This is a genomic window from Pelagicoccus mobilis (genome assembly GCF_016595505.1).
Lineage (GTDB): Bacteria > Verrucomicrobiota > Verrucomicrobiia > Opitutales > Opitutaceae > Pelagicoccus > Pelagicoccus mobilis.
This window is the reverse complement of sequence record NZ_JAENIL010000004.1, coordinates 1-57671: the sequence shown is the minus strand read 5'-3', so window position 1 is coordinate 57671 and position 57671 is coordinate 1. Positions and strand designations below refer to the sequence as shown.

General features: G+C 51.1%; 40 protein-coding genes and 1 pseudogene (1 of these 41 running past the window's edge). 29 read left to right on the top strand and 12 right to left on the bottom strand.

Annotated features, from left to right (window positions below; genetic code table 11):
* The 27 genes from JIN87_RS02920 to JIN87_RS02790 form a co-directional block, all read left to right on the top strand.
* On the top strand, window positions 1–1219 hold the 3' portion of the coding sequence (locus JIN87_RS02920; RefSeq protein ID WP_200354018.1) for a sulfatase-like hydrolase/transferase. 221 nt of this gene lie to the left of the window's left edge; the window shows 1219 of its 1440 coding nt (coding positions 222–1440); the start codon falls outside the window, past its left edge; its stop codon occupies window positions 1217–1219.
* A gap of 16 nt (window positions 1220–1235) precedes the next feature.
* Window positions 1236–2747 (top strand): alpha-L-fucosidase, encoded by a 1512-nt coding sequence (locus JIN87_RS02915; protein WP_234033204.1) that lies wholly within the window; start codon window positions 1236–1238, stop codon window positions 2745–2747.
* Window positions 2748–3136: 389 nt separating this feature from the next.
* Complete coding sequence (locus JIN87_RS02910) at window positions 3137–5098, top strand: FAD-dependent oxidoreductase (RefSeq protein ID WP_200354017.1); 1962 nt, start codon at window positions 3137–3139, stop codon at window positions 5096–5098.
* Between the two features lie 4 nt (window positions 5099–5102).
* Window positions 5103–6602: a sulfatase gene (locus tag JIN87_RS02905; RefSeq protein WP_200354016.1), complete on the top strand. Its 1500-nt coding sequence runs from the start codon at window positions 5103–5105 to the stop codon at window positions 6600–6602.
* Window positions 6603–6656: 54 nt separating this feature from the next.
* On the top strand, window positions 6657–8462 hold the full coding sequence (locus tag JIN87_RS02900; protein WP_200354015.1) for a right-handed parallel beta-helix repeat-containing protein: 1806 nt from the start codon (window positions 6657–6659) through the stop codon (window positions 8460–8462).
* Entirely contained in the window at window positions 8462–9922 is a 1461-nt protein-coding gene (locus tag JIN87_RS02895; RefSeq protein ID WP_200354014.1) for a sulfatase, read from the top strand. The genes JIN87_RS02900 and JIN87_RS02895 overlap by 1 nt, the downstream gene beginning before the upstream one ends.
* Window positions 9912–11528, top strand: coding sequence for a sulfatase family protein (locus tag JIN87_RS02890; RefSeq protein WP_200354013.1), 1617 nt, complete (start codon window positions 9912–9914; stop codon window positions 11526–11528). Before JIN87_RS02895 ends, JIN87_RS02890 begins: the two co-directional genes overlap by 11 nt.
* Window positions 11529–11534: 6 nt before the next feature.
* Entirely contained in the window at window positions 11535–14042 is a 2508-nt protein-coding gene (locus JIN87_RS02885) for a glycoside hydrolase family 95 protein (RefSeq protein WP_200354012.1), read from the top strand.
* Window positions 14043–14166: 124 nt separating this feature from the next.
* On the top strand, window positions 14167–15711 hold the full coding sequence (locus JIN87_RS02880; protein ID WP_200354011.1) for an arylsulfatase: 1545 nt from the start codon (window positions 14167–14169) through the stop codon (window positions 15709–15711).
* A gap of 132 nt (window positions 15712–15843) precedes the next feature.
* Window positions 15844–17655, top strand: a complete 1812-nt coding sequence (locus JIN87_RS02875) for an arylsulfatase (protein WP_200354010.1) — start codon at window positions 15844–15846, stop codon at window positions 17653–17655.
* A gap of 123 nt (window positions 17656–17778) precedes the next feature.
* Complete coding sequence (locus tag JIN87_RS02870) at window positions 17779–19887, top strand: sensor histidine kinase (RefSeq protein ID WP_200354009.1); 2109 nt, start codon at window positions 17779–17781, stop codon at window positions 19885–19887.
* A 10-nt stretch (window positions 19888–19897) separates the two neighbouring features.
* The gene (locus JIN87_RS02865; protein WP_200354008.1) at window positions 19898–20536 is read left to right on the top strand and encodes a response regulator transcription factor; all 639 of its coding nucleotides are present in this window, start codon (window positions 19898–19900) and stop codon (window positions 20534–20536) included.
* Between the two features lie 298 nt (window positions 20537–20834).
* Entirely contained in the window at window positions 20835–22106 is a 1272-nt protein-coding gene (locus tag JIN87_RS02860) for a glycoside hydrolase family 117 protein (RefSeq protein ID WP_200354007.1), read from the top strand.
* An 8-nt stretch (window positions 22107–22114) separates the two neighbouring features.
* Window positions 22115–23506, top strand: a complete 1392-nt coding sequence (locus tag JIN87_RS02855) for a sulfatase (protein WP_200354006.1) — start codon at window positions 22115–22117, stop codon at window positions 23504–23506.
* Between the two features lie 109 nt (window positions 23507–23615).
* Window positions 23616–24296: a 3-keto-disaccharide hydrolase gene (locus tag JIN87_RS02850; RefSeq protein ID WP_200354005.1), complete on the top strand. Its 681-nt coding sequence runs from the start codon at window positions 23616–23618 to the stop codon at window positions 24294–24296.
* Window positions 24297–24356: 60 nt separating this feature from the next.
* Window positions 24357–25874 (top strand): sulfatase-like hydrolase/transferase, encoded by a 1518-nt coding sequence (locus tag JIN87_RS02845; RefSeq protein ID WP_200354004.1) that lies wholly within the window; start codon window positions 24357–24359, stop codon window positions 25872–25874.
* Window positions 25875–25923: 49 nt separating this feature from the next.
* On the top strand, window positions 25924–27336 hold the full coding sequence (locus tag JIN87_RS02840; RefSeq protein ID WP_325176361.1) for an arylsulfatase: 1413 nt from the start codon (window positions 25924–25926) through the stop codon (window positions 27334–27336).
* Between the two features lie 9 nt (window positions 27337–27345).
* Complete coding sequence (locus JIN87_RS02835; RefSeq protein ID WP_200354002.1) at window positions 27346–28998, top strand: sulfatase family protein; 1653 nt, start codon at window positions 27346–27348, stop codon at window positions 28996–28998.
* The gene (locus JIN87_RS02830; RefSeq protein WP_200354001.1) at window positions 28995–31643 is read left to right on the top strand and encodes a hypothetical protein; all 2649 of its coding nucleotides are present in this window, start codon (window positions 28995–28997) and stop codon (window positions 31641–31643) included. Before JIN87_RS02835 ends, JIN87_RS02830 begins: the two co-directional genes overlap by 4 nt.
* 7 nt (window positions 31644–31650) lie before the next feature.
* Window positions 31651–33051 (top strand): sulfatase family protein, encoded by a 1401-nt coding sequence (locus JIN87_RS02825; protein ID WP_200354000.1) that lies wholly within the window; start codon window positions 31651–31653, stop codon window positions 33049–33051.
* A gap of 13 nt (window positions 33052–33064) precedes the next feature.
* Window positions 33065–34453, top strand: coding sequence for a Gfo/Idh/MocA family oxidoreductase (locus JIN87_RS02820; protein WP_200353999.1), 1389 nt, complete (start codon window positions 33065–33067; stop codon window positions 34451–34453).
* A gap of 21 nt (window positions 34454–34474) precedes the next feature.
* The gene (locus JIN87_RS02815) at window positions 34475–35812 is read left to right on the top strand and encodes a glycosyl hydrolase family 28-related protein (protein WP_200353998.1); all 1338 of its coding nucleotides are present in this window, start codon (window positions 34475–34477) and stop codon (window positions 35810–35812) included.
* 80 nt (window positions 35813–35892) lie between these two features.
* Window positions 35893–37398 carry a sulfatase-like hydrolase/transferase gene (locus tag JIN87_RS02810; RefSeq protein WP_200353997.1) on the top strand — a complete coding sequence of 502 codons (1506 nt, stop codon included), beginning with the start codon at window positions 35893–35895 and terminating at the stop codon, window positions 37396–37398.
* Between the two features lie 40 nt (window positions 37399–37438).
* On the top strand, window positions 37439–39199 hold the full coding sequence (locus JIN87_RS02805) for an arylsulfatase (protein WP_200353996.1): 1761 nt from the start codon (window positions 37439–37441) through the stop codon (window positions 39197–39199).
* A gap of 156 nt (window positions 39200–39355) precedes the next feature.
* A complete protein-coding gene (locus JIN87_RS02800) occupies window positions 39356–40690 on the top strand; it encodes a glycosyl hydrolase family 28-related protein (protein WP_200353995.1) in 1335 nt (444 codons plus the stop codon).
* A 97-nt stretch (window positions 40691–40787) separates the two neighbouring features.
* A complete protein-coding gene (locus JIN87_RS02795) occupies window positions 40788–42266 on the top strand; it encodes a sulfatase family protein (RefSeq protein ID WP_200353994.1) in 1479 nt (492 codons plus the stop codon).
* A gap of 121 nt (window positions 42267–42387) precedes the next feature.
* Window positions 42388–43929, top strand: coding sequence for a sulfatase family protein (locus JIN87_RS02790; protein WP_200353993.1), 1542 nt, complete (start codon window positions 42388–42390; stop codon window positions 43927–43929).
* A gap of 61 nt (window positions 43930–43990) precedes the next feature.
* Here the strand turns inward: JIN87_RS02790 and JIN87_RS02785 are convergent, their stop codons facing one another.
* From JIN87_RS02785 to JIN87_RS02775, 3 genes are all read right to left on the bottom strand, one after another.
* Window positions 43991–45907 carry a methyl-accepting chemotaxis protein gene (locus JIN87_RS02785; RefSeq protein ID WP_200353992.1) on the bottom strand — a complete coding sequence of 639 codons (1917 nt, stop codon included), beginning with the start codon at window positions 45905–45907 and terminating at the stop codon, window positions 43991–43993.
* A 733-nt stretch (window positions 45908–46640) separates the two neighbouring features.
* Window positions 46641–47003, bottom strand: coding sequence for a hypothetical protein (locus JIN87_RS02780; protein WP_200353991.1), 363 nt, complete (start codon window positions 47001–47003; stop codon window positions 46641–46643).
* A gap of 1014 nt (window positions 47004–48017) precedes the next feature.
* Window positions 48018–48668 carry a VPDSG-CTERM sorting domain-containing protein gene (locus JIN87_RS02775; RefSeq protein WP_200353990.1) on the bottom strand — a complete coding sequence of 217 codons (651 nt, stop codon included), beginning with the start codon at window positions 48666–48668 and terminating at the stop codon, window positions 48018–48020.
* Window positions 48669–49066: 398 nt separating this feature from the next.
* On the opposite strand from JIN87_RS02775, the gene JIN87_RS02770 reads away from it, so the two are divergent.
* Window positions 49067–51613, top strand: a complete 2547-nt coding sequence (locus JIN87_RS02770) for a TonB-dependent receptor (protein WP_200353989.1) — start codon at window positions 49067–49069, stop codon at window positions 51611–51613.
* A gap of 6 nt (window positions 51614–51619) precedes the next feature.
* Here JIN87_RS02770 and JIN87_RS02765 read toward each other — a convergent pair whose 3' ends face one another.
* Together JIN87_RS02765 and JIN87_RS02760 are read right to left on the bottom strand one after the other, a co-directional pair.
* Window positions 51620–52165: a hypothetical protein gene (locus JIN87_RS02765; RefSeq protein ID WP_200353988.1), complete on the bottom strand. Its 546-nt coding sequence runs from the start codon at window positions 52163–52165 to the stop codon at window positions 51620–51622.
* A 16-nt stretch (window positions 52166–52181) separates the two neighbouring features.
* Window positions 52182–52535: a MerR family transcriptional regulator gene (locus JIN87_RS02760; RefSeq protein ID WP_200353987.1), complete on the bottom strand. Its 354-nt coding sequence runs from the start codon at window positions 52533–52535 to the stop codon at window positions 52182–52184.
* A gap of 80 nt (window positions 52536–52615) precedes the next feature.
* Between JIN87_RS02760 and JIN87_RS02755 the strand changes: the two genes are divergently transcribed.
* Complete coding sequence (locus JIN87_RS02755) at window positions 52616–53503, top strand: SDR family oxidoreductase (RefSeq protein WP_200353986.1); 888 nt, start codon at window positions 52616–52618, stop codon at window positions 53501–53503.
* A gap of 225 nt (window positions 53504–53728) precedes the next feature.
* Here the strand turns inward: JIN87_RS02755 and JIN87_RS02750 are convergent.
* The 7 genes and pseudogenes from JIN87_RS02750 to JIN87_RS02720 all read right to left on the bottom strand — a co-directional run.
* Window positions 53729–54040, bottom strand: a pseudogene (locus tag JIN87_RS02750) (PH domain-containing protein); the annotation flags it as partial.
* 33 nt (window positions 54041–54073) lie between these two features.
* The gene (locus JIN87_RS02745) at window positions 54074–54487 is read right to left on the bottom strand and encodes a restriction endonuclease subunit S domain-containing protein (protein ID WP_200353985.1); all 414 of its coding nucleotides are present in this window, start codon (window positions 54485–54487) and stop codon (window positions 54074–54076) included.
* A gap of 44 nt (window positions 54488–54531) precedes the next feature.
* The gene (locus tag JIN87_RS02740; RefSeq protein WP_200353984.1) at window positions 54532–55074 is read right to left on the bottom strand and encodes a GNAT family N-acetyltransferase; all 543 of its coding nucleotides are present in this window, start codon (window positions 55072–55074) and stop codon (window positions 54532–54534) included.
* 44 nt (window positions 55075–55118) lie between these two features.
* A complete protein-coding gene (locus tag JIN87_RS02735; RefSeq protein WP_200353983.1) occupies window positions 55119–55697 on the bottom strand; it encodes an AAA family ATPase in 579 nt (192 codons plus the stop codon).
* Window positions 55698–55854: 157 nt separating this feature from the next.
* The gene (locus JIN87_RS02730) at window positions 55855–56130 is read right to left on the bottom strand and encodes a hypothetical protein (protein WP_200353982.1); all 276 of its coding nucleotides are present in this window, start codon (window positions 56128–56130) and stop codon (window positions 55855–55857) included.
* A gap of 89 nt (window positions 56131–56219) precedes the next feature.
* Window positions 56220–56639: a hypothetical protein gene (locus JIN87_RS02725; protein WP_200353981.1), complete on the bottom strand. Its 420-nt coding sequence runs from the start codon at window positions 56637–56639 to the stop codon at window positions 56220–56222.
* Between the two features lie 85 nt (window positions 56640–56724).
* Window positions 56725–57048, bottom strand: a complete 324-nt coding sequence (locus JIN87_RS02720) for a hypothetical protein (RefSeq protein ID WP_200353980.1) — start codon at window positions 57046–57048, stop codon at window positions 56725–56727.
* Window positions 57049–57671 lie beyond the last annotated feature (623 nt).

Below are 57671 nucleotides of genomic sequence, written 5' to 3'. Positions count from 1 at the left end.
GGCACATCCGGTTTGCGGACCCAGTCGAGCTGCGTTGCTCACAGGGCGATGCCCCCATTCTTTAGGGGGACAGTTTAATATTCCATACTTCAATCACCAGTGGGGAGTATCGACAGAGGAGGTATTTCTTTCTCGGATACTGAAAGAGTCAGGGTATTTCACGGGAGCGATCGGGAAGTGGCATCTAGGTGAGGGGCATGAATATTTACCCAACCAAAGGGGCTTCGATGAGTTTTACGGACACCTAGGGGGCGGACACAAATACTTCCCTGATAAATACCTCGCCGAGTACGATCGCCGAGTGAAAGCAGGAGAAACACAAATCCCTCCCAACACGACGCCTCATCTGAGAAACGGGAAACAAGTGCGCGAAACGGAATATCTTACGGACGCTTTCACACGTGAAGCTCTCAGTTTCATTCAAGAGGCCAACGAACGCGATCAGCCCTTCTTCCTGTACCTCGCCTACAACGCTCCTCACTCGCCATTGGAAGCAAAAGCGGAGGACCTAGAGACGTTTTCCCACATTGAAGATAGGCGAACCCGCACCTACTCGGCAATGGTGCATTGCGTAGACTACAACGTGAAAAGGATCGTAAGCGCATTGAAGGAAAACGGTGCTTACGAGGACACGCTAATCATCTTTCTGAGCGACAATGGAGGCATCCCACGAAATGGAGCGAGCAACGCTCCTCTAAGGGGCCAGAAGAGAGACGTAGAGGAAGGCGGGTTTCGAGTGCCGATGTTTTGGCATTGGCCGAAGTCGCTGCCAGCGGGGCGGAAATTCAATCATCCCGTATTGACGATGGATCTCTATCCGACGTTAGCCAACCTGGCAGGTGCAAACATTCCTCCAGGCAAGATTCTTGACGGAAAGGACATCTGGGGCGCTCTCCTACAAAACCGAAACCCACACCACGACGAGTTGATCGCAGTCGTTTCCCATCGACTTGACTACACCGACATCGCTGGACGCATCAACGAATGGAAAGCGGTACGTTCGAAAAATCGGTGGCGTCTCTACAGGATAGATCAGGATGTCGGCGAACAGCATGACTTGAGCTCTCGCTACCCGGAACGCCTCAACTTGATGATTGGCGAGCTGAAGCAATGGGCCAGTACGCACCAGATGCCCAAATGGGTCTATTCGGATCAAGAGCGCGAGATCTGGAAAGAGAACCAGCAGCCCTGGTTTGAAGGCACTTTCGATACCAACTAACCCTACACTTAAGACTATGCGAATACTTCCCCAAGTTACCCGAACCTTAAAACAAGCGTTAAGCCTTTCGGCTCTTCTCTGCATTGGCGACGAGAGTGCAGCCGAAGAGTTTCGTTACGAAGCGGACTGGGACTCGATCCGCAGTCGTTACGAAGTGCCGGAGTGGTTCCGTGATGCTAAATTCGGCATTTTCCTACACTGGGGGCCGTATGCCGTGCCGGCCTTTGGGAGCGAAAAGTATCCGAAACGGATGTACATCGATGGCATCTCCGGAAAAAGCCAGGTAAATCATTACGCTCACGCTGAGGAGAACTATGGGAAAGTGGGAGAATTTGGATACAAGGACTTTATACCAATGTTCAAAGCGGAAAAATTTGATGCCGAGGAGTGGGCTCACTTGTTCAGGAAGGCGGGCGCACGCTACGTGGTCCCGGTGGCGGAGCACCATGACGGTTTTGCCATGTACGCTTCGAAACACACGCGGTGGAATGTTGCGGAAATGGGGCCGAAGAAGGATACCATGCGTTTGCTCGCGGAGGCGGTGCGTTCGGAAGGGATGAAATTTGGAGCGTCCTCGCACTACGCGTTGAATCGGGCTTACTATCCAAAGAAGAATCCAGACTGGGATACGAATGATCCAGAGTACGCGGACCTTTATTGGAATCCGATAGAAAAGGGAGCGTTGCCATCCAAAGAGTTCCTTGATCACTGGTGGGACCGTACGACTGACATCATTGATCAGTACGAGCCGGATGTGCTCTGGTTCGACTTTGGCTTGGACAAACCCGGCTTCGATTCGGTGCATGCGCCCATCCTTGCTTACTACTACAACAAAGGCTTGGACTGGGGGAAGGAAGTCGTCTTCCAGGATAAGAACATGAAGAACGAATCGTTTCCGGAGGATGTGATCGTGCTTGATATCGAACGCGGCCGTATGGCGGATATCCGCGAACTTCCTTGGCAAACGGATACAGCAGTGGGCGTGAAGTCCTGGGGGTACATCGAAGATGAGGAATACAAGACTTCGGATTACCTTCTCGATGAGCTTATCGACATCGTGAGCAAGAACGGTTGTATGCTCCTGAACATCGGCCCTAAGGCTGATGGAACCATTCCTCAGGAGGACAGGGAAATCATGCTCGATATGGGCGATTGGCTCGCTCTCAACGGCGAAGCGATCTACGGAACGCGTCCTTGGAAGATCTTTGGCGAAGGGCCAACCAAGGTCAGTGCCGGACATCACTCGGAAAGCCAGAATGCGGACAACGTGGCGGCTGACGTAAGATTTACCCAGAAAAACGGAGTCTTGTACGCGACTTCACTCGCATGGGCTGAAGGCGGTTCCTTCACGATCGAGTCCCTTGCGAAAGGAAATCCACACGATTCGCGTAAGATCGATTCCGTCTTCTTCGTGAGCGGTGGGAAGCCAGTCGAGTGGAAGCAGTGCAAGAAGGGCCTCGTGATTGAAGCGGGCGAACACATGCCATGTGAAGCGGCTTACGTTTTTCGCATCAAATTCGCGGACTAGGAATTCGCTCTTACACAACTTTTGTATCGAGCAATTGCTGACGCAAACAGGCATATGTTTGACGCAATAACATCTATTTAAAGCCTCGGTCGATAAAGGTCGGATAAATGACCCTCAGAGTGGGTACAATAGACGCGTATTGTATAATGTTGGGGTGTTTTCTAATCGCATACCCAGCCCACAGAAGCCCTCTTTCATGAAGAGGTAGACTGTAGACCCCTTCAATGTTTGTGCCGTTAGGAGATAAGAAACTCGTTTAAAGCCCCCCCCTGCATCAGTGATTAAATTGCCCAAGATAAAGTGAGATCCGCAAATCATTGCATTAGCTCGAGCTTGTCGGGAACCGTACGGGTGCAAGGCGTAACCTAAAACTAAATACGACACCTCAAATGAATAGACGAGATTTCTTTAAGAAGGGAGCCAAAGGAGCTGTGGCGGCGAGCTTGATTCCGATGGGGGCAAATGCCTCCCAAAATTCTGAATACAGTGGAACCCGTGACGAAGACCAATGGCTGCAGCTCGGTTCTGGAAAACGGATCAAGCCAGACCGCAAGAAAACGGTTCAGTACGATGTGGCCGTCCTCGGAGGAGGGATGGCTGGCATGTGCGCTGCGGTAGCCGCGGCTAGAAATGGAGCGAAGACTGTTCTGGTTCAAGACCGCCCGGTGTTGGGTGGTAATGCGTCAAGCGAGATCCGAGTTAATATGAACGGTGTGACGCACCAACGTCCGGATGGCATGGCCAAGCGCGAGACAGGAATTGTGGAGGAGATGCTAATCCACAATCGTTTTCTCAATCCGCAAGAATCCTATTCGATGTGGGACCACGTGCTCTACGATTTTGTGACTCAGGAACCTAATCTTGAAGTCATGATGAATACTCAGGCGATTAAGGCCAATATGACGGGCGATCGAATCAAATCGGCTCGGTGCTGGCAGTTGACTACAGAAACTGAATACACGATAAAAGCTGATCAGTTTATTGATTGTTCAGGCGATGGAATGTTGGCTGCGACTGCTGGAGCCCTTTATCGGACGGGCCGAGAAGCGAAATCTGAGTTTAAGGAAAAGTTTGCCCCTGAAAAAGCGGATGGCTGGCAAATGGGGGCATCGATTCTCCTGCATGCAAAGGACATGGGGAAGCCAACTCCTTACACGCCGCCTTCTTTTGTCCGCGAATTCGATGCAGAAAAGACCCATCACCATCGTTTGAAGGGACTGGAAAAGAGCTTTAAGCCGGGAAACATTACTAGCCATATCACTGGTTTTTGGTGGGTAGAGTTAGGAAGTGAATTCGATAACATCGCTGACCTTGAGAAGAATCGTCATAAGTTGATGGGCTACCTCCATGGGGTTTGGGACTACATAAAGAATTCCGGCAAGTACCCGGAAGCAGAGAATTTTGCCATTGAATGGGTCGGGTCTTTTCCTGGCCGTCGCGAATCTCGTCGCTTTATCGGCGATCATGTACTCCGCGAATCTGATCTTACGGAGTATCGACATTTTGAAGACGCTGTAGCTTATGGAGGATGGTCTCTGGATGAGCACAACCCGGGTGGAATCGAAGATCTAGAAGAGCCACCAAGCTACTTTCACGACAAATTTACTAAGATCTACGAAATTCCGTATCGTAGTCTATATTCGAGAAACATCTCCAATCTACTCTTCGCCGGTAGAAACATCAGTCAAACGCACATAGCACTCTCATCCTCACGTGTTATGGGCACTTGCGCGTTGATGGGGCAAGCGGCGGGAACGGCAGCCGCAATTTGTATTGAGAAAAATACGTCGCCACGCGGTGTGTACCAGAAGCATCTCACCCAGTTGAAGGAGCAACTGATGAGGGATGACGCTTTTATTCCTAATCATCCGGCAGAAGATCCCGACAACCTCGCTAAGACTGCTAGCGTTGCGTTTGCGTCCTCAACAAAGTCGGGTGACGTCAAACTCCTCTTGGATGGGTACTCAAGGGATGCTCTTGGTGAAACGCATCACTGGAAGTCGGACGGATTACCGGCACAAGTTCAATACGAATGGGAGAACCCAATCGAGTTTTCCAAAGTCGAGATTAAGTGTGATACGAACGTAAAGCGGAATCTCATGCTTCGCCGTACTTACACCTTGAGCGAGAAGTATACGAACACGGTCCCGGTTGAGATGCTCAAATCGCTAGAAGTGGAAGCTCGAGTCCGGGGCAAGTGGGTTACGGTAGGAACGAATTCTGAAAACAAGCGACGCCTAATTAAGTTCGCTTTTGATCCAGTACGAGCGACCGCTGTTCGGATTACTTTACGAGAAACCTACGGAGCGAAGCATGCTAAACTCCATGAGGTGAGAATTTACGAATCATAGCGTTATGAAGAAATCAAAGCTACTAAGCTTCCTGGCAACACTGCTGATTTGCAGTTCAATGGTTGTCGCAAAGTCGAAGCCCAATATCATCTTTGTCCTCGTTGATGACCTTGGCTACGCGGATGTCGGGTTCAATGGGTCGACTTACTATGAGACTCCGATTATCGACGGGCTCGCCAAGGACGGAGTCGTGTTCGAGAACGCGTATATGTACCCGACGTGCTCGCCTTCTCGTACAGCGATCGCTACGGGCAAGCAATCCTTCCGTACCGGCGTATTCACCGTACCAGTACTTGAGCAAGGAAATGAACAGGAGAATGTATTCTCTCGTTGGACCGTTGGCACCGAGCACACCATGTACAGCCAACCAATGGCCGAAGTCGGCTACAAGTCGATCCACATCGGTAAGTGGCACCTCGTTGGTCCGTATCCTCTGGAAGAGCTCAAGATGGACTTCCCGATCAAGGAAAAGCTCAAGCAACCGGATCCATGGGATTTCAGCTGGTACGACACTCACATGAAGCACGCCAAGCCTTACTACCCGGAAGGTCGTGGCTATCTCAAGAACGTTGCGGGTACTTACCGTGGAGACCCGGCACTCGAAGTTGATGGATACAAAAACCCGACCGGCGGCTATTTCCCTCCATTCAGCAATCCGTTCCTCGAAAATAAGGAGGGCGATGAGTGGTTGACCGACCGTCTGACCGACGAAGCGATCGAGTTCATGGACGAACACGAAGATGGTCCATTCTTCATCAATCTTCACTACTACACTGTCCACCGCCCAATCCGTGGCCGCAGCCCGGAAATGGTTGAAAAGTACCTCAACAAGCCAGGCGACCCCATCACAGGGCAGGGGACGCAAAAAGGCAGACAAGGTGAACGTGACGCTGAGCTCGCGACCATGATCGAGAACCTCGACTACAATATGGGCCGCATCATCGACTTCCTCGAGCAGAAGGGGCTTCGTGATAACACCATGATCCTCTTCACTTCCGACAACGGCCAGAACGTCGGCCTCAACAACAACCTGCGCGGGAAAAAAGGATACATCTACGAAGGTGGTATCCGAGTTCCGACTTTCATTAACTGGCCAGGCAAGATGAAGCCACGTCGTACCAAGACCCCGATATCCGGTCTCGATTTCTTCCCGACTTTCATGGATCTCGCGGACATCGACTACGATGGCATTCTCGATGGCGACTCCATAACTGGTCTCTTCAAGGGCGAGCCTAAGAAGCTCAAGAAGCGTCCGCTCTTCTGGCACATCGCTAGCCAAAACAAGCACGGTGCGTGCTCGGTCATCCGCAAGGACGACTACAAGCTAATCCAGTACCTGAAAGATGGGGCTCTCGAGCTATACAACTTGGCCGACGACCCGAAGGAGTCCAAAAATCTCGTATCCGAGAATCCAGAACTCACCCAGAAGCTTCTTAAGGAGCTAACCAACTGGCGTAAGGTAAACAAGGCTCAGCTTCCTCCGGAGTCTCCTCTGGAATTCTAGTTCCACACACCAAGTAACCAATTTGCTGCTACAACCCCTTAGATAAACATAGATATGAAACGACCTCTTCTCGGCATCCTGGCAGTCGCTTTGGCGGCGCCGCTTGTCCAAGCACGAATCGTTAACGTTGCCGACCACGGTATCTTACCCGGCAAAGACGTTTCCTACGAAGTCAACGCTCTGCTTGAAGAGCTGCAGGACGAGAAAGGGGTCACTCTTTTCTTCCCGAAAGGCCGTTACGAGTTCAAACCGGAAAACGCGGTTGAGCAGTACCGTGCGGTGACGAACCACGACAACAGCCTCAAGCGTCTCGCCTTTCCGCTCTTTGGTTTCGAAGACTTCACGCTCGACGGCGATGGTTCGACCTTCGTGTTTCACGGCCGAATTTGTCCGATCACTGTAGAAGGCTCTAACGATGTCGTATTGAAGAACTTCACGATCGATTGGGATACGCCGTTTCATCACGAGTTTAAGGTCATTAAAAGTGACCCGAAGACGAACACGTTCGTGGCAGAGGTTTCGCCATCGAAGTATGGCTTCGAGGTTAAGGGCCAGACCCTCTACCTGAACCACTACAATTGGCAGGACTTCATCGGGCAAAACATCGTCTATGATCCAAATACCGGTGCTCCGTACTGGATGACCAAGCGGTACCAGCTCAAGCGTACCACGGCTAAGGCCAAGAAACTGAGCGACACTCGCGTACAGTTGACCAACGCGACCAAGGAAGCTCCGCCAGTAGGCGCTCATTACGCGACCTACGGCAACGCACCTACAAATCGTTTAGCCCAGTCCATCCACCTTTCCAGCACCAAGGACACCTATATCGAAAACGTGACCGTTTACGCGGGTGGCGGTATGGCTCTGATCGCTGAGCGTGCGGATAATGTTCACCTTAATGGTTTCGTAGTGACCTCAAGGGATGATCGCATCCTCGCGACTCGTGCGGACGCGACTCACTTCCTCGGCTGTAAGGGCCTCGTGAAGCTTGAAAACTGCCGTGTCGAGCACATGGCGGACGACGGGATCAACGTGCACGGTGCTTATATCAAGGTCGTCGAGAAGCTCGATGGTAATGATCTGCTTTGCGAGATCAGCCACCGTCAGCAAGTCGGCCTCACTTTCTGCGAGCCGGGTGACAAGCTCATGATCACTTCTCGTGAGACGGTATTACCGATCTATGAGACCGAAGTTGAAAAGGTACGTGTGCTCAACGAAGCACGCATGGTGATCACCGTTACGGACCTTCCCAAGAAGTACCCAAAGGGACCACTTTCACTCGAGAACCTGACTTGGTATCCAGATGTTGAACTCCGCAACAACATCATGCGCGACAACCGTGCTCGCAGTGCTCTCATCTCTACCAAGGGTGACGTAATCATCGAAAACAACGTCTTCTCCTCGCAGATGCACGGCATCCTCATAGAAGGCGACAACAAGGCTTGGTACGAGTCGGGCGGAGTTCGCAACGTCGTAATCAAGAACAACGTGTTTGAGAATATTGGATACGGAAGCGGCCAGGGCTATCCGCTTTACGCTTCGCCGATGCTGCTACCTGAGCAGCGTCTCGGCGACGATCAATACCACTGGAACGTCACTTTCAGCAACAACGAGATCAAGAGCTTCAATGGCCAGCTCGTTCACGCGAAATCCGTCAAGAACCTCGTGCTAAGCGGAAACAAGATTGTGAAGGAGGAAACCTATCCGGTTGGCGAGCAATTGCCAGCGGTCGACCTCGACTACTGCGACGGTGTTAAGATCGTAGGCAACGAATGGGTAGGCTTCGATTTTGAGAACCACGTCGAGCAAAAGGACAATTGCTCGAATGTAACCGTTAAGAAGAACAAGGGACTAAAATAGTGAAATCGCTCTTCTTCGCAGCATCCATGTTCGCGACACTCTCTTTGAGTGCCGGCGATAAACCAAATGTGCTTTTCATCGCGATCGATGATCTGAATACGACACCAGGTCTCTTCAAAGGGGAGACCAAGGTGGACACGCCGAATATCGATGCGTTGGCGAAGAAGGGAGTGTATTTCACAAACGCTCACTGTGCCGCTCCCGCCTGTAATCCTTCGCGGGCTGCGGTCATGACGGGTATCGCTCCGTCAACTTCAGGAGTTTACACTAACCAGCAGGATTGGCGTGAAAACAATTATCTGAAGAACCGGGATACCTTGCCGGATCACTTCCGGAACTTTGGATACAAAACCATGGGCGGGGGTAAGCTCTACCATAGCGCGACCCTAAGCGTCGGTGGCTACACCGGTTACATGGATGTCGATCCTTGGGACGAGTATTTCCCGAACAAGGAACGCCAGATGCCATGGGAAGTGAAACCAGATCAAATCCCAGCCAACAGTAACAAGAAGTTTTACGGCGGACGTTTTGATTGGGCAGCTCTCGACATCGAAGACGACGAGATGGCGGACGCCAAGGTTGTGAACTGGGCGAGCGAACAGCTTTCCAAGGAACACGATCAACCGCTTTTCCTCGCTGTTGGTATCTACCGTCCGCACATCCCGTGGTGGACTCCGAAGAAGTATTTCGACATGCATCCGATCGACGAGATCGAGATGCCGGAGATCGTAGAGAACGATTTGGGCGACGTGCCCGCTGCCGGTCAGAAGATGGCTCGCCGCGACTGGCACAAGTGGCTTGTCGATAGCGACAAGTGGAAGGATGCAGTGCAGGGCTATTACGCGTCGGTGAGTTTTACCGATGAGATGGTCGGCCGTTTGATGAAGGCTTTGGACGACGGTCCACTAGCGGAGAATACCGTCGTCGTGCTTTGGACCGACCATGGTTACCATCTAGGACAAAAAGAACACTGGGAGAAGTTCGCTCTTTGGGAGCAGACTACACGTGTACCGTTTATCATTGCTTCCCCTGGTAAGTACAAGGTCGGCAAGGCCTGTGAGCAGGCAGTTAGCTTATTGGATATTTTCCCGACTCTCAATGAACTCTGCGGTATCGGAGAGATTGATACACTAGATGGGGAGAGCTTGGTGCCGCTTCTAAAGAAGCCGAAGATGGACACCGGTCGTGCTGTAGTCAGTACTCAGAAACTGAACAACCACGCCGTTCGTTCGAAGGACTGGCGTTATATCCGTTATGCGGATGGTTCGGAAGAGCTCTACAATCAAAAGAGGGACCCCAAGAATTTCACGAACCTCGCCAGCAACCCCGAGTACGATTCGATCAAGAAGAAGCTCAGCGAGTGGTTACCAGAGCACAACGAAGCCCCGCACCCGACTTTCAACGCCCAAGCAGCGATGAACAAAAAGAAGGCAAAAAAGGAGAAGAAGAATGCGAAGTAGTGCTAATTCGAATCGCAGTCTTTTAGGGTGGATCGACTTCTCCGTACCGAGGAGCGTGAGCGACGACACATCTACGAACGAAGTGAGAATAACAGGCGATCATGGACGTCTTCGGAGAAGCCGTCCCGCCTTGGTTTCGCTCGTGATTGTTCTTTGTGCGATATTTACAGGCACTCACGCTTCCGCCTCACCCCGTCCTAATGTCGTCGTCGTCATGGCTGACGATATTGGCCTCGGTGACATTGGTTTTTACCATCGTGAGCGGACTGGCAAGAAGGAGGTTGTTCCTACGCCAAACATCGATCGACTGATTGACGAGGGTATTCGTTTTTCGGATGCGCACTCGGCTTCGTCGCTTTGCGCTCCGACTCGTTTTTCGATGATGACGGGTAATTTCGTATACCGAAACAAAACCGGTAACGGAAGCTTCAGTCCGGTAGGTGATTCGTGCATCGAGCCAGATTTCACCACCATAGCCCGAACCGCCAAGAAGGGTGGTTATCATACAGCCTTTTTCGGCAAGTGGGGACTGGGAAGTGTTTGGTCGAGCCGTGATGGCGATATGTCCAAGATCGAGATGGGAGCTCGGTATTTTGGATTCGACTACGCGTACGAGACACCACAAGGCCTGCAGAATTGGCCGCATGCTTTCTACGAGAATCAGGAGTGGCAGCCATTGGCGGAAGACTCAAAGCTGGTCCCAATCAGTAAGGAGCAAGCTCGCCATTCCAAGAGCGGCATCGGCGACTCCAATTGGAATCCTGAGCTCGTTGGCCCGATGCTGGCCAAGGCGGCGACGGAATACATCACCCGTCAGACGGCTGATCACCCAGACGAACCTTTCTACCTCTACTACTGCAGCCAGGCCGTGCACATCCCGCATACGCCTCCTGCACAGCTTGATGGGGTAAAGATAGCTGGAGCGACAGGAGACGATCACGGCGACATGATTCTGGAGCTCGATGTGCAGGTTGGCATGTTGGTCAAAGCTCTCAAGAAGGCAGGCGTCTACGAGAATACTCTGTTCATTTTCACGTCTGACAACGGAGGCCTTAGTAAGGGCAAGGTAATAGGCCAGAAGGGGCATGACTCCTCGAATGGTCTGACCGGCAAAAAGGGCTCCTGCTACGAAGGTGGACACCGAGTTCCCTTCATCGCTACTTGGCCGGGCGTTATTGCTCCGGGTACGAATTCGGATGTGGCAGTGGTGAACCACGATACGGTGGCAACCATTTCTGCTTTAGCAGGTCAGGAGTTGCATCCAAGCGTTAAGGACTCTGCGAATCTCGTTCCGCTCTTCAAAGGGGACACTCGAACGCTCGCCCGTAAATACATGCTTCACAAGGGCGGTAAGGGGCCGACGCTCGCTTTGCGCGAAGGTGACTGGAAAATCGTTCTAGAGTTGGATCCAAATTGGGAGTCGGAAAACCGCTACCTCGATCACGGACCGCTCACCCCTGTCGGATTGTATAACTTTTCGAATACGACCTCAGAAGAGGAGAAGTTCAACCTCATCAAGAATCCGGAATATGCGGCAAGAATAAAGGCGATGCACGCGACCTACTTGCGCCTCCGCAAATCGCTCGAGCCAACGGTCGAGTACTAATTACCCATGAGAAAACTCTTTTGCACAATTATAGCTGTTTTGTGGGAAGCGGCCTTGTGCCGCGATTATACTCGCAAAATCGCGACACAAGGTCGCTTCCTACAGATTGGTTTCGTAACCCTCGCTATTGCCATTTGTTTCGGGCACAGTCTGAGTGCGGATCGCTTTAAACTCAATCAGAACGCTAAACCCGATCCCAAAGCTGATTTGATGCTCTGGTACGAGGAGCCAGCCGGGGAGTGGGTCGAGAGCTTGCCGATCGGTAACGGTCGCTTGTTGGCGACTAATCAGGGTGGTGTCCGTCATGAGATCATCCAGCTCAATGAGGACACGATCTGGAGTGGTAAGATTGTGGATTGGAACAGGGAGGAAGCCTATGAAGCTCTACAGGAGTCTCGCCGCCTCATCTTCGAAGGAGAGTATGCGAAGGCTCAGAAATTGGTAAATGAGGACTTTTCGAAGCCGCACCATGCGCACGGGGTACAGACTTATCAGACGCTTGGCGACTTGCATCTGTACTTGGAATATGGCGACAAGACTTTACATGCGACCGACTATCGTCGTGAACTCGATTTGGACGAGGCGATCAGTTCGGTTTCCTACAAGGTAGACGGAGCGACTTACACTCGGGAGCTATTTTCGAGTGCTGTAGATCAGGCAATCGTTGTTCGTTTGAGCTGTGACCAGCCGGGCAAGATCAGTTTTGACGCGGTGTTCAGTCGCCCCGAGGCCAAGGTAGAAGCAGTAGCGAAGGATCTGCTGGTGATTTCCGGAACAGCTACTGACCGCGGAAATCCTAACTCCGGAGGCGTCTCATATGAGTCGCAGATCCAGCTTAAGGCGACCGGCGGAAAGCTGACCAAGGTTGCGAGTGGGCTAGGCGTTAAAGAAGCGGACGAAGTTGAGTTGCGGATTGTGGTGGCAACAGACTATCACGGAGATAATCCGAGTCGGGTGTGCAAACAACAGCTGAAGGCGATCAAGGGTAAAAGCCACGACGCTATTCGCGATGATCACATCAAGGAGCATCAACGCCTGTTCCGTCGAGTTGAGCTGAAGCTACCGCTAACAAAGAAACCTCGTCGCCTGGCTAACTTTAGACATGGTTTCGTTCCGACTGATCAGCGTATTGAAGCCTTGCGACAAGGCGTACCGGACCCAGGCCTATTTTCTCTCTATTTCCAATTCGGGCGTTATTTGCTGATCAGTAGTTCTCGCCCGGGTACGCAGGCAGTTAATCTCTGGGGCAAGTGGATCAATACCATCGATCCCTGGTTCAATGCTGACTACCATACCAATATCAATATCCAGATGAACTACTGGCCGGCTCAGGTCGGAAACTTGGCTGAATGCCACACTCCATTTTTCGACCTTATCGATGAGCTTCGCCCTCAGGGGCGTGTGACGGCCCAAAAGGTCTACAAGGCCCGTGGGTTCGTAGCTCACCACGCTACGGATGCGTGGCGTTACACTGCACCAGTCGGCAGAGCGACTCACGGTATGTGGGTGATGACTCCAGCCTGGGGTGCTTACCACATGTGGTTGCATTATCTTTACACCGAGGATCGCGATTATCTTTCGAAGAAGACTTACCCTGTGATGAAGGAAGCGGCCGAGTTTATCGCGGACTACTTGGTCGTGGATCCTCGTACTGGAAATTTGACGACGGGCCCTTCAACGTCACCTGAAAACTCCTTTATCGCTCCCAATGGTGATAAGTGCTCGATTTCCATGGGACCATCGATGGACCTACAGCTCGTGGAAGCCTTGTTCAAGGCATGCATCGAAGCGAGTGAAGTGCTCGGCAAAGATGCAGACTTCCGTGAAGAGCTTGAAGGTCTATTGGCTCGGCTCCAGCCGTTGCAGATAGGCGAAGATGGCCGTTTGATGGAATGGTCCTTGCCATTTAAGGAGACGGAGCCTGAGCACAAGCACGTGGCTCACCTCTGGGCGATGTGTGAGAGCAGTCTCATCACTCCGCAGGATACGCCGGAGCTCTTTGAGGCTTCACTCAAGTCACTCGATTTCCGGGTAGAACATGGTAGCGATAAAACGCCAGTCTTCCGTGGAAACACTGGCTGGATCGCCCAAGCCTATGCCCGTTTGCTCGAAGGAGATAAGGCGTACGATGTTCTCGAATACTTGATCGCTGATAGCTCTTACTCGAATCTGTTTGCAACCAGCGTACAGGGCCTACGTCGCGAGATGTGGGAAACCGACGCGAACCTCGGTTGCACGGCCACAATTGCTGAGCTGTTCATGCAGAGCTATGCGGGATATATTGAACTGTTGCCCGCTCTACCGGAGGCTTTGAATACGGGCAGCGTGAAGGGGCTCAGTGCTCAAGGTGGTTTCGACGTCGATCTCGAATGGGCTAAGGGCAAATTGGTTTCTGCTACGATTCACTCGAAGAACGGAAACCCATGTCGCGTGAAGCTAGGCGACCGTATCGTAGAGTTCGATACTGATGCGGGCAAAAGCTATGCGTTTGATGCGAATCTGAATCGCAAGTAGTTTCTCATGAAGGCATTCTTTTCCTTAGTCCTGTTTTTTGTCTGTCCTGTTCGCTCAGGACGCAAGGTGCCGGCACGAAGAGTCCTCATGGAAGCCGGCCAATAACTAAAGAAAATTTAAGATTATGAAGACTCGATTTAGAATTCTGAGTTTGTTTGCACTTGCTGCAGTGATCGCTGCAAGCGTATCCGGAAAGGCGGCACGAAAGCCGAACGTGATTTTCATCTTTGCCGATGATTTGGGGCCTGGGATGCTTGGTTGCTATGGGCAAGAGGTGATAAAGACGCCACACATCGACAGCTTAGCCTCCGAGGGAATTAAGTTCACCAACTACTACGGAGCCAGCTTTTGCGCCCCCTCGCGGTGGTCGCTATCGACTGGTATGCACGATGGGCGCAAGGGAGCGTGGGATTACAACAAGGCGGGACTACCTATCCTGAGGGATTCTGGTGAAATCTCGGAGGAGGAGTATCAAGTGCGACTCGCAGAGATGAAGCAGGACGCGTATCCAATCACGAAGGACGAGGTTTTTCTTGGGCAAATTGGACAAAAGGCCGGATACAAAACGGCACAATTTGGCAAACTGGATAGTGGTTTTCTCACTTGGCACGAACGAGTGAAGCGCTACGGGTGGGACTTTTACGAGGGATTCTACGATCATCAGCGTTGCCATGGTTTTTACCCGCCTTACTTGTGGCGCAATGGGGAGCGTTTTGACCTTCCGGGCAACAACGACCCTGCTTGCGGTAAGTATCTAGAGCAGGGGAATGCACTCGCTGGTAGCGGTGGTGCCATCCACTCGCAGGAAGTATTTATCGAAGGGATACTGAAGTACATCCGCGAGAACAAGGACGAGCAGTTTTTCCTCTACCATCCAACTCAATTGCCGCACGGTGAGATTGGAATTCCATCGATCCATCCAGAGATCGAGAAGATCGATAGTTTGACTTACGAGGAGAAGAAGTACGCATCGATGATCAAGATGCTGGACGATCATGTTGGGCTTATCCTGAAGGAGCTGAAAACGCAGGGAATCGATGAGAATACGATTGTGATGTTCACTTCCGACAATGGCCACTGTGCGTACTACGGTAAGCGGCTGTACGACGGGTTTAAGAAGCAGATCTTCCCAGATGGTACGAAAGCTGATCTCGACGATAACAAGTGGCGTACTTCCAACGGCGGCGATGTTTTCGATGGAAATGCTGGCCGAGCTGGCGCGAAGCGTAGTGGTTTCCAAGGTGGAGTGCAGTGTCCTTTGCTCGTGCGTTGGCCGGGTAAGATCAAGGCAGGTACGGAGACATCCTTGCTAAGTGCTCACTATGATTTACTAGCGACTTTGGCTGACATTGGCGGAGTCGAGGTGCCGAAGGGCAAGGATAGCGTTTCTTACCTGCCAACCTTGCTGGGGAAGAAACAGAAGGATATGCACGACTATGTGGTGATCCAGAATCGTCGTAACTACATGGGCAGCAGCACCGTGATCGCGAAGGATGGTTGGAAGCTGATCGAGGTTGGCAAGAAGCGTGATGGCTATCAGCTCTACAACATTCTAAAGGATAACGAGGAGCGAAACAACGTGATCGCCCAGTATCCAGAAAAGGCAGCACAACTGGAGAAGGTGCTGAAGCGAGAAATCGAATCGGACCGGCCAGATCTTCGAAACTAAAGTTTTAATTGACGATGATGCGTGCTTCGCACGCAGCGACGATCCGCTTCGCGGAGCATGATCTCAAGAGTATCATGTTGGCGAAGCCATCATCGCTCGCGAAGCGATCATCGTCCAAAAAAAATATCCCGGATGAGATTCCTAACTTTCTTCATCGTTAGCATCATTGCTGTCGTTACACTCGCGGCCAAGGCCAAGCAGCCGAATGTCATCGTTTTGATAACCGACGATCAGGGCTACGGCGATATGTCGTGTCATGGGCATCCTGTGTTGAAAACGCCGGAGCTAGATCGCTTGCACGATGAGGGAGTGCGATTGACAGATTTCCATGTGGACCCGACTTGTGCACCAACACGGGCGGCTCTGATGACGGGACAGTATTCGGCGAAGGTGGGTGTTTGGCTGACCTTTGGGAGTCGACATCACATGCGTCGTGGTGAGCTGACTATGGCGGAGGTGTTTCAGCAGAATGGATACGAGACTGCTATCTTTGGTAAGTGGCACTTGGGGGATAACTATCCGTTTCGTCCGATGGATCGTGGTTTTGATGAATCCTTGATTCATGGTGGAGGTGTCATTTCGGAAACTCCCGACTTTTGGGATAACAATTACTACGACGACACGTATTCGCGAAATGGGGAGCCCGAGAAAGTCGAAGGTTACTGTACTGATGTTTGGTTCAATGAAACCATCGATTTCGTGGAGAAGAATCAGGACAAACCGTTTTTCGTCTATCTCTCGACGAATGCTCCGCATGGGCCTTTGCATGTGCCGGAGAGTTACCGTCAGCCTTACTTGAAGGAAAAGGGGCGTACCGAGTTCTTGGGGATGATCGCCAACATTGATGAGAATATTGGCAAGCTGAGAACTCGCTTGCAGGAGCTTTCGTTGGATCGAGACACAATCTTCGTTTTCCTAAATGACAACGGCACGAATGGGGGAGCGCTCACGCACCTCGACGATGGTACAGCCTCGCGCAATGGCTGGACAACCGCAGGGTACAACGCGGGTATGCGTGGCCGAAAGGTTTCTCACTACGAAGGCGGACACCGTGCCGCTTGTTTCATGTATTGGCCAAATGGAGATCTCGTTGGCGGAAGAGATGTCGATGGTGTGACGGCCCACATCGATTTGCTGCCGACTTTTGTTGAGCTGTGTGATTTGAAGGTGAAGGGACGCAGCGATTTTGACGGCGTATCCCTAGCTGATGTTTTGAGCGGTGGGAATGATTCGGCCTTAGATCGCTCGGTAGTGGTGCACAATCAGGCTCGTTTCAATCAGCCGGTGGGCAAGGGTGAGTTGATCAAGTATCAGTTTTTCTCGGTGATGAAGGATGATTGGCGTTTAGTTGGACCGGAACTCTACAACCTCTCGGACGACCCAGCCCAGCGGAGGGATGTGGCTGCCCAGTATCCGGAGTTGGTGCAGAGCATGAAGGCTGACTACGAGAAGTGGTGGGAGAACATCTCTCAGTACGGAAACGCGTTTTGCCCCTTTGTGATCAATCCGAAGAAGCAAGAGACGGTTGTCATCTCGTCGCAGAATCTGCTCGGGGCTAAGGTCGCCTACAGCCAACGTAGTGTGCGCAAGGGCGAGGGCGGTGAAGGCTGGACGGTGATCGATGTGGAGAAGCCCGGTGTTTACAAGATCGGTATGCGTCGCTGGCCGCGTGAGTCGGGCTTAGCGATCGGCGATGCGGCAGGGGCTTATCCCATGGATAAATCGACTCACAAGATGATGAAGATCCCTCAAAAGGTATTCGACCCTCGAACCGCACGTTTGCAGGTCGGAGACTTCGATGAGACCCAGAAGGTCGAAGCGAGTGATGAGGAGATCGTGTTCGAGGTGAAACTCAAGAAGGGTGAGCAGCGTATACAGACATGTTTTACGATGGCCGACGGTATGGAGCGAGCTGCGTATTACACTTATATTGAGACGATGTAGGCTTAGGAGGGTGATGCTCTGTCATTGTTGAAACAATCCGTAGCCAATCTCGCGAGTGGTGTGGCGGGTCGACGCCCCGCCCTACAGAGTGACTTGCTTCTTGAGGAAGTTTACCGATAGTTCATGGCAGTGCGTTTTACCCCCTCCAGTTCAGTTATTGCCTTCTTGGTTACCCTTTTTCTGGGAGTATCCAGTTCGCTTGCAGTTAGTCCAAAGAACCCTGGAGAGCTGGTAGAGCAACAAGCCCAGGAGAAGGACGACCGGTCAGGGTGGTTGTTAACTCGTATCAGTGAACTGGAGACTGAACGTGATGAGTTGATCGCGACCTTGGCTCAGCTGCCAAGGCATGATCCCGTGGTATTCCAAAACCACTTGGGATTTCACTCTGCATTCGAGTTGTCGGAAGGAGAGGATACCGAGAGTCCGCATACATTAACGTTCTCCTTTTGGCGGCGTCAGTTCATTCGCTCGATCGCTCTTGCCCCTGCTACAAGTCCCTTTGGTCCGGCGGATGAGGCCTATGCGTTTCCGCGTCGATTTAAGGTCGAAGTTCTGGAGGAGGCGGCAGGTGAGTATTCTACGGTTGTCGACTGGATGGAGGAGGATTTCCCAAATCCTGGTGCCTATCCTGCGTTCTTTTCGGATATCGAACTTTGGGCGGACGAGATTCGGATAACTGTTCCCAAGCGGGATGAAAATGGGGATTACGTTTATTTTGCTCTTGGAGAGATCTATTTCTTTGGTGGTAAACCCGCTCAACCATTGGACAACGTCGCTCTTTGGAATGGAACCTCCATCAGTTCGTCGGATAGCTTTTCTTTGCTGCCCCATTGGGACGTCGAGTTTTTGCGAGATCGAGTGAACAACTTAGGCTTTCCGGTGATGGAGAATCGCGACGAAAGCCGTAAGGACATGATTATCATTCCGGAAGATGGGCCGGAGCTTCCGGAAGAGATTGAGATCATTGTAGACTTTAGCGCGATTGGATCGACTGTCGGGCGCATGGACATCTGGCCAGCGGAACCGCCGAAGGATTTGGCGTTGCTGGGATTCGGCTTCCCGGAGGATGTAACGATCGAGTTTTCAACGAACAAGGAGTTTGAGGGGGCGAGAGGTGTGGCTCCGCAAGCGATCATCAGTTCACGACGCACCGCTTTTCGGAGTTTGTTCTCGGCTCGTGTACGCCCTTTGAAGGCACGTTATGCTCGGATTCGTATGAGCGGACTTCAGGAGGTCAATGGACGACGGATCTTAGGGCTTGGAGAAATCGCTTTGTATAGGAAGGATGGCAGTCTGGCACGTGGGGCTATCGTATCCATAACTGGCGTTCCAGAAGAGTACCAGGAGGAGCTGATGCGTTTGCAGGATGGCTACAGCTGGGGGAGGCAGATCCTCTCTGAGTTGGAGTGGATCAAGGGCTTGGCGGAGCGTCGCCCGATTGATCAGAGGTTAGCCTTGGTAAGAAGGGAGTTGGGTACGGCGCGCAAAGCTTGGCGCTCTTGGCAACGGCGGCTCTTGTATATGGGCGGGGGTGTGCTGGTTGTCTTTTTCTTGGGAGCATTGATTATGCAACACCGGAAGCGAAAGCGCATGCTGCGTCGTTTGGGGGAACGGATTACGCGGGACCTTCATGATGAGGTTGGGAGCAACCTCGGCAGCATCACTTTGCTAGCGGACGACCTAGCAGGGGCTTCGGAAGAATCGGATTTCAAGGAAGACTTGGATGACTTGTCTCTCATGGCGCGTGAAGCGAACGCCTCTCTGCGCGAGATCGTTTGGGGGAGCGAGCAGAAGTCAGTATCCTTGTCCGACCTGCTAAAGAAGCTGATCGAGCGAGCCGAACGGGTGTTGCGAGGTGTGGAACTCAAGGTGGATTTACCACAAAACTGTCCTGATGTTGAGGTGCCGCTAACTGCTAAGCGGCATTTGATCATGTTTTTCAAAGAAGTCGTACACAATTGCGCCCGTCATGCCGAAGCGCGCAAGCTGTCACTGTCGGCTTCAATCATTGATGCGAAGCTTTGCTTAAGTATCCAAGACGACGGAGTTGGATTTGACGTTTCGAAACGCTCCAGCGGCTGGGGGCTCAGCAACATGAAGAAACGCGGCGAAGAACTGGGTGGGGAAGTCGACATTTCCTCCAAGCTCGGTGAAGGTACTTTAATCGAAATGAGAGTCCCCTTGGAAATGCTCTCGAAAGAACCTAAACATTCATACAAAACCTCGAACTAGATTTTCTCAAATGACGCCAAAACGAGTATGGGTTGTAGAAGACGACACGGTGTATCGCCGTATGTTGTCACGAGTCCTCAATCGTTCCGACGAAATATCGGAATGCCGGGTTTTTCCGTCTTGTATCGAGTTTTTCGATGCGCTCGAAAATTGGCAACGTCCAGACATGGTGCTGATGGACCTTGGACTTCCAGAGATGAGCGGGGTGGAGGGAATACAGGAACTTGCCGAGAAGGCTCCGGATGTTTCGGTGGTAGTGCTCACTGTGTTTAGCGAGAAGGAAAAGGTTTTTGAAGCTCTGGAAGCAGGAGCGTCTGGGTATTTGCTTAAATCAGCGACGGGTCCGGAGATTATCAAGGGATTGCAAGAGGTTTCGCTAGGTGGATCAGCGCTAAGCCCCGCAGTGGCGAAGATCGTTCTGGAGGATATTCGCAAGCCGACTCCGACGGACAACTACAAGCTAGCCACGCGCGAAATCGAAGTACTAGAAAAACTAGCCCTCGGCATGTCGGTGAAGGAGATCGCCACTGCACTCGATATTTCGAAGAGCACCGTGTCGACCTACCTGGAGAGACTCTACCAAAAGCTTCAGGTGCAGTCGCAGTCAGGAGCAGTTGCGAAAGCTCTCAGGAGCGGGATCATTAAGTAGGCATTGGTGGGGTAGCGTCCGTCGTCCTCGATGGACATTTACGGTGCTGGAGGTTGTGTTCATCGAGGACGATGAACGCTACCTTGAACGCTTGAATTTTTCTCGTTCACTCTCTGTGGGTTATTTGTCCGACTACCTGAAAACGTTCGGTTTTGCTATAAATTAGGCTCGCCCATGGTGTTCTCCCAGAAGCGGATCTGATACCTCTCGGATTGAGTCGCAATCGTGTATAATTGAGACCGGTTTGAGGGATATTCAGTTCGTTTTATTAGCGATCACTGACTTCTCGAGTCTCCTTATGAACCGCACATTTTTCCTCCCCATTCTCAGCGTTGCATCTTCGCTACTGCTTCTTTCTGGTTGTCAGAAGGAGGCTGCCAACGAGGACGGTTTCCCTTTCGTTTTACCGGCTGAAAAACCGGAACGTCAGTTGAGCGAAGCCTTGCACCGAAATTACGATAATTTCGAAGCAGCACGCCCGGAAGACAATGAGTTTTACTCGCTCTTCAAATACACGGAATTGGAAGGGTTCGACTACAACAACTTTGATGGGACGATTACACGTCGCGACCCGTCAAAGGTCATTTTCCACAATGGCAAATACTACGTCTACTATACCCATCGAGATACTGGCCACGTCGTAAGAGGTCCTGCAAGGGCGACCGATGTCATCCCTGCTCGTGACTGGGATTTGTCTGAGATTTGGTACGCAACTTCTGAGGACGGATTCAAGTGGGAAGAGCAAGGAGTTGCGATTCCGCGAGCGGAGAAGCCCAACCCCGGTTGGCGTTCCGTATCCACTGCTGACATACTGGAGTGGGAAGGAAAGTACTACATGTACTACCAGGCCTTTAGCATCCAACCGGTTGCAGAGGGTGACTACTGCCCCGTGGCTGTGTCGGTAGCTGACAGTCCGGATGGGCCTTGGACGCCGATCAATCAGGTTGTGATTCCAAACGGGGCTGAGGACGAGTGGGATGGCTATTCGATCCACGACCCTTACCCGCTCGTTTTCAATGGTAAGATTTACCTCTACTACAAGTCAGACTTTGACGTGAAGGAACGCCGCGTGCGAATGCAGGGGCTTGCAATTGCTGACAACCCGCTTGGCCCTTTTGAGAAGCACCCGCTCAACCCAGTGCTTAATTCAGGTCATGAAACGACTCTCTTCCCGTTCAGAGAAGGAATTGCTGCTCTTCAGATCCGTGACGGAAACGAGCATTACACTGTTCAGTATTCAGAAGATGGAGTTAACTTTGAAGTTAAGGCGATTACTGAGCTAATGCCATTTGCAGCGGGCCCCTTTATTCCAGATGCCTTTACGGATACGGACTATGGCCGCGGCATTACTTGGGGGATCAGCCATAACATTAAGGCGGGTAACATCAACGGTGGTGGCCGAGCCACTGTGCTTATGCGTTTCGACTGCGACCTCAGTTTGGATCACCACGATCCCCTGATGAAGAAGCACAACACATACCTGAAACCAGAAGTCTACTATTCTCAAGTTGGATTGACCAAAGCACAGCGCGAAGCAGCAGCTGAATCAGCCAAAGCATATAAGAAGTAATTTTCGCCATGAAGAAAGTCATAGGTCTAGCACTCGCATTTGTTCTTAGTTCGACCCTCGCGGTCGCCAAAACCCAGCCGAACATCGTTCTCTTCTTTGTGGACGATCTCGGCTGGAATAGTCTCGGCTATCGAAACTCGGAGTTCGAAACGCCAAATATCGATCAGCTCGCCAAGGATGGAATCGACTTCCAGCAAGCCTATGTGGCGAGCCCTACCTGTAGTCCTAGTCGCAGCACGCTGCTGACAGGTAAGCATCCAGCTCGCTTGAAAATGGTGCGTCACGTCCGAACGGATACAAAAAAGGGAGTCAAGCTCATCCACGATGACATGGGACGCCCATCACATCACATTATACCGGGGGACCCAGCTCAGTTCCCGAGTAAGAACTGGGTGGACCTTGAGAATGTGTCCTATGCGGAGGCCCTTAAGGAGCATGGTTACTACAATGTCTTCCTAGGCAAGTGGCACATTGGAGAAGAGGGATTCTATCCGGTTGACCAAGGCTTTGATCGCCAAATTGGCACAACCGACCAAGGCGCTCCTTCCAGTTACTATCCGGACTATTTCAAAACGAGCGATGAATTAGCGGATTCTGAAGATCAGTACCTGACTGACCGACTCACTGACGAAGCCATTGGTGTCATTGAAGGCTACGACAAGGGACAACCGTTCATGATCTCTATGTGGTATTACAATGTCCACAGTCCCAACCAAGGACGAAAGGACCTAGTAGAACGCTACAAGAAAAAGGGAATGACCGACCACCCTCAGGGCAAGGGCTTGGCCGGCAAAATCTATGATTACGCGGCTCAGGTGACGGCGGTTGATGAATCTGTCGGCCGTGTTCGTGCTGCTCTCGAAGAGAAGGGCATCGCTGACAATACTGTGATCATCTTTACTTCTGACCAAGGAAGCCTTTTCGAATTCCCGCCGTACCGTGGTAGCAAGCGTGTGGATACGCTTTGTGAAGGTGGAGCTCGCGTGCCGTTTATCATCAACTGGCCAGGTGTAACTAAGTCCGGACCGAACGAAAGTGTTGTGCAGACAACCGATATTTTCCCAACTCTCGTTGAAATGGCGGGTGGCAATCCGAAGAAGTATGAGGACCTCGATGGAGTTTCCCTCGTAAAGACCTTTAAGCGTAACAAGACTCTAAAGCGCGGCGAGCCGATCTACGGATATCGTGCGTATCAGGACCTCTATGCTTCTGTTCGCGAGGGAGATTGGAAGCTGCTTGCTTATCGTAGTGGTGCCTTGGAGCTCTACAATGTGGAGAAGGATCGCGAGGAGCAAAATGAGGTGGCCAAGCAACACCCAGAGAAGGTCCAAGAGTTGGTTATGAAACTCGCTGCTTGGGAGCGTGAGGTGGAAGTGGATCAGTACTCGGGCGTACAATAGGAATGAATATTGCCCACTAAGGACACGAAGAGGCACGAAGTTTTTAAGAAATCTCTTAGTGTCTCTTGGTGCACTTCGTGGGCGAACTACAAAGTATGACAATTTTAGTATGAAACTTCAGAGTGTTCTCATAAGTTCCATTGCCTTGTTGGCGTGTTTTGGATGTAGCGAAAACTCAGGTACAAAAAAGCTATTCAATGGTGAGAATCTAGATGGCTTTTACGTGGAAGATGGAACGGCTTCCTTCGAAGTGCGTGATGGTGCGATTGTAGGGCGTACCGTGTTGGGCAGTCCTAATACCTTCCTGACGACAAACGAACGCTACGGCGACTTCGAACTGACGTTTGAGACTAAAGTGGACGATCGTCTAAACTCTGGAGTGCAGATCCGTTCCTGGAACCGCACTACGGAAAAGGGTAAAGCAAAAGTCGGTAAGTTTCATGGGCCGCAGGTCGAAATCGAAGCGGGGCCGGGGCAGTCGGGGTATATCTTTGGCGAGGGCATGAGCGGTTGGCTTTCCCCGAATCCACTTTCGAAGGACGAGAGTGTGAACACGCACGACCACTTTAAAAACGGTGAGTGGAACAAGTATAGAGTCGTAGCCCAAGGTCCGCGTATTCAAGTTTTCCTTAATGGTGTGAAGATCGAGGACCTCACTGATGAAGGAACCTTTAAAACTCATCCAGAAGGCCATATCGGCTTACAGGTGCACGGCGTTTGGCCGAAGCTGCTTGGGGACGCGGAGTATTTCGAAGTGAGCTGGCGGAACTTAGAGATCAAGGAGCTCTAGGAGGCTAGAGAAATGAGAGTTGCAGCGTTTATAGTTTTTGTCACCACATTTCTAACACGAGTGAGCGCCGAGGATAGGCCAAATATTATCTTCCTGTTCACGGATGATCTGGCGTATAGCGCACTTGGGATAAGCGGTAACGAGCAGGTGAAGACGCCTAATCTAGATCGGCTAGGTCGAGATGGGGTTATCTTCGAGCGTCATTACAATTCGAGCGCTATTTGTATGGCGAGTCGGGCGAATGTGATGAGCGGCCTTTACGAGTATAAAACCGGCTGCAATTTCATGCATGGTTCCATGGGTACAAAAGAGTGGGAGACTTCCTATCCGATTTTGTTGAAGGAATCTGGATACAGGATCGGGTTCGCAGGCAAATTCGGTTTCTCGATTTCGGATGTTCGCAATGTCGACCAGCGCGGTACCGATGGGTTTTATGCGGCTCCGTTTTTTGATGATTGGAAAGGCGGTCGCGTTCAGACCAGCTACAATACGGCTAAGAACAAGCCAATGGTTGAGTACGCAAAGAAGTATCCGCATGCTACTCGATCTTACGCGGCGGCAACGATTGATTTCGTGAAGGATTCAATCGAGGCGGGAAAACCCTTTTGCATGAGTCTTTTCTTTAAGGCTCCGCATTCGCCGCTGGACCCTGATCCGATGTTTGACGATGTCTACAAGGATACGGTTTGGAAGACTCCAGAAAACTTTGGACAGGAGGGTAGCTCTCATCTGTCAGGCCAAGCCCGTGAGGGCCGCCAGCAGACCTATTTTGCTCGTTACTTCGATACGGAGGAGAAGTACCAGGATTACCTGAGGCGGTACCACCAGCTTGTCTACGGTGTCGATTACGCGGTGGGTATGATCCGTGACGGCTTGGAAGAGCTCGGAGTGGCTGACAATACAGTGATCATCTTTTCATCAGACAACGGTTCCTTTCTCGGGGCTCACGGTTTTGGCGGTAAGGTGTTGCCGTACGAGGAAGCGGCACATGTGCCAACCTTCATTTACGATCCGCGCTTGCCAGACTCTACTAAGGGCGAGCGTACTGAGTCGTTGAGTGCGAATGTCGATATCGCGGCGACGATTCTGGATTTGGCTGGAGTGGACATTCCGAAGTTCTACGACGGTATCAGCTTGATGCCGCTTATGGAGGACGCTTCGGCGGAAGTTCGTTCGACTGTTCCTATTATCCAAGTCTGGGGTGAGGAGGAGACACGTAGCCTGTCGATCGTGAGCAAGGACTTTAAGTACATTAATTGGTACTACGAAGATTCGAAGAAGGGGCTGAAGCCTTCCGAAGAACTGTACCGAGTTACTGAGGACACGATGGAATTGGATGATTTGTCCAAGAATCCAGAATACGCCTCTGTGCTCAACAGGATGCGAGAACTTTACGATTCGCGTGTGAAAGTCTGGGCAGAGGAGAGCGTCGAATATAATGGGTACAGCGAGTACGGGAAGCTATTCGATCGTACGATCGCCTGGCAGGAAAAGGCCGAACTGATCAAAGAGAAGGACTCGAAGTTGATCGGGCAAACGGGCGCAAACGGAAAACGGGTGATTCCCAAAAAGAACTAGGAAGAGAATGAAAAAATGTTTCGTTTTAGGAGTTTTAGCATTGGCATCAGTGATTGCCGCTTCGGCAAAGCCACTGGAGGGCTCGCGACCGAACATCATCTTTGTGATGACGGACGATCAGGGGATGAACCTCGGCTATGAGGGGCATCCGATCATTTACACGCCGCATATCGATCGGTTCGCGGAGAAGTCGCTTCGCTTTAAGGAGTTTCACGTGAGCCCGAACTGCGCTCCGACGCGAGCTGCTATCATGAGTGGTGCTCATGAATTCCGTAGTGGCGTGACGCATACAACAGCCGAAAGGGAAATGATGGCTCTTTCGACCACGACTTTCCCGCAGCAACTACAAAAGGCTGGCTACGAAACTGCAATTTTCGGGAAGTGGCATCTGGGCGATATCCGTGAGTACCGTCCAAGCCAGAGAGGATTTGACGAAGTTCTAATTCACGGAGCGGGAGGAATCGGCCAGGATTACGAAGGTAGCTGCGTTGATTTTCCGCCGAACCAAGTCAGGGAAACGCGCTACTTCGACAATGTTCTCTTGCACAACGAAAAGGTGGTGAAGACCAAGGGCTATTGTACCGATCTCTTTTTCCATGCTGCACTCGCTTGGATGCGAAAGCAGAATGAAGCGGACCAACCGTTCTTCGCCTACATTTCAACCAATACGCCGCACGCACCCTTGACCGCTCCGAAGGAGTACGATGATCGCATGCTGAAACGTCATCCTGAGATGAAGAAGGCGAACAGGCGTTGGACGATGATCGAGAACATCGACGACAACTTCGGCCTCTTGATGGAGAAGCTAGAGGCGTGGGACATGCTCGACAATACGCTGATCATTTTCACAACCGACAATGGCGCTCCTCATAAGCGAGGAAGCACTAACTTCAATGGCGGTTTCAAAACGGGGAAGGGATCTTCCTACGAAGGAGGCGTGAATGTTCCTGCCTACTGGTACTGGAAGGGCGTTCTGGACCAAGGGGTAGAAACGGAAGCCCTAACGGCTCACATAGACCTTTATAAGACCTTCTGTGAGCTCGCAGGCGCGGATTACAGCGAGACAGGGCAAACTTTAGAAGGGCGTTCCTTGCTGCCGCTGTTGGAGAATCCGAATGCGGAATGGGAGGATCGCATCCTTTTCACCCATCGTGGAGGTTTCGGAAAGGACTTGGAGAAGGCTTCGCACGAGAACTGGGCTGTTCGCACCAGCCGTTGGAGACTCGTAGGCGAAGAACTCTTCGATATCTCGAAGGATCCATTCGAGGATCATAACGTTGCGGAGAAATTTCCGGAAATCGCCGCTCGTCTGAGCGCTGCTCACTACGATTGGTGGGACGAGATGGTGCCCTTCATGATCAATGAAGACAACGTGTGGGAGAAGGAAGCCCCGTTGGTTGAACTTTATAACAAGCAACTCGCCGCCGGAGGTATCCCCGAGTGGATGCCGGAAGATATTTAAAGAGGTGATATGAGGAATTTCTGTTTAGCAGGATTGGCGTTAGCCTTGTCGGTCTTCGCATCGGCTGCTGAAAAGCCAAACATCCTCTTCATCATGTCGGACGACCATACCTCGCAGGCGGTGGGAGCGTATGGCGGGAGGCTACAGTCGCTCAATCCGACGCCGACAATCGATAAGTTAGCGGAAGAGGGCATGTTGATGGAAAATGCCTTCTGTCAGAATGGAATTTGTACGCCGAGCCGTGCGGCGATCATGACTGGTCAAAGTGCAGCGGTGAATGGATGTGCGACTTTGCACGATCCTCTTCCTAGGGAGCGTCAGTACCTTGCTCTCGAGATGGGGAAGGCGGGTTACCAAACGGCAGTGATCGGCAAGTGGCATCTACATGAGAAGCCAGAGGCATTTGACTATTACAAGGTACTCCCTGGGCAAGGGACCTACTTTGACCCGATCTTCATCGAGAAAGGGGCGACGGGAACGATTCAGTGGCGCAAGAAAACGATCACCGAGGCGGTTCAGATGAAAGGGCACTCGTCCGACTGTGTTGCTGATTCCGCACTCGATTGGTTCCAAGAAAAGCGGGATCCGAGCAAGCCCTTCTTCCTGAAAATGCAGTTCAAGGCTCCGCACGACTTTTTTGAATACGCTCCTCGCTATAAGAATTACCTGGAGGATGTTGAGATTCCCGAACCGGACAACATGCGGGACCGAAGGAATCATGGCTCGATCGCTACGCGTGGGCACAATGACGAGCTTACCCGCTACATTGGTACTTCGATCGGCCTACGGAATCCACGTCGTAACTACACGATGAAGGGGCCTTGGGTCGAGGATCTAGATTTAAGCAATGGTGAAGCGGAGATTCATGGAGACACCTATCAAGGGTATTTGAAGGCCTACCTCCGCTGCGTGAAAGGCGTGGATGACAACATCAAGCGAGTGATCGACTACCTGAAGGCCGAGGGGTTGTACGAAAACACAGTCATCATCTACACCGGTGACCAGGGCTTCTATCTCGGCGAGCATGATTATCAGGACAAGCGTTGGCCTTACGAGGAGTCGATGCGTATGCCATTCATCATTCGCTATCCCAAGACGATCAAGCCCGGGCGTTCCGATGCGATTGTAGAGAACATCGACTATGCTCCCACCATGCTCGATTTCGCTGGCGTCAAGACGCCTGAGTACATGCACGGCAAGAGTTTCAAACGTATGCTCGAGACTGGCAAAGAGCCGAAGAAATGGAAGAAGACAGCTTACTACCACTACTGGATGCACATGGCTTCGCACGACAATCCAGCGAACATCGCCATTCGCACGAAGCGCTACAAGTTGATCCAGTTCTACGGAGCTCCGATGGATTCTGACCAGGCAGATACTCCGCCGGGATGGGAATTGTATGATCTGAGCTTGGATCCCGGTGAGAATAACAATGTGTACGATAACCCTGAATACGCGGGCATCGTGAAAACATTGAAGAAGGAGCTGCGGTATCGTCGCTCAGAACTTGGCGAAGATGATCCTAAGTTCCCGTTCAATTCTGTGATCGAAGAGTTTTGGGACTATGATTCTGAGGATAAAGCTAAGGCGGAGGAAATCTCAGGTGAGTATCTGAAGAAACGCCTAAAGCAGAAATTCGACAAATTGGGCAAACCGATATGAAAAACTATTTCCTAACGCTAACCGCTATCGCATGTTGCGCAGGTCTGACAGCTAAGAGCTTTGTCACCGAGCTGGATGGCCTGCGTAATATCGTCTTAGGGACTGTGAAGGGGCAGTCGGTTCTGTTCCTCTCTGAGGTCGATGGCGGAGTCGGTTGCTACACAACCGCTGGAAAGAAGCTGTGGATTCATGATAGCCTGGATCCGGCCGTTATGTTCGAGATCGAAGCTTACGATGTCGACGGAGACGGAAGCGACGAGTTGCTCGCGGCGAGCGCGGATGGGAACATCTACTGCTGGAGTGGTGACGGGAATCTTAACTGGTCGTTCAACCCTGGATACAAGGTACGTTTCTCCGAGCTAGCAGCTTTGAAGATCGAAGGTGAAACCCGCGTTTTCGCCGGCGGAAACAACTTCAAGTTCTACGAGTTGAGCTCGAAGGGAAAGCTGCTCTCTGAAACTCCGATCAAGGGAGTGGTTCGTCTTATTGCCGCAGGGAACTTCCGTTCTGCCGATGAGGAGTCGCTCTTTGTCATGACCTACACCCATGACAAGTTTAATTGGAATTTCTTCGGACTGATCGATCCAAAGTCCAAGCGTATCCAGAAGAAGATCACGGTGCATCAAGCTCCTCACAAGGATTGGCGATCGCTTATGATCAATGACTTTGGGGTGCAGGATATTGATGCTGACGGTTTGGATGATCTGCTTGTTTTTGGTACGCCTAAGGCGAGCAAGGCGATGTTTATTGCGGTGAACGGGGAATTCGAGGAAATCGCAAAGTTCGTTGGGCCTCATAAAGATAAGCAGCGATATGCCCACTTGATGGGAGAGTGTTTGCTGCCGAGCCGCCCTGAGATCGCTCTTCAATATGGCGGAGTCATGTACCGCACCGACCTAAAGGGTAACCTGTTGGAGCGGAGCGGCGAACGTCATGGCGAGATCATCTACAATGATTTCGCTCACGATGCGAAGTCCAAAACTCTATTCGGTGGTGGCCAGATCGGTGGAGGCAACGCGGTTTACGAGTATCCGTTGAGCAAAAAGAACTGGATGCAAACGAAGCACGAGTTCGTGGGCCGTTTTGCGGAAGTTGAGGAGAATCTGAATACGCTGTACGAGCAAGCGCTTGCGTTTGAACGTCCTGACTACCAGGAGGCGTCGGAGAATCCGTGGGTTATGATTACAAGCATCAAGCCCACCAAGGAAGTGCAGAAAAAGAAGGGCAGCGAAATCCTTTTTGTTAAGCAGTACACTTGGCACGAGGATTTTGACCGTGGTTACTTGGTCGAAGCATTAGGCGAGCAGGCTTTGAAACGAGATGGCCGCGGTAAGTACACTAAAACACGAAAGGAGATGGTGGCGGTCGCGAAGGACCACGAAAAGCGTGGCGAACCCTTCACGGTTTGGACCGGACACGGAAACGATCCATTCTATGTCTCGATCGAGTCAATGGAGGCGATCCTGAAGGCGGCCCCAAATACTTGCTATGGGTTTGTCTACGCCGAAATGTCAAATCCCGAGGACGAGCGTTACCACTACTTCATCGAACACTATGTCCCACGCTTGGCCAAAGCGATGCGTGTGATGGGGAAGGCGAAGTTGTATTTTCGATACAAGAATGTATTCTGGGCGGCGAGCTCGCACCTTGATCCGTGGAACGAGCTTTTCTTCTCTGGGAAATACAGCGACATCCTCGTTCCATCCTCAGAGGATACGAATTCTCGCACGCAGGATATCAATTTCGCTGGACGCGTGGGCATGCTCGCCGGTGGCTACGTGAGCGATGTAGCGATGCGACTCGTGGACGACAATCCGACTTGCTGGCGTCCGCAGAGTCCGGGGGGACAGAGATCCGTTTCACCGTACTTGAGAAATGGAGCGATCCTCGCTGCCTATGGGGCTCGTTCGGGGATTTTGTTCAATATCGGTTATCTTGAAGATCCGGGGATGAACGTGCTTTTCGCTCTTATGAAATCGGAGCTCTTACCTGAGGTGAAACCAGAAGATATTCTCTCGATTGGTTCCTGGCACTTGATGAAGGACGTCGATGAGGAGCTGGTGCACGGTATCGATGCGGGGCACACTATGGAGCTCTACACGCCTGAAGACGAGGAAGCCGTTTTCTCAGTCGGACAAGTGAACTGGTGCGGTACGAGCGTGCCGGATCATGATTTCTCGAAGGTACTAGGAGTGGACTATCGCTGGCTGAACTTCGTACCGGAAATGCCTAACGGCATGGTGCCGATTGCTCCGATTGAATACGGAAAGCAACTCGATAAAGCAGGCATGCCTTACACGGTGAGTGATTCGCGGGCTGGCTATGTCGATGGCAAGAAGGTGCCCGCATCGGAGTTTGGCTCGGAATTAAACAAGGTCGTTGGCGTAGGGGCGAAGACGATGCCAGTTCGCGTGAGCGGAGCCTCCTGGTGTGCTATTCGCCTGGACGATAGCCATGTGCGTTTGATCCTAGTGGATCCTGGATACATCGACCCGCAAGAGCGTGAGGTGACGGTTAAGTTTCAAAGCAAACAGCCCAAGAGCGCGAAGGACATCCTCAGTGGTGAGCGTTTGAAAACCAAGAAGAGCGAACTCAAACTAACCGTACCGGCCGGATCGCTCAGGTTCGTGGATCTAGCGTACTGATCGAATTATGAAGACAGCTTTCCTATTCGCTTCGGCGATCCTTTGGGCCGCGTTCGGATTCGGTAAGACCGAGTCGCAGAACGTGATCATCATTTTTACGGATGATCAGGGGTATCAGGATCTTGGATGCTATGGCTCACCGAACATATCTACGCCTCGCATCGACCAGATGGCGAAGGAAGGAATGCTGTTCACCGACTTTTACGTGGCTTCCTCTGTTTGCTCTCCCTCTAGGGCTGCGTTGTTGACGGGGAAGTATCCAGCCAAGTTGGGGATCAATTCCGTGTTTTGGCCGAATCAGCCCGGTGGGCTTGACCCGGAAGAGCTGACAATCGCTGAGATGCTGAAGGAAGTTGGATATGCGACGATGGCCGTTGGTAAATGGCATCTGGGCGACAAGAAAGAGTACTTGCCAACCAACCAAGGGTTCGATGCGTATTACGGAATCCCTTACAGCAACGACATGTCGCCCGCGCTCGATATGGTGTATGATCCAGATTGCCTGTATCGCGATGGGTTTAGCTTGGAGAAAGCGAAAGAGATTTTCGCAAAAGCAGATGATCGGAATCCCCCCGAGTTAAAAAACAAGGTCCCTTTGATGCGGGATGACGTCTGTATAGAGATTCCTGTGGATCAGAGGACAATTACCAAGCGCTTCACAGACGAAGGGATGCGGTTCATCTCGGAGAGCGTTGAGGCGGACAGACCGTTTTTCCTCTACCTTGCCCACTCGATGCCGCATACGCCTTTGCACGTGTCCAAGGATTTCGAGGGAAAAAGTGAGCGTAGCCTTTATGGTGACGTGATTGAGGAAATCGACTACAACACGGGTCGCTTGTTGGACCATCTGAAAGCGCTGGGTGTCGAACGAGATACGCTCGTGATTTACAGTTCTGACAACGGTCCTTGGCTCAATCGTGGTGACCACGGCGGGAGTGCGTTGCCGCTCTCGAAGGGAAAGAAGAGTCATTTTGAAGGAGGGCATCGTGTGCCGGGCGTTATGCGTTGGCCCGCTCGTATTCCTGCGGGGCGCGTGTGTAGCGAAGTGGCAACGACGATTGATTTACTGCCGACTCTTGCTGTACTCAATGGGATCTCAGTTGATGGAGCGGACTTGGATGTAGACGGAAAGGATATCTCCAGATTGATGTTCGGAGTGGAGGGAGAGAAAACGCCACATCGCCACTTTTTCTATAAGCGTGCCGCGGTGCGGAGTGGAGATTGGAAATATCATCAAGTGCCGCCCAATCCGAAGCGACCAGAGAAGGCAGCACCCAAACCTGCTCTCTACAATCTGAAGAACGATATAAGCGAGAGTCGAAACGTGATTAACGAGTATCCGGAAATTGCAGAGCGACTGCAGAAAGCGCTCATGGAGCACGTGAAGATCCTGGAGAATTACGACTAGACACCCAAAGCGTATGAATGAAGCGAATACTAGTAGAAGAGATTTTATTAAGAAAGGAGCTGTAGCGACTGCGAGCACCTTTATCCTGCCCCGTTTTTCGATAGGCAAAGCCGGTGGCTCTGCGAATAGCAAAGTCAATGTGGCTGTTATTGGTACTGGGGGCGTTGCCCATCAGTCCTTCAAAGGGTGCGAGAGAGAGAATATCGTAGCCTTGTGTGATATCGATAGTACTCGGTTTCCGAAGGCCTTCGCAGGAACCGACACGCGAACATTTTCCGACTTCCGCGTGATGCTCGATAAGATGGGTAAGGAGATCGACGCCGTTTGCGTGAATACTCCAGATCATACCCACTTCCCAGCTACGATTGCCGCGATGGAGCGTGGGATCAATGTTTGTACCCAAAAGCCGCTTACGCACAATATCTGGGAGGCACGTACGCTTCGCAAGGCGATGCACAAGTACAAGGTGATCACGAACATGGGGAACCAAGGCCATACCTATAATGGAATTCGGACCATGCGTGAGTGGTATGAGGCAGGCGTGTTTGGCGAGGTCCGGGAGGTACATTTGGGGAACGGTGGACCTCAATGGGGCTCGAAGTTCTTTAAGAAGCCAGCGACGATGCCGCTTCAATCGCAATCGATCCCGGACTCGGTAGATTGGGATCTATGGCTTGGGCCAAGAGCATACAAGGACTACAATGAAATCTATCACCCCTTCACTTGGCGCGGATTTTATGATTTCGGTACGGGGCCGTTCGGTGACTGGTTTTGCCATACGGGGGATGGTCCAGTGTGGATCTTGGACTTGTATGAGCCGACTGTAATCGAGTGCGAGGAGCGAGTGGTCGGGCTGGACGGAATGACGACAGAGAGTTCAGTTGTGCGTTTCGACTTCCCGGCACGTGGAGATAAGGCTGCGTGTAAGATGTATTGGTACGACGGATTGCAAAATGGTGGTACGCCAATCAAGCGTCCTCCAGAGTGGGACTTGGGAGTCCGTAAGGGGTCTTTCTGGTTTGCGGACAAGCAAAACGGATTCCTTGATCACCGTTCAAACAATCCGTTGCTCTCTTCTCGTGAGGCTATGGTCGAGTTCAAACAGAATGTAACAATCGAACAGAAGTATCCGCGTATCGAGCAAAAGGGGCCATGGGCGGAATGGATCTCGGCCATAAAGGGCGATCTCAAGGGTGGACTGCATGCGTGCGGTTCGAACTTCGATTACGCAGCCCCGATGTCGGAAATTGCCTTGATCGGTGTTTTGGCCCAACGTTTTGGAGGACGTCTGGAGTGGGATGCGAAGAAAATGCGGATCACGAATCGTCCGGAATTGAACATGTTTGTTAAGGAACCAGTTCGCCAGGGCTGGCGATACGGAGAGGACCTCTGGAAGAGCTAGAGTTGAATTGAAAAACCGGTCGTGAGAATCTTTCTGACAATAATCGTTTTCGTACTTAAAGCAGTCTCGCTTTGTGCGGGGTATTTGGATACGTCTGACTCACATTTTCTTCGCAAGGATTTGCAGAAGGACTTCGGGATGGTTGATGATGGTGGGGCTCGCGATCAGACCAAGAAACTTCAACGCGCGATTGACCGGATCTCGGAGTCAGGTGGTGGTCGGCTGTATCTCCCGAAGGGCACGTACAGTTTCGCCAATGTTTTTTTGAAGAGCAATGTGCACTTGCGGATCGCGGCTGATACGGTGATACGACCGTACTGGCCCGAAGGAGGCCGTACCGTCGTCTTCCACCTCGATTCGCGCGAAGGCAAACGGCCGGGGCCGATGAGCGCCCGCATCAACATCGAAAACGTAAGTATCCGCGGGGTGGGAGGCTCTTTCATCATCGATTACTCGAATCGTCCTTACGACAAGGAGGAAGGCATCCGGGCCATCGTGTGTCGCAAGGTGAAGAACTTCATGATCTCCGATGTTTTGATCAAGGATAGCTGGACTCGCTTCGCTGCCATCGTTTTCGCCCCAGACATGGTTGCAGTCGCTGACGAGGATAGCATATACAAACCGACTGACGGACTGGTCAGGAATTGCTCGGCAACTGATTCAAATTCAGAGAATGGGCTCGTGCAAATGCATGCCGGAGAGCGTATCCATTTTGAGGGACTCGCTGCTGTTGGAGGAGGGGTAACCTTGCGTTTGGAAACGTCCGCAGGAGGGCATCGCGGCGGGATCTACGATATCACGGCAAAAGACATCTATTGCGAAGACGGGATGTCTGCGGTCCTACTCGGTCCTCATACCGCTCAAAACGGTGTCGTCGAGATCGATGGCGTTTTGGCAAAAGGTTGCGCCTTTGCGGTTCAAATGGGAGCTGGTTTCGTGAAGAGAGAATTGCAGCGCGATCCTTCCTATAAGCCTGGAGTCTTCTCGGTTGGAACCGTGGTGCGTAACATTCACGCGGAATACGGAGAAAACGCTCCTTTGCCGATCAAGCATCTTGGGTTGGTTCGTACGGAGTGCCTTGGCGACTACCGTCTAGATAAGCGAGACCGAAGCACCAGACACGTTCGAGGTCCATCCGTCGGGATCGTTTTTGACGGAACGCGAGACAGCTGGACCCCAGCCATCGAGACCATTTCGTGCGAAGGTTTTGAATACGCACGTAACATTGTCGTCGAAAAGGAAATACAGAGAGTTCGACTGGAGAAGCTACTCGAAGGTTATCCCTTGTTAGACGAACTGCGCCAAGCGGAGTCTCCTCGATTGAAACCTAAAGCACCGCCTCTTCCTCAAAAATTCTAACTCTATCAAACTACAACTATCGGGGCGTCTAGCGGCCGCTTCTGCTAGGCGTCTTCGACTCAAAAATGCACTTTCAAGCCATGCGACTACTCCTCCTCACTTTGTTCATAGCCTCCACTTTCGTGTCGCTCGATGCGAAAGAGGAGCGACCAAATCTGATTTTCATCCTCACTGATGACCAGAGAGATAACTCCTTTTCGGCCATGGGGCATCCATGGGTCGAGACTCCAAATATCGATCGCTTGTTGTCGATGGGGGTACGCTTCGAAAACGCCTATATCGCCGAGCCAACATGTCGACCGAGCCGAGCTTCGATTTTACTCGGGAACCACGAACGCGTAAACAGAAACGGTTTTAGCAGCGCTCACAAAATGAACGCGCACCAGTGGGAAGACAGCTATCCCGTCTTGTTGCAAAAAGGTGGATACGAGACCGGCTATGTTGGCAAGTGGCACGTAAGCATGGAAGGGCTTGCCTTCGAGCAGATGTTTGACTTCTGGGATGGCCACAATGGGCATGGTTCATTTTATTTCGATCAAATCCAACCTAACGGAGAACGGCGGAAGGTAACAACGAATCGCCACCATACGAACAACGCTCTTCGTTTTTTGAGGGAACGCTCAGGTAGCAAGCCCTTTTGCCTGTCCGTTTGTTACGCCACGCCTCATGGCTCGAAGGTTAAAAAGATGCACTCGCCGCTGGACGAATCGGCAAGCGAAAATCCCAATCTAAAGGGGCACCCGATTTACGGAGGGAAGTACCGCGAGTTGGATATCGATTACCCGATGCAGGCTCCTGACAACCCGTATAGCCACATACCGAAGCATGTCATGGACCAAGACAAGGGACGGAACAAGACCTACTCGTATGTGTACGATCCGGATACGAGCAAGGAACATCATTTTCGGTACTACCAGATGATCACAGAGATTGACCAGATGGTAGGGGAGTTGGTTCAGGAGGTCGAAGCTCTCGGGATCGCGGAAAACACGATTATCATTTTCGCGAGCGATCACGGCCTGCTGATGGGGGAATACGGCATGGGAGGGAAAGGGCTCCTTTACGACTTGTCCTCAAAATTCCCCTGCTTCGTCTATGACCCGGCGTCACCTCGTAAAATGCAGGGAACAAGCCGAAAGGAAGTCGTCTCAAGCTTGGACTTGACAGTGACTTTGCTCGACTACGCGGAAGCAGAACCTTCGGAATTCATGACCGGGCGAAGCCTGAAACCTCTCGTAAGGGGACAAAAACCTAACCCAAAGTGGAGAGAGGGACTGTTTCTAGAGAACCTCTACACCGGGCGAGATACGCCGATCCAAGAGGGCTATGTAGATGGGGAGTGGAAATATATTCGATACTCCAAGGCACCTCACCCCTACGCTCAGAGTGACGTGGAATCACCGCAAGAGACGGTTTTCGAGATGTTGTTTTCTCTTAAAAACGATCCAACGGAGATAGACAATCTAGCAGAGAATCCCGAATACAAAGAGAAGCTGCTCGAGCTGCGTAAGGAATGCCTTTCGGAGCTGGGTAAATTGCTAAAACTAAGAAAGAATTACTCGAACAAGTACGGCCTACCGAACTAACGCGAAAGCGTAACCTAACCGCTAATTTCCACCAAAAGCGATGAAGAGCATATCAACTGTTTTAAGTTTATGTTTTGTATTGGGTTGTCTCTTACAGGCTTCGTCCCAACCAAATGTCATAATCATCCTAACCGACGATCAAGGTTACGGAGACCTCTCGATTCACGGAAACCCGATCCTAGAGACTCCGCATTTGGACGCGTTGCATGGTGAAAGCGTCCGCTTCACTGACTTCCACTCGGCGCCAGTCTGCACTCCTTCACGCGGGCAACTTCTCACCGGGCGAGATGCAATGCGCAACGGCGCGTGGTCATGGGCCTTTGGACATGAGATGATCCATGGATCCAATAAGACCATGGCGGATGTATTCAGAGAGAATGGATATCGCACAGGCCATTTCGGCAAATGGCACCTTGGAGACAACTACCCATATCGTCCTGGCGATAAGGGATTCGATGAGACAATCTCACACGGAGGAGCAGCGACTCATCAGACTCCAGACTATTGGCAGAACGACAATTTTGACGATTATTTCCGCCACAAGGACGGATCCTACCGAAAGCACGAAGGCTATGTTACGGATGTATGGTTCGACCTTTCGATCGACTTCATGAGTCGATGCCAAAAAGCGGAGCAACCGTTTTTCCTCTACCTGCCAACCAACGCACCTCACAGCCCTCACTATATCGACGACACCTACGTTGAGCCTTACCTAGGAACAGGGAAGGCCGCTAAGTTTTTCGGCATGATTGCGAATCTCGATGAGAATATAGGGCGTTTAGATGCATTCCTAAAGGAGAGTGGCCTCTCAGAAAATACGATCCTGATCTTCATGAGCGACAACGGAGCGACCGCTGGGTATGGGATCTTCAATGCTGAGATGCGCGGCAAGAAGATGGGCTACTATGAGGGCGGACATCGGGTGCCTTGTTTCATTCGCTGGCCCAATGGGAAATTCGGCGATCCTCGAGATATAGGCGAACTAACCCAGATGCAGGACATCTTCCCGACTTTAATCGATTTTTGTGATTTAAAAACGGATACCGAAACACTTCTAAAGTTCGACGGAACGAGCCTTGCCGCCTTGCTAACCGGAACCCTAGAAAAACTGCCCAGCAGAAAACTCGTCGTCCAATGGTCTCCACTAGACTACCCCGACTATGGACATGCCGCCGTTCTCTGGGGAAATTGGCGATTGGTGCATGACAAGGAGCTCTACAATATCGCAAGAGACCCGGCACAAAAGGACGATATTGGCTACTTGTATCCTGAAATTGTTAGTAGCATGCAATCGCACTACGCGGATTGGTGGGAGACAGTGAAGCCTGTTGTATCCATTTATTCTCGTATCGGCATCGGCGGTGCAGAAAATCCCTCACGATTGAGCTGCTTCGAGTGGACGAAGAAGACGAATACCAAAGTCAACGTTACGGGACAGTCAAAAAGCGTTATGCCGGGCAAAAAGGTTAACGGTAGCTGGATGCTAGATGTGGTGAAAGCAGGCACCTATCGCATCGAACTGCTTCGCTACCCTAAGGAAGCCGATTTTCCAATGGCTGCGGCGTATCCAGAAACAAAGCGCGAGTACAGAACCTTTCCGGAGTGCAAGGCGTTACCCATTGCTCGGGCTCGATTAAAAATCGGCACCTTCGACGGAACGGTGGCAGTTGCGAAGTCAGATAAGGCGGCGGAATTCGAAGTCGAGTTGCCGGAGGGCGAAGTTGAGATGCGCACCTGGCTGCTTGATGCGTCAGGAGAAGAGCTCTGTGGGGCCTATTATGCCGAGGTGGAGCGTCTGTAGGCCGCCCTGTGGTCGAATTGCCCGACTTGTTCGCGACAAGGATTTAGACTAGAATTTCAGCGTAACGACTCGTTGGCACCTTAGTTCGCGATCGTTCAGGCCCCTAGCAGGGATAACATATTCCCTAAAAAAGAACACCTTCGAAGTTTGCACATCGTGAAGAAGACACTGCTCACCCTTGCTACGTTAACCCTCACTCTTGTTGGGAACGCAGCGTACATAGACACCATCGATCAGGTACTGGTCGAGAAAGACCTAGTAGCGGATTTCGGGATGGTCGCCGACGACGCGGCTTCTGATCAAAGCGCTAAATTGCAAGATGCGATCGATGAGATTTCAGCGAAAGGAGGCGGTCGGATCTATCTCCCAGCCGGGACCTACAGCTTCAATTCGATCTACATGAACTCGAACGTGCACTTGGTAATCGACAAGGGCGTCATCATCAAGCCGTTCCTGCATGAAAGCCAAAAGGGAAATGGCGTCTTCCATTTTACCAACAAGTCAGAGAGCCGAAAAGGCGAAGAAGGCTTTATAGAAAACGTGAGTATTCGTTGCTCGGAAGAAGGCGAGTACTTCACCATCGACTACTCTCACATTCCGCTAAACATAAAGCACAAGCGCCAAGAGAAGCACTCAGCACGGGCCTTCAAATGCGTGCAGGTGCGGAACTTCATGATCGAAGGCATGTACGTTATCGACAACTGGACGACACACTGCGCGGGCATCTTCGTGCCGTCTAAGATCGAAGGGTGCGATGAATGGGAAGTTTACAAGCCGACGGCCGGACTGATTCGAAACTTCAAGAGCATAAACTCGAGCCCGGGCTATGGACTCGCGCAATTGCACGCTGGATACGACCTGCGCTTCGAGAACCTTTCCACCACCAATGGCGGAATTACCTTCCGCCTGGAAACGGGTGCTGGCGGGCACTATGGAGGAGTCGATCAGATTTCCGCGGACACCATCTATTGCGAAAACGGCGTCACCGCGATGGCGATGGGACCACACACCGCTAAGAACGGCATGGTGACAGCTCGAAACATTACAGCCTTGAGTTGCGGGACCGCAGTCCAGATGGGCCCTGGGTTCGATGACGGACGTGAAAACTCTGGAGTTCCGGGACGTTTCGCGGATGGATGCTTAATTGAAAATGTACACGCAGTCTATGGCGAAAACGCTCCGATCGCCACAAAGACGATCAGCCATCTCGCGGAGTGGCAACTTGAGCGGCTGTGGTTCGACGAGAAAACCCAACTGATTCGCGGGCCGTCGCAATGGATAGCGCACGACAAGACTGGAGATAGCTGGTCTCCAACCATCAGAGACGTCACCTCGGAGGGCTTTAGTCCCGAGATCAGCCCGGTTTTAGAGCGAGAGAAACAGCCAAGAAGCGACTACAAGGCGATCTTGAAGAACTACTCGATTTGGAAAGAGTTACCTGAGTATTTGAAAGTTGGATCAAAAAAGCCTAAGAAGGAAAGGAAACACTAGGAATTTTTAAGGAAAATGTAGGTCGCCGCGCTGAGGCGACTTTACGAAAATTTGAGTGACGGGTCGACGCCCCGTCCTACAGAGGATTAGAATTTATATGAAGCTTGGTACAGTTATAGCCCTCTTTATTACCTTAGTCGCGTCGCTTTATGCGAAGCAGGAGCGTCCAAATATCCTTTGGATCATTGCTGACGATATGTCGGCTCACTTCAGCTGCTACGGAGAAACGGCTATTGAAACACCCCATTTGGATCGCATGGCTCGCGAGGGAGTGATGTTCACTCAGGCTTACGTGACGGCGCCCGTTTGCTCCACGTCGCGCTCCGCCTTCATCACGGGCATGTATCAAACTACCATTGGCTCGCATCACCATCGTAGTGGGCGCGGTGAATACAAAATTCACCTGCCGGAGGGCGTGAAAATAGTACCCCAGCTTTTCCAAGAGGCAGGCTACTACACCTCGATTCGTGGCTGGAGGGACCGCAAGGATCGACCTGGTAAGACTGACTACAACTTTGAATGGGACGCCGATCTCTACGACGCGGTCGATTGGATTGGGCGCAAGCCAGGGCAGCCTTTTTTTGCTCAGGTGCAAATCCCGGGTGGAAAGCTGCGTGGCAAGGAGATGGAGGATTTCGAGAAGATCCAAAAGATCGCTGAGGAGGAGCTAGGTAGCCGCACCGCGTTAGGTGCGGGCAAACTCCCTCCTTATTACCCGGCACATCCGGATATCGAAGCTGATTGGGCCGCATACTTGGATTCGGTTCGAGTAACCGATTCAACGATCGGTGAGGTTCTCGCTTTGCTCGAAGAACGGGGCGAACTTGAAAACACAGTCGTCCTCTTCATGACCGACCATGGAATCAGCCACGCCCGCGGCAAGCAGTTCCTCTACCAGGAAGGTCTACACGTGCCGCTCGTGATTATGGGACCAGGCGTAGAGCAGGGCGACGTACGTGACGACCTGGTGGAGCACATCGACATCGCTGCCTTGTCGCTGGGCCTAGCGGGAATCGACATTCCGGAAGCGATGCAGGCCAAGGACATTCTAGCGGCCGACTACCAGCCTCGGGTAGCTGTTTTTGGAGCCCGAGATCGCTGCGACGAGACAGTTGAGCATATCCGTTCCGTAACTACATCTAAATTCAAATTTATTCGAAACTACCTGCACGAACGCCCACATATGCAGCCAAATCGATACAAAGACAACAAGCTTATCGTGAAGACTCTTCGTGATCTCGACGCGAGTGGAAAACTAAACGCGATGCAACATGACCTGCTCTTTGCTCCAACGCGGGATCCAGAAGAACTCTACGATTTGGAAAATGATCCATTTGAAACGAACAATCTAGCGAACAACCCCGAGTACGCAGGCGTGCTGGCAAAAATGCGCCAACAACTGGGCGACTGGGAAGAAGCGACTGACGATAAGGGACGTGTTCCAGAGCGATCCGAAATTTACGACAGCGATATGGCGACCTACCAAGAAAAGGTAGACAAGAGCGGCGAGGAGCAGGGAAATATCCTGCGTAGTAACATCGCGCTCATGAAGAAATGGGAAGCCGAAGGCAAATAACTGAACACCGCACTAGCTAATTTTTCTGAATCGTGTCAGTGATATGACCGACTTGTTGCAAAGCGGGCGACACGGTACCCTAAAGGTACCTCCAGCGTCCTGATTTCTCACTTCCTTTCTTATGATTAAAGTCCTTTTTGGAATACTGTCCCTAGCCTCGGCCACCACAATCACCGCCAGCGATCGCCCTAATGTCATTGTGATCGTAGCTGACGATCTAGGCTACGCCGACGTTGGCTTTCACGATGTTGTAGCGGAGGACATCCACACCCCGAACCTTGATCGATTAGCTAATAGCGGTGTCGTATTCAGAAACGCATACGCGTCCTCTCCGATTTGCAGTAATTCGCGACTGGCCATGACCACCGGCCGCTACCAGCAGCGTTGGGGTGCCTATTACTACGGGCAAGGAGGGATGCCGACCACTGAGTTCTCGATCGCCGAAATGATGAAGGAAGCGGGATACCGCACAAAAAAGGTCGGCAAGACGCACCTAAACAACGGACCGAAACAGGATCCGATGAAACACGGCTTTGATAGCTGGATCGGATTCACGCACCACTCTTGGGAGTTCAATTTGATCAGCGACAAAGACGTGGATGCGTACGAGAAGAAGCAAGCCGGGAGCATTGAGAAGGCCCGGATGATCGGCATCGGTCCGTTGACTCGAAACAGTGAGGGTACCGAGTCCTTCGAAAACACAACCACCACAGAGGTCTTTGGGGCCGAATCAATCGAATTTATCGAGCAGGAGCGTGATGAGCCGTTCTACCTGCAGCTAGAGTTCAACGCGGTTCACACGCCGCTGACAAGCGCCCCGAACGAGGAGCTCCGCAGAAAGTACGGTATTCCTGCTCGCCCCTTTGATCGAGATGCGGAGGTCTGGGAATACCCGCATTGGGATCCGGTCGCGAACCCTGATTACAAGAAATGGTACAGCGACATCGCCCATTTGGCGATTACGGATCCTTATGGTCGCAAGATCTACCTCGCGCACTTGGATTTGATGGACTCGGTCATAGGTGAGATTCTGGATACGCTCGACAAAAAGGGGATTCGTGAGAACACGATCGTCTTCTTCTCCTCGGACAATGGCGGTTCAGACCAGTCGTACGCAAATAATGGAGACATCAACGCTTACAAGTACTGTCTTATGGATGGTGGAATCAAAGTGCCGATGGTGCTTTCTTGGCCCGAAGGATTTGGCGAAACCTCGATTGAAGCCTTGGTAACGCACAGAGATCTTTACGCGACACTATCTGAGATTACCGGCATCGCTCCAAAAAATCCGCTCGACGGAAAGAGCTTGCTGCCGCTTATCAAAGGCGACGTGAAGGAGATTCATGCGGGCGAAAAGATGTTTTGGGATTCCGGTCCGAAACGCGTCAACTGGGTCGCTCGCGATGGGGACTGGAAACTCGTGTATAACGGAGAACCCAAGACCTACCACCGTTACGAGCTTGGAGCAGATGGCTTAGTGAAGCCGGAGCTGATCGAAATCGAAGTCGAGCAGGGCATGCAGCTCTACAATTTGAAGGACGACCCGAACGAGACAAAGGACCTTGCCTCAATGAATCCAGAACGTGTCGATCTCATGAAAAAGATGTACACCGAATGGCGCTCGCAGATGGCAGACCCAATAAGCGGTCGCAAAGCGAAGTAGGGCCAAGACGATTAATACCATCTGCAAAAAGGTATAAGCCCACAATCGCCCTTCATGTCAACTAGTTCAAGATATGCGTATTGACGCGGTTACTACGCTTCGTCGGAGCATTACGTTTTGCAGGCTGTTCGCGCTTTATTGAGCTTCCACCGAACCCATTTACCAGTTCTTGGAGGTTGTGCACGTAGCTTTCCAAGCGGCTCGCTTCAGCACTCAGTGAGGCTGCGGATGACGCGCATTCTTCGGAGCTGGCAGCGTTGCTCTGCGCTGTAGAGTCTACTTTTTCCGCCGCTCGCTCGATCTCGGAAATCGCTTCCGCTTGCTTCGCAGTTTCTTCTTCAATGAGACGGATTTTCTGGAAGACATCTGCCGCATTTTCACGGACTTTGGAAAAGGTTCGCGTGGCCTCCTTCGCGCAATCAACTCCATTAGAGATGCTGTTGTTAGAGCTTTCTATAAGGGCCGTCGTATTCTCCGACGCTTTTGCAGACCTTTGAGCGAGCGTACGCACTTCGTCAGCGACGACAGCAAAACCGGCTCCCGCTTCTCCAGCCCGAGCTGCCTCGACAGCGGCATTGAGGGCTAGGATATTAGTTTGGAAAGCGATGTCATTTATCGACTCCATGATCTTCTGCGTTTCATCGCTGTTGGAAGAGATGAGAGTGATGGACTGGTCGAGTCTCTGCATATTGGTATGCGACTCTTCAATGACATGGGAAGTCGAGGTGATCTGCGTATTCGCTTCTTCAGCGTTTTTCGCAGTCGACTGAGTCAAAGCGATCAGATTCGCGATCATCGATGACGTTTCTTCGGAACTCGAGGCCTGAAAGCAGGAGTTGTCCGCCAAGGTTTGGCTCGCGTTATTGATTTGATCTGCCGCAGCATGCAGGCGTTCAGTTCCCTCGGCGACCCCTTTCGTGATTCGTGTAATTGATCTGGAAATACGATTGCTCAACCAGAGATTGAGAAAAATGGATAGGGCGGTGAAGAGTAGGGTGATTGCTGCGGTTGCGTTCCGCTTGAATTTCAGCGCTCGAATCTTGTCGGCAGTTGTATCAAGAATTTCTTGACGAAAGTCAGCCATAAGGTCTGCCAGAGCGAAGTTGCGTCCTTCGCCTTTTTGCTTCAACTCGTTCTCGACCGCAACGTCCCGCGGAAAATCGTAGAACTTTCCGCCGTTGGCGTCTATCAGCAGGGAACGCGTTTTCTGATCGACCCATTTTCCTTCCTCGGAATCTAGAATAGCATCGACCTTGTCCAAGGCGGCGCCGGTAGCGAGGTTACGGAAATGCTTGAGAGCCAGATCGCTCTTGCTGAAGTGGCTTTCCATATGGGCGTAAGCGTCCAGCGGGTAATCGTCCGTTTGATGCCCCCAAATCATCAAGCCCATGTATTCGCTCGCTTCGCTCTGGAAGTCCAGAAACAGGTTGTAGGAAAGAAGCATCAAGCTGAGGTCCTTATCGGACGTCTCCTGAATGAGAGCAGGATAGATACGTTGGAGAATCGACTTGAAGCGGTTGTACTCAGCCATTGCCTCGTTGTAGGGCAGTCCTGCGGCGACAGCGACTCGGTGATCGACCATCAACTTGGCTTGAGTCTCGACCTCGGCCATCACCGTGTGAAGTTGCTCACTGTAGCGACTTTGCTCCATGTCCGACCAGAGGCTGATCGCTCGTTCTATAGAGGTCTCCAGAGCCTCCGAGTCCTTAGCGAACTTCCGTCGAATCGAGAGAACGGTTTTCTCGTCGTTATCCTGTATCGCGGTCGGGACAAACGACCAAACGCTAGCAGAGGCGTTCGCATTGTGGGCTCCGGTCTCCGCCAAAATGGCAGCGAGCTCCATCGATTCTTCGAAGGACAAGAATTCCCGGGTTTCCTGGAAGCGGTCGATAGTCAGCTTCAAACCAAAGCCGATCGCGCAGACCAGAGGCAGAGCCGAGAGAATGATCAATTTCGTTTTAAGGGAGAGTTTAGCCATTGTGGGTGATGATGAGAGGGTAAACGTCCGTACTGGTATTACCTCATACAATCGATCATCCGTGAGTGCATGTAAACTGGCGTGCGAGCCTGACTATGTTTTTAAGAGAATTTTCCCAATTGCAACGATTGGTAACAGAAGACGCCTAGGAGCGACTTCAGCCCCAGGCAATAGAACCTGCAGGAAGGACCTAAACAGCAGTAGTCGTGCTAGCACTACTAGCTTTATTTAGTCCGTAACTGGAAAAGGAGTGTGGGTCCTCCGAGAGCCGTGTCTTAAACGCTACAACAAACTCTCAGCAGGTTGGGTGGTGGCAGGAACGGGTAGAGTTCTTGTTCAGACTCATGACCCAAAGAGGGCTCTCGAAATCCAGTTCAGAGGTGCAAGTCCCTATTAGACATAATATCTATTGTGCGTCTTCTAAAACCAATTCTGAGGGGATGAGTATTTTCCGCAATGTACCAGAAAACACCCTAGATGAGCGTTTTACTCATGAGTGCCAGTCCTTGATTGATATCACTTTGTGAATAAGACAATGGATCGAGATTCTTCAGTTTGGGATTACTGCGGGCATTTGAATACGCCGCGTCGTCGTAGATTTAGAACTTTGTCCCGAAGCTCTGGAAGTTAAACGAAACAGACTCCAGGCCCTACAGCCTTAGGATACTTTGCGTCATCGAGCCGTTTATCGCTAATTGGCTTAAACTGTATGTAAACCTAACTACCGTCAGGTTTACCTCCTCGTTTCTTTGATCTTATCAAAAAACCGGAAGTGCAGGATTTCTCCATGCGACAGCGAGCAATGCACCAACTCCCCAGACAAGCAATCCCACGGCACGATTTCAAATTCTAGATTTTCGGAACTAAGTTCGAACAATTCGTACCAGCTACAGCTGTCGAAGCCAATTGAAGTCTCAGACTGCGAATAATTCCTGACCGATGCTTTTACGACGTAGACAGCTCCGATTGAGAGCACTCCATCAGTCCTGTGCTCCAAAACGCCAGAATCAACAACCTCAGCGAACAGCGAAAGCGGTTTCGCCAATCCACAGGCAGCTGAGCCCAGCAGTAAAAACGCAAAGATCGCGTGTCTCATGCAAACCAGTACGATATGGAGCTCGAAGTGGATTCCACCGCCCTTCCCTGCTTACTGTAGTTGTATTACGGTTACATTAAGACAATGACTGCAAACTCCTCACAAGAGTAACGATAGCCAACGCTGCTGATGATGAAGGCAAACAAGTCTAGCCGCACAATTACACCCCCACTTCGACAAACGAAGCACAACCCTTTGCCTTTTGAACATTGACCCGTTCGGTGTTCAGTTAAACGAACCTGACTCCGTGCTTTGCGGCCGCCTCAGGATGGATTTCGTCATTGAGCTGTTCTTTGTGGCTTGGAATAAGCCGTATGAAAACCTTACTACCAACAGGATTAGCTAGTGGGATCCTTTGACCTTGTCAGAAAAAGGAAGCTCAGGATTTCTCCATACGCCAGCGCTTCGGGCGTGCAATCCCACGGTACGATTTCAAATTCTAGATTTTCGCAACTGAGCACGAACAATTCGTACCAGCTACAGCCGTTGAAGCTAATCCTAGCCTCAGACTGCGAATAATTCCTTACCGACGCTTCTACGATGTAGACAGCTCCGCTAGAGAGTGCCGATCATCCCCGCGCTCCAAAAACGCCAGAACACACAACCAAGGCGAACAATGAAACCGGTTTTGCAACCACAGGCTGCTGAGACTAGTATCCATTCGTTCGCGACACGCTCTAGAGCGTTTTTCAAGTAGAGGTACGCACGAACACGAAACGCGAGAGCGTCCGGTCAACGCCCGGACCTACAGCTAAAGAGCCCAACATCTCTGCGGGGCGCCGTAGTTAGGGCGACATTCAAGATGCTACCCTGCCAAACAAATGAAGCACGCTCTAAGTTGGGCGGACTAGATGAGACAAAACGGTCGGAGTTCACGCTTCAGCGGGCTTATCGGTTGCCGCCTAAAGACGGGATTCCAACAGTTGGATTCTTTTCCACTGAATTTGCTGGTGAACCCCAAAAAAAAGGACAGCCGCTCATCGGTTGCCCTTTTGTTCGAAGTCGTTTCCGTCTCTATCGTCCGCAGAATTTGCGGCGGATTGTAGCGAGGCCGATGATACTTACTCCGAGAAGCAAGACCGTAGATCCTGTATCGGGTACTTTGGAGGCCGATTCTACAACCCACGCAACGTCCATTGCGTTTCGAGCACGAGCTGTGTGCGTGAGGGTGTCTGTATTCAGGCCTGAAAAACGAACAACACCACCTGCAACGGTTCCGGTAACCTGCGTTCCGCTAATGCCTACACTGCCAGATACGAGCGTTGGAACCAGTCCCAGGTCGAGAATTGCTAAAGGCGTGTCTTGGGAAGAGTTCTCCTTAAGGTAGAACAGTATGCTATGAATGTTTCTATCAAAGGAAATCACGAAGCCGCTCCCAAATGTGTGAAGGCGATCGGAGTTCGCTAATGCCGGGCTGAAATTGCCTCCTGAAAATACAGTAGAGTTGTCAGTCGTGGTTGTATTCGTTTTCCATGAGGCAAAACCTGAAATGGACCATTCGGCAGATCCACTGATGCCTTCAGCGTTAGCCCAATGTGTGGTGTTTCCACCCCCTACTCCAGTCACGTCAAAAGCGATGCCGTATGCAGATAGCGACGATACGACTGCTGCGATTGAGATTAAGAGACATCGTGTGATCTTTGCCTGGAGGAGATTGCAGTTCATACTTTAAATCAGTTTGGAGTGTTTAGGAGAGCATTTCACAAAGCATACCTTGTGCCGTAATTGGCAGCAAACAGCATTACAGCACGTAAGCACTTACCCTGCAGCACCTTGAGCGTAGCCCCTTAAATCTAAAGATCTACGTTGTGTACAGGTTCTTTACAGTAAGCAGAGCGTTTTACAAAAGAGCATAGATTTGGGACGTGTCGGCAGACACGATTCGAACGTATTCACCATCCTAATTCAGTTATAAGTGTCTTCCTTAACTGTGTGACGGTTTTGCTAACGTCGATCGAACGCCTATATATGGAGGTTCGAATACGATAAGCCCTGAAGTCTCGATTGAGAATAGTCGACAGACAGTGAAAGCCCCAGTCAAAGTTTGGCGAACTCCCAAAGCTATGAAGCACTCCATAGGCTTTTTCTTGGCAATGAGTCTTGCTGCCGAATTTTCTACAGGAACTGAAGTCACGACCTTCGGGCAATCCATTGAAAAAGCGCCCAATTCGATGGATTCTCGAATTGCTGCCGACGCATCTGAAACCGACAAAACCTATGAACTGGATCCATTTGTCGTATCCGCGTCGAGACACTATGAAGCACAGCTTGAAGCGCCAGCGTCAGTAAGCGTGCTCCAGTCGGAGGATTTGCTGCGCGATGGTGTGCCATCAGTTGTGACTTCACTCAGAAGCCTTCGAGGGGTCGACATTCATCAGGTCGGAGTTGGAAACAATCTAGTGGCGGTACGCGGTTTTAAAAACGCGTTTTCCTCGTACACATACACCATGGTTGACCAGCGTGACTCCTACAATCCTGGTCTCGGATTGGTTTACTATCCAAGACTGCCAATCGACGTGCTAGATATCGAGCGTATCGAAGTCGTTAGAGGTCCTGGTTCCGCCCTTTACGGTCCTGGCGTAGAACAAGGAATCATTCACTTCATCACAAAGGACCCGTTCGAACACCCCGGCACATCCATTTCCCTAGGCTTCGGAACGCAGTCTACCGCGCAAAGCTCATTCCGAAACGCTGGCGTTCTGAATGACAAATTTGGATACAAGCTTACGGGCTCGTACATGGAAGGAACTGACTGGGAACTCGAGGAGTCAAATCCTCATGACGCCCAGATACTGCAGGCGATTGTTCCAGAAATTAGAGGCTTAGATGGAGAGGTCTCGCGCGTGCTCAATGGCCGGGACTACGGTGTCTATTCCTTCAACCTAGCCGGACAACTCCAATATCGTCCCGATGAAGATACTCGGGTGACCGCACATGCCGATTACGCACGCACCAAAAACATACTAAACGCCAGCCTCGGCGAAATCCAAGTGGATGGCTCTGAACTCATCACAGGGCAAATCAAGTACGCCAAAGGAGCTTTTTTCGCCCAAGCTTACGGTGTACAGTCGTACGTCAATGGCACCAACTGGTTTTATCGGGCTGGAAGCGACATGCATGAAAGAAGCAGTGAAATCAACTTGCAGGCTCAGTACAAAATGGAAGCAGCCCATAAGGAAGGTGAACCTCTGATCTTTGGTATCGACTACAAGCGAACAAACCCACGCACGAAAGGCACTGTGACGGGACGCTTCGAAAACGACGATCGATTCAATGGGATCGGAGCTTACCTGCATGGTGGCCTAAAGTTCCGCAAGGTCCTCGAAATCAAGGCGTCAGGCAGACTCGACTACATAGACGTGACAGATGAGACCGTACTGTCGCCACGCCTTGCTTTGCTTTACAAGGCAACACCCGAGCGACGCTTTCGGTTGACCTATAATCGAGCCCTGTCACGGCCGATCGCATCAGACTTTTTTGGCGACCTCAAGGTCCAGGCCACCGACTTTTTCAACGTACGTTTCCTTGGCGGCTCTGACGCCTTAACCTTTTCAAATCCGCTCGCCACAACGAGCTTCGTAGGTCCAGGCAAAGACACAGGTATCGGCATATCTACTACACGTGCCTACTCCGCCTTGTTATCCGCGGTCTCAGATTACTTGTATCCAGACAATTCTCACGCCTTGCAGGCACTATTGCTCAGCAAAACGTCTCAATTGACCGGCTTTACAAAAGGCGTCATGCTTTTTCCATCCAACGAGAATGAACCGCCTCGATTCGTTGACGTGCCGCTAGAATCCCAACAACTCAGCTCTCCAATAACGGAAACACTGGAAATCGGTTTCAACGGTACAATTGCGGAGAACGTCTCAGTCGCAGTAGATGCCTATTATTGCAAGAAGAAGGACTTCGTGTTCGCCCACACGCTTACGCCCTTCGTAGCGATCTCAGGGAGCGATCTCGCAGCGGAGCTCGAGCGAAGCATCCACGCAGGCTTCACCGATGAAGAGCTTCTTACTTACGGTATCGATGTAGATACTCTCGCAAACGCCTTTAGCCAAACGGCCCCTAGCTTTGACGGTGTCATTGGGATTGTAGAACCCGAGCAGAATCATGACCCCACAACTCCACCCGAGGTAGTCTTGGCCCAGCTCAACGCTGGCACGCTCGACTATTTTGGTGCCGAATGCTCAATCGAAGCCCACTTAAGCGAGAGCTGGACCGCCTACGCAAACTACACCTGGGTAAGCGACAATTTCTTTGACCAGAAAGATCTCGGTCTCCTTGGCACCGGATTCGAACTCTCAATGAATAGCCCAGAGCAAAAGTTCAATCTCGGCCTGAGCTACCGTAACAGCAAGGGACTCACCCTATCCTGCGACTTGCGTCATGTCGGTGAATTTCGGGTGTCGGACGGAATCCACTACAACGGGCTGGTAGACTCCTACACATTGACGGACCTCGGTTTCAACTACCTCTTTTCAGGCTCCGCCAGAGGACTCAGTCTTGCTGTGACCGCCCAAAACGTATTCGACCACGACCATCGCGAATACATAGGCTTCCCCAAGATTGGGCGCCGCATCACGTCCCGCCTAAGCTACCGTTTTTGACGAGACTTAAGATCTGCGACCTCCACCGGAAGCGGAACGCCGTCCGACCTTCCAGTTGGCAGAGTCTTCTACCGTCGGGTTTTCTCGAATACTGTCTATAAACTCAGAGAGTCGCCACGCATCTACGCTTCTACGGATCGGAGCGCTGTGAACCTGCCCGTTCCTAATCTCATAGGCTTTTCGTGTACCTGTTAGCTCAATACGGTCCGTATACGAGGTTCTCAAAATATGCCCGACCGCCGTCCCGTTTCCGATCTTGCCACCAGAGTACTTAGGATAGCCGCCCTGCTTCGAGCCGTAGAGGACAACAAAGTCAACTTTCCCTTTTCGGATGCTTATTGCTATTCTGTCGTTGGAGACTGTTTCAGAAAACGAATACAGCTGGAGCTCTTGATAGTAATTAAAATCGGATGCACTCGGCGACGCTAGCAATTCGAAGCCAGATCCCCTACCTCCGCGCGAATCGCCAAAGAATACATACGCCGCCGCGCTCAGTATTACCACGACCAAACTAAGCGCCCCGGAGATTTGCCTGTATCTTCCTTTCGACATGAAAACCGCCCCGACTCTACTCGCACTCCACTCCAGCCAGGTGCTGCCTGATCACAGCTTTCATTTTTTCGATCTCCGCGGACTTCTGGTTTAGCTCATCCAGTTTCTGCAGCAAAAACGGTCGCAGCTCGACCAAAGACAACTCATCTGCCTCGGAGCAATCAAAGATGTTCTTAATCTCTTTAAGCGTGAACCCACAGGATTTTCCGCAACGAATCATCTCGATCCGCAGCAAAGCGCTTTCGTCGTAGTCCTGATAGAATCGACTACCTGCTGGCTTTCGGAACGACCGAATCAAACCAAGCTCCTCGTAGTGGCGAATACCGTCTTTGCTCAATCCCGTCTGCTTGCAAATCTCACTTATCTTCATTCTTGGTAAAACCTCTTGACTGTGGGGTATACCCCACAGGCTATCATGCAGCCATAACGTGCTACGCACGCAAGAAAATCATGGCTAAAAAGGAACTCACCATCATCGGAGCAACCGGCTTCCTCTCTACAACTATCACCAAGCATCTTGTCTCTCTAGGAGTCAAAGTGCAGGTTGTCGTTCGCGATCCAGAGAATGCCAAGAACGCGCTGCCTGACTGTGTCGAGATTGTCCAGGGAGACGTGAGCGACGCAGAGAGCTTGATTCGTGCTCTAGACGGCACAGAGACGCTCTACATCCATCTCAACACCGAGACCACGGACATGAACCTGCCGTTTTACACGGAGCGTGAAGGCGTACAGAACATCGTTCAGGCAGCGAAACACAATGGAGTGAAGCACATCATGCAGATAGCTGGGTTGGAATCTCTCCACGAAGAGTTCTTCCTCAACGGCACCATCGAAACCCGGAAAATCAGAGAAGCTGGAATGAAATGCATCGAGGATTCCGACATTCCGTACACCTTCTTCTACTGCTCATTCTTTGCTGATTCGTTTACCCGTTTCGTCGACAACAATGTGGCCTATCTCTTTGGGATACTCCCGCACGAAGCGCATTTCACGAGCAGCTTTCAATTGGCTGGCCACATATTCGAAGCGATCGACAACTCCCAAGCGCTCAATCAGAGATATCCCGTACAAGGGTCTGAAGCGATGACTTTCGCAGACGCGGCTCAACGCTTCTTCAAGGTTTATGATCCTAAGGTTTCTGTCCAAACGCTTCCGCTTGAAACCATCGATCAATTGGGGCTGCCTTTAGCGGAAGCCGCCTTTCTGAAGCGTATCTGGGAGGTCTGTGCAGGATTCGAGGAACGCTTTGTATCAGGAGAGACCTACGAGAACCTTGGGAAGCCTTCCGCAAGTATCGAAGCCCTTGCCGCCACATTGAAGGAAAATGTTTTATCGTAGTTTTAGTTCTAATACACGCAACGCCCTCCCCGACCCACAAACAAAAACCGACGAATATTAGCCACAAAAAGACACAAAGAATCACTCTGTTGCAAAATCTGCCTTATAAAGCAGGCACTACTGGAGGATCTTTTTGTGCCTTTTCGTGGCCAAGAGATCACCGTTCGATCAAAGCACTCCCGCCAGAGACTTAACCTGAAGTGCACGATTGTACGATCGCTCGAGTTACAGCACGTGCTTCGCGAGCACCTTCTGGAGATCGTAGATGTTTACCTTCTTGTTGAATTTCTTCTGGATGGGATTCGGGTCGCTGCCGATCCAGATTTTCAACTCCGCATCCAGGTCGAAGCTTCCTGCAGTTTCGATGCTGTACTTAGTGATTTTTGAATACGGAATGGTCAAGTACTGCACCTTGCGGCCTGTCATGCCTTGCACGTCGACAATGATTAGACGCCGATTAGTAAAGATGAACTTGTCCCGAAAAATATTGAAACCGACCTCGATTGTTTGTTCATCAGTCAGCAGCTCTCCGTATTCCGAGCTGCCCTAATTAACAATAGCCATGGTTTCTTAGTTTTTGGACATGAGGAACGTGAGGTACTCTTCCAATCCTCCCAGCTCCTCTATTTTTGCTTCATCCGGGGCCCAGGTTAGGATCGACATTGTGGGTCCATTTCCTGCGGCGTACACAATCTGGCGCCCTGTCAACACTTGTTGCGAACTTCCAAAATCGATCTGTCCCAGCTCTAAGTTTTTTAACAATCCAGCCTTCCAGCTGGCTGTTTCGTTCTTATTGAAGATCACCACGGGTGATCGATAGGGAAACTCTTTTTCGTCATGCTTTAGTGTGATGGCTTCGTATTCATTGTTGTCGACCTTCAGACTTCCGACCCACGGAGTCGTCGCCTCGGTATCCACAGACGGTGAGCACCCGGAGATCGCTAAGACAATGATGGCTAGTGTAAGTTTAATGCTTTGATTCATCGGTTTGTTGGGTTCCTTTTATCATCTCGGCGACCGTCAACGACTCACGACTTAGGACCTGCAGTGTCCGGAGCTGTGAGCGCCGCTTTCGTCTGTGATTTTTTGTTCTCGAAAGTCCAGACAGGCCCCTTCCAGTCTTTTAGTCCGTCGGAGAATTCGGTGAAAGCTCCATTTGTATACTCATCAATGGTTCGTCTCCAAAACCTCTTTGCGGGCTCGTTTTTCTCATGCGTTCGAATCTCCCAGAATCCGTGGAACGTTTCAAAAGCTGCGAGTGCAGCGGAACGTCCGACTCCAATCTTTCGATACTTTCGCATAATGAATAACTCGGCCACACTGTGATCGAGGCTTTCGGAATAACCGAAACGGTTCAATAAGACAAAGCCCACGTTTTTGCCGTCGACCTTCACGAAATACGGATGTCGCTCAGATTCGGTCCAGTAGTGATCTAGGTAGCGGTATCCAAATTCTCCACAACGGTTTGGGTCTGTTGATTCGAACTCGCTAAGATCGTAGAGATAAAGTTCGAGCATCCTCTTCAGGACTGGTTTCTCTTCGAAAGGTACGAGTTGTAGTTCAATTTTCATTTTTTCTACGGTCAAAACAGAGGGCGAGCTCCTGCGCTCGTCGCCTAATGCATCTGGTTGTGCTTTCGGTTCTTTGTACCGACTGCTCTGAATAAATGCCGAAGGCGGACTTCGATTGTCTCATCTTGCTCCATACGAATGACGGATCCTCCCTTTTCTTCATAAGCTTTGATCCACAGTTCGTGCCTAAGACGGCTTCGCATTGAGGCGTCTGCGCTATCATAGCTTTGAGCCCAATCCTCAAACTCTTGGAAATGGGGTACCCGAAAACCTCCGGAATCAAGGCAGTCATCGCCAAATCTCTTCTTTTCTCTTTCTCTAAGCCTGCGCCTACGGATACCCCAAGGAAGTGATATGAATACCGCGAGTGTCGTAAGCTTCAATATCGGGGACCCCCAAGAACACATACATCCCGAAAGCACCCAGTTCTCATGCGGATCTAGCTGTTGCTTGATGCTGTCGATTCTTCGTTCATGTGGCACCACCGATTTGTATGGAGGATCTGTCTTCTCCCAGTAGAAGTCGTCCGTATCCAAATGGTAGCACTGTGATTGCTCCGCGAATCCCACAGCTAATGTGGTTGTGCCGGTTCCTGAAGCTCCAAAGACGTAGATTCGATTCATCTTGTTTGCAAAACGTCAAATCCGCACCATGGCGGTTTCGGTTGAGGCTCCACATCCATTGAAGTTCGTATTCATAGCTTCGCTACAAAGAGACGGAAATTTGCCGTGATAGTGTGTGCGTTGCCTCGCTCAAACTACTAGTGACAACTTCTGGAGCTCAGAAATTAAACAGATCTCCGATAAGCTCAAAGATCCCCATGATACCTTCGAGGACTGCCTCGAAGATGCTTCCGACTATATCTAAAATTCCGCCTCCTTCAGCAACTGCTGGTCCAGAAATACCTGCAACTGCTGCTAGTAAGAGAGCAGCAACTACAATCTGAAATCCAGCGACAAGCCAAACGATTCCTGCAGTCAAAAACAGAAAACATCCGAGCACGGCTAGGATGCGCTGAAAGACTGAGTGTTTCATTTCTCTCTTTTCTTTTTTCATATTGGATTCCTGATTTTGGTTGGAACGTCAAAGGCTCGCAACGGAGTGGCGTCAGCGTCCGGAGTTGTGAGCTCCTTTGTTACTGTGTGTTATTCTGTTGGATTTGAAGGGGTATCCACACCGGTAAAATCCGTTTCGAGGTTCTCAAGCTTGTGGTTCGAACCGAAGCCAAAGACTACCCTTGATACTTTCCTCGGTTTGTTTCCTCTTTCTACTTTCGTCATACAGGCCAGTGAAAACACCAATCTTCGGTCTTTATAGTCCATCTTGAATGGGGCATCGATATCATCGCCTCTATTCATAATTTCCATCATTAACTCTGTGTTGCTAGATTCGTACGGAAATCGCTTTTTTAGCGCTTGGAGGATTTCACCTTCGCTTTTGCATCCATACTTTTCTAGCTCGAAAAAACCGATTACCGCCTGATGTCCGCAGTTTAAATCGGAACTTGCTGCTATAGAGGAAAACGCCAGCCACGTGACGAAGGTGAGTGTGTGGATTCTTTTCATATTTATTATCCAACGTCAAAGTGATGCGATGCCGACTTCGGTTGAGTCTCCAAGTCTGTTGTGGTTGATTTTCATGGGGCTGTAGTCAAAGAGGCGGGCGTTTGTCGGCATTGCCCCGACCTTGTTCGGTCTTTTTCCATTTTATTTCTCCGACATTAAATTCCGACTTTGGGAAGGCTCTTGCTTCTTCAATAGAGTAGCACATTTCACCTGCCATAACTTTTCCTGTTACTCCCAAGCATCTTAACCAGTACCTTTCGTAATCTTCCTCTCCTTCTTCCGAGACAACGATCAAAAATGCTTTCGTCTTCTCTATCTTCCCGTCTACAGGGCAGCCAACTGGAAAAACAGGAGGATCTATTTCAGCGTATTCTACAACTGGATATCCTTCTATCGTTTTGGTGATCATAGTTTTTACCGAAGGTCGAGCGCATGCGATGGAGACAGGCGGAGCCTGTCGAAATTGTATGCGACGATTTGTTCGAATTCTTAATACTGCCTAGGTGTTCCCGCCCCAAGATCGGCAGGTAATGATGACGTTTCGACTGCGACCAATTTTCCGTCTATAAATCGAAGCTTTACTTCAATTATGGTCAAATAGGCCTGAGTGACAGTCGTAGATTTCAAATTCCCATAGCTCCCGGATACTGAAAGACCGCGCGGCGTCTTTCTTATATATGTCCACTTTTCCTCAAGCGGGTTTGTGTTTTTCTTCTTTCGTTTGGTGTATGGCCTACCTAGATGCTCGCGAATAGTCGATTGATCCATCCCTAGATGGAGAGTGAATCCTCTTTTGGTATCCAAATCAGGAGCTAGATGCCAAGGACCGTTTACCGCATCATTGCTAGGACTTTCCGTCGTGCTGCAGCCAACAAGCAGGAATGCAACGATCCAAATTAGAGTGATACTTTTTGTCGGATTTTTCATTTTTTCGTCGAATCGAGATAGAGGGGAGCCTCACGGCTCCTCCCCTCTCACACCACCCGGCATACGGATCACGTACCAAGGCGGTTCGGTTAAGGTTGCGGTCAG

Coding starts and splice junctions, on each gene's coding strand:
- JIN87_RS02760 (WP_200353987.1), bottom strand. CDS start 52,535: ATGAAGATAAGTGAGATTTGCAAGCAGACGGGATTGAGCAAAGACGGT.
- JIN87_RS02915 (WP_234033204.1), top strand. CDS start 1,236: ATGCGAATACTTCCCCAAGTTACCCGAACCTTAAAACAAGCGTTAAGC.
- JIN87_RS02805 (WP_200353996.1), top strand. CDS start 37,439: ATGAAGAGCATATCAACTGTTTTAAGTTTATGTTTTGTATTGGGTTGT.
- JIN87_RS02860 (WP_200354007.1), top strand. CDS start 20,835: ATGAACCGCACATTTTTCCTCCCCATTCTCAGCGTTGCATCTTCGCTA.
- JIN87_RS02755 (WP_200353986.1), top strand. CDS start 52,616: ATGGCTAAAAAGGAACTCACCATCATCGGAGCAACCGGCTTCCTCTCT.
- JIN87_RS02735 (WP_200353983.1), bottom strand. CDS start 55,697: ATGAATCGAATCTACGTCTTTGGAGCTTCAGGAACCGGCACAACCACA.
- JIN87_RS02885 (WP_200354012.1), top strand. CDS start 11,535: ATGAGAAAACTCTTTTGCACAATTATAGCTGTTTTGTGGGAAGCGGCC.
- JIN87_RS02745 (WP_200353985.1), bottom strand. CDS start 54,487: ATGAATCAAAGCATTAAACTTACACTAGCCATCATTGTCTTAGCGATC.
- JIN87_RS02820 (WP_200353999.1), top strand. CDS start 33,065: ATGAATGAAGCGAATACTAGTAGAAGAGATTTTATTAAGAAAGGAGCT.
- JIN87_RS02780 (WP_200353991.1), bottom strand. CDS start 47,003: ATGAGACACGCGATCTTTGCGTTTTTACTGCTGGGCTCAGCTGCCTGT.
- JIN87_RS02850 (WP_200354005.1), top strand. CDS start 23,616: ATGAAACTTCAGAGTGTTCTCATAAGTTCCATTGCCTTGTTGGCGTGT.
- JIN87_RS02765 (WP_200353988.1), bottom strand. CDS start 52,165: ATGTCGAAAGGAAGATACAGGCAAATCTCCGGGGCGCTTAGTTTGGTC.
- JIN87_RS02855 (WP_200354006.1), top strand. CDS start 22,115: ATGAAGAAAGTCATAGGTCTAGCACTCGCATTTGTTCTTAGTTCGACC.
- JIN87_RS02730 (WP_200353982.1), bottom strand. CDS start 56,130: ATGAAAAAAGAAAAGAGAGAAATGAAACACTCAGTCTTTCAGCGCATC.
- JIN87_RS02875 (WP_200354010.1), top strand. CDS start 15,844: ATGAGATTCCTAACTTTCTTCATCGTTAGCATCATTGCTGTCGTTACA.
- JIN87_RS02910 (WP_200354017.1), top strand. CDS start 3,137: ATGAATAGACGAGATTTCTTTAAGAAGGGAGCCAAAGGAGCTGTGGCG.
- JIN87_RS02720 (WP_200353980.1), bottom strand. CDS start 57,048: ATGATCACCAAAACGATAGAAGGATATCCAGTTGTAGAATACGCTGAA.
- JIN87_RS02810 (WP_200353997.1), top strand. CDS start 35,893: ATGCGACTACTCCTCCTCACTTTGTTCATAGCCTCCACTTTCGTGTCG.
- JIN87_RS02880 (WP_200354011.1), top strand. CDS start 14,167: ATGAAGACTCGATTTAGAATTCTGAGTTTGTTTGCACTTGCTGCAGTG.
- JIN87_RS02825 (WP_200354000.1), top strand. CDS start 31,651: ATGAAGACAGCTTTCCTATTCGCTTCGGCGATCCTTTGGGCCGCGTTC.
- JIN87_RS02785 (WP_200353992.1), bottom strand. CDS start 45,907: ATGGCTAAACTCTCCCTTAAAACGAAATTGATCATTCTCTCGGCTCTG.
- JIN87_RS02740 (WP_200353984.1), bottom strand. CDS start 55,074: ATGAAAATTGAACTACAACTCGTACCTTTCGAAGAGAAACCAGTCCTG.
- JIN87_RS02830 (WP_200354001.1), top strand. CDS start 28,995: ATGAAAAACTATTTCCTAACGCTAACCGCTATCGCATGTTGCGCAGGT.
- JIN87_RS02905 (WP_200354016.1), top strand. CDS start 5,103: ATGAAGAAATCAAAGCTACTAAGCTTCCTGGCAACACTGCTGATTTGC.
- JIN87_RS02790 (WP_200353993.1), top strand. CDS start 42,388: ATGATTAAAGTCCTTTTTGGAATACTGTCCCTAGCCTCGGCCACCACA.
- JIN87_RS02890 (WP_200354013.1), top strand. CDS start 9,912: ATGCGAAGTAGTGCTAATTCGAATCGCAGTCTTTTAGGGTGGATCGAC.
- JIN87_RS02775 (WP_200353990.1), bottom strand. CDS start 48,668: ATGAACTGCAATCTCCTCCAGGCAAAGATCACACGATGTCTCTTAATC.
- JIN87_RS02835 (WP_200354002.1), top strand. CDS start 27,346: ATGAGGAATTTCTGTTTAGCAGGATTGGCGTTAGCCTTGTCGGTCTTC.
- JIN87_RS02870 (WP_200354009.1), top strand. CDS start 17,779: ATGGCAGTGCGTTTTACCCCCTCCAGTTCAGTTATTGCCTTCTTGGTT.
- JIN87_RS02770 (WP_200353989.1), top strand. CDS start 49,067: ATGAAGCACTCCATAGGCTTTTTCTTGGCAATGAGTCTTGCTGCCGAA.
- JIN87_RS02900 (WP_200354015.1), top strand. CDS start 6,657: ATGAAACGACCTCTTCTCGGCATCCTGGCAGTCGCTTTGGCGGCGCCG.
- JIN87_RS02865 (WP_200354008.1), top strand. CDS start 19,898: ATGACGCCAAAACGAGTATGGGTTGTAGAAGACGACACGGTGTATCGC.
- JIN87_RS02725 (WP_200353981.1), bottom strand. CDS start 56,639: ATGAAAAGAATCCACACACTCACCTTCGTCACGTGGCTGGCGTTTTCC.
- JIN87_RS02795 (WP_200353994.1), top strand. CDS start 40,788: ATGAAGCTTGGTACAGTTATAGCCCTCTTTATTACCTTAGTCGCGTCG.